The 57,671-nt window shown below is 66.1% G+C and carries 43 protein-coding genes (1 of these 43 running past the window's edge); 25 read left to right on the forward strand and 18 right to left on the reverse strand.

Annotation, left to right across the window (positions count from 1 at the left end; all coding sequences use genetic code 11):
- The 8 genes from Q5064_RS05845 to Q5064_RS05880 all read left to right on the forward strand — a co-directional run.
- On the forward strand, positions 1-125 hold a 125-nt coding region (locus tag Q5064_RS05845), incomplete at its 5' end, for an uL13 family ribosomal protein (protein WP_302963057.1).
- Positions 126-127: 2 nt separating this feature from the next.
- Complete coding sequence (rpsI, locus tag Q5064_RS05850) at positions 128-520, forward strand: 30S ribosomal protein S9 (protein ID WP_302962990.1); 393 nt, start codon at positions 128-130, stop codon at positions 518-520.
- Positions 521-787: 267 nt separating this feature from the next.
- A complete protein-coding gene (locus tag Q5064_RS05855; RefSeq protein WP_302962992.1) occupies positions 788-2,305 on the forward strand; it encodes a rhamnulokinase family protein in 1,518 nt (505 codons plus the stop codon).
- Positions 2,306-2,320: 15 nt separating this feature from the next.
- Positions 2,321-3,574, forward strand: coding sequence for an L-rhamnose isomerase (locus Q5064_RS05860; protein ID WP_302962993.1), 1,254 nt, complete (start codon positions 2,321-2,323; stop codon positions 3,572-3,574).
- A 12-nt stretch (positions 3,575-3,586) separates the two neighbouring features.
- The gene (gene rhaD, locus Q5064_RS05865) at positions 3,587-4,519 is read left to right on the forward strand and encodes a rhamnulose-1-phosphate aldolase (protein WP_302962994.1); all 933 of its coding nucleotides are present in this window, start codon (positions 3,587-3,589) and stop codon (positions 4,517-4,519) included.
- Between the two features lie 17 nt (positions 4,520-4,536).
- Entirely contained in the window at positions 4,537-5,895 is a 1,359-nt protein-coding gene (locus Q5064_RS05870) for an MFS transporter (protein WP_302962996.1), read from the forward strand.
- Between the two features lie 293 nt (positions 5,896-6,188).
- Entirely contained in the window at positions 6,189-7,112 is a 924-nt protein-coding gene (locus tag Q5064_RS05875; protein WP_302962997.1) for an Rpn family recombination-promoting nuclease/putative transposase, read from the forward strand.
- Between the two features lie 371 nt (positions 7,113-7,483).
- Complete coding sequence (locus Q5064_RS05880; protein ID WP_302962998.1) at positions 7,484-9,574, forward strand: glutamine synthetase III; 2,091 nt, start codon at positions 7,484-7,486, stop codon at positions 9,572-9,574.
- 261 nt (positions 9,575-9,835) lie between these two features.
- On the opposite strand, the gene Q5064_RS05885 is transcribed toward Q5064_RS05880, so the two are convergent.
- Together Q5064_RS05885 and Q5064_RS05890 are read right to left on the reverse strand one after the other, a co-directional pair.
- The gene (locus Q5064_RS05885) at positions 9,836-11,902 is read right to left on the reverse strand and encodes a tetratricopeptide repeat protein (protein WP_302962999.1); all 2,067 of its coding nucleotides are present in this window, start codon (positions 11,900-11,902) and stop codon (positions 9,836-9,838) included.
- A gap of 222 nt (positions 11,903-12,124) precedes the next feature.
- Entirely contained in the window at positions 12,125-12,922 is a 798-nt protein-coding gene (locus Q5064_RS05890) for a response regulator transcription factor (protein WP_302963001.1), read from the reverse strand.
- 173 nt (positions 12,923-13,095) lie between these two features.
- Here Q5064_RS05890 and Q5064_RS05895 point away from each other — a divergent pair, with 173 nt between their 5' ends.
- Genes Q5064_RS05895 through Q5064_RS05905 form a run of 3 tightly spaced genes read left to right on the forward strand, consistent with a single transcriptional unit; the run spans position 13,096 to position 16,076 of the window.
- Positions 13,096-14,079 (forward strand): ATP-binding cassette domain-containing protein, encoded by a 984-nt coding sequence (locus Q5064_RS05895; RefSeq protein WP_302963002.1) that lies wholly within the window; start codon positions 13,096-13,098, stop codon positions 14,077-14,079.
- On the forward strand, positions 14,072-15,187 hold the full coding sequence (locus Q5064_RS05900) for a hypothetical protein (RefSeq protein WP_302963004.1): 1,116 nt from the start codon (positions 14,072-14,074) through the stop codon (positions 15,185-15,187). The genes Q5064_RS05895 and Q5064_RS05900 overlap by 8 nt, the downstream gene beginning before the upstream one ends.
- Before the next feature lie 13 nt (positions 15,188-15,200).
- The gene (locus Q5064_RS05905; RefSeq protein ID WP_302963006.1) at positions 15,201-16,076 is read left to right on the forward strand and encodes a sensor histidine kinase KdpD; all 876 of its coding nucleotides are present in this window, start codon (positions 15,201-15,203) and stop codon (positions 16,074-16,076) included.
- Positions 16,077-16,333: 257 nt separating this feature from the next.
- Here the strand turns inward: Q5064_RS05905 and Q5064_RS05910 are convergent, their stop codons facing one another.
- The 5 genes from Q5064_RS05910 to Q5064_RS05930 form a co-directional block, all read right to left on the reverse strand.
- Positions 16,334-18,556: an FAD-dependent oxidoreductase gene (locus Q5064_RS05910; protein WP_302963008.1), complete on the reverse strand. Its 2,223-nt coding sequence runs from the start codon at positions 18,554-18,556 to the stop codon at positions 16,334-16,336.
- Positions 18,557-18,682: 126 nt separating this feature from the next.
- Positions 18,683-19,555 carry a LysR family transcriptional regulator gene (locus Q5064_RS05915; protein WP_302963009.1) on the reverse strand — a complete coding sequence of 291 codons (873 nt, stop codon included), beginning with the start codon at positions 19,553-19,555 and terminating at the stop codon, positions 18,683-18,685.
- 262 nt (positions 19,556-19,817) lie between these two features.
- A complete protein-coding gene (locus tag Q5064_RS05920) occupies positions 19,818-21,104 on the reverse strand; it encodes an ATP-binding protein (protein WP_302963010.1) in 1,287 nt (428 codons plus the stop codon).
- Between the two features lie 208 nt (positions 21,105-21,312).
- Positions 21,313-23,331, reverse strand: a complete 2,019-nt coding sequence (locus Q5064_RS05925; RefSeq protein ID WP_302963011.1) for a LuxR C-terminal-related transcriptional regulator — start codon at positions 23,329-23,331, stop codon at positions 21,313-21,315.
- A 172-nt stretch (positions 23,332-23,503) separates the two neighbouring features.
- Positions 23,504-24,019, reverse strand: a complete 516-nt coding sequence (locus Q5064_RS05930) for a hypothetical protein (RefSeq protein WP_302963012.1) — start codon at positions 24,017-24,019, stop codon at positions 23,504-23,506.
- Between the two features lie 239 nt (positions 24,020-24,258).
- Here Q5064_RS05930 and Q5064_RS05935 point away from each other — a divergent pair, with 239 nt between their 5' ends.
- Both Q5064_RS05935 and Q5064_RS05940 read left to right on the forward strand, forming a co-directional pair.
- Positions 24,259-25,089, forward strand: a complete 831-nt coding sequence (locus Q5064_RS05935) for a hypothetical protein (protein WP_302963013.1) — start codon at positions 24,259-24,261, stop codon at positions 25,087-25,089.
- Positions 25,090-25,092: 3 nt separating this feature from the next.
- Entirely contained in the window at positions 25,093-25,788 is a 696-nt protein-coding gene (locus tag Q5064_RS05940) for a molecular chaperone (protein WP_237563853.1), read from the forward strand.
- Positions 25,789-26,204: 416 nt separating this feature from the next.
- Here Q5064_RS05940 and Q5064_RS05945 read toward each other — a convergent pair whose 3' ends face one another.
- Together Q5064_RS05945 and Q5064_RS05950 are read right to left on the reverse strand one after the other, a co-directional pair.
- Entirely contained in the window at positions 26,205-28,160 is a 1,956-nt protein-coding gene (locus tag Q5064_RS05945; protein ID WP_302963015.1) for a UvrD-helicase domain-containing protein, read from the reverse strand.
- Positions 28,161-28,168: 8 nt separating this feature from the next.
- Entirely contained in the window at positions 28,169-29,122 is a 954-nt protein-coding gene (locus tag Q5064_RS05950; protein ID WP_302963016.1) for a hypothetical protein, read from the reverse strand.
- A gap of 333 nt (positions 29,123-29,455) precedes the next feature.
- Here Q5064_RS05950 and Q5064_RS05955 point away from each other — a divergent pair, with 333 nt between their 5' ends.
- From Q5064_RS05955 to Q5064_RS05980, 6 genes are all read left to right on the forward strand, one after another.
- Positions 29,456-33,100, forward strand: coding sequence for a molybdopterin dinucleotide binding domain-containing protein (locus Q5064_RS05955; protein WP_302963018.1), 3,645 nt, complete (start codon positions 29,456-29,458; stop codon positions 33,098-33,100).
- Positions 33,101-33,118: 18 nt separating this feature from the next.
- Entirely contained in the window at positions 33,119-33,778 is a 660-nt protein-coding gene (locus Q5064_RS05960; RefSeq protein WP_302963020.1) for a 4Fe-4S dicluster domain-containing protein, read from the forward strand.
- A gap of 6 nt (positions 33,779-33,784) precedes the next feature.
- Positions 33,785-34,702, forward strand: coding sequence for a DmsC/YnfH family molybdoenzyme membrane anchor subunit (locus Q5064_RS05965; RefSeq protein ID WP_302963021.1), 918 nt, complete (start codon positions 33,785-33,787; stop codon positions 34,700-34,702).
- Between the two features lie 522 nt (positions 34,703-35,224).
- Complete coding sequence (locus Q5064_RS05970; RefSeq protein WP_302963023.1) at positions 35,225-35,950, forward strand: 4Fe-4S dicluster domain-containing protein; 726 nt, start codon at positions 35,225-35,227, stop codon at positions 35,948-35,950.
- 9 nt (positions 35,951-35,959) lie between these two features.
- A complete protein-coding gene (locus Q5064_RS05975; protein ID WP_302963025.1) occupies positions 35,960-36,949 on the forward strand; it encodes a 4Fe-4S binding protein in 990 nt (329 codons plus the stop codon).
- Positions 36,950-37,243: 294 nt separating this feature from the next.
- Entirely contained in the window at positions 37,244-38,635 is a 1,392-nt protein-coding gene (locus Q5064_RS05980; RefSeq protein WP_302963027.1) for a 4Fe-4S binding protein, read from the forward strand.
- Between the two features lie 107 nt (positions 38,636-38,742).
- Here Q5064_RS05980 and Q5064_RS05985 read toward each other — a convergent pair whose 3' ends face one another.
- Both Q5064_RS05985 and Q5064_RS05990 read right to left on the reverse strand, forming a co-directional pair.
- Positions 38,743-40,194, reverse strand: a complete 1,452-nt coding sequence (locus tag Q5064_RS05985) for a cell wall metabolism sensor histidine kinase WalK (RefSeq protein WP_302963028.1) — start codon at positions 40,192-40,194, stop codon at positions 38,743-38,745.
- The gene (locus Q5064_RS05990; protein ID WP_302963029.1) at positions 40,191-40,871 is read right to left on the reverse strand and encodes a response regulator transcription factor; all 681 of its coding nucleotides are present in this window, start codon (positions 40,869-40,871) and stop codon (positions 40,191-40,193) included. The genes Q5064_RS05985 and Q5064_RS05990 overlap by 4 nt, the downstream gene beginning before the upstream one ends.
- A gap of 175 nt (positions 40,872-41,046) precedes the next feature.
- Between Q5064_RS05990 and Q5064_RS05995 the strand changes: the two genes are divergently transcribed.
- The 3 genes from Q5064_RS05995 to Q5064_RS06005 all read left to right on the forward strand — a co-directional run bounded on the left by Q5064_RS05995 (position 41,047) and on the right by Q5064_RS06005 (position 45,220).
- Complete coding sequence (locus tag Q5064_RS05995; protein WP_302963030.1) at positions 41,047-42,036, forward strand: polyphosphate polymerase domain-containing protein; 990 nt, start codon at positions 41,047-41,049, stop codon at positions 42,034-42,036.
- A gap of 139 nt (positions 42,037-42,175) precedes the next feature.
- A complete protein-coding gene (locus Q5064_RS06000) occupies positions 42,176-42,871 on the forward strand; it encodes a DUF4956 domain-containing protein (protein ID WP_302963032.1) in 696 nt (231 codons plus the stop codon).
- 75 nt (positions 42,872-42,946) lie between these two features.
- Positions 42,947-45,220 (forward strand): carbohydrate-binding domain-containing protein, encoded by a 2,274-nt coding sequence (locus Q5064_RS06005; protein ID WP_302963034.1) that lies wholly within the window; start codon positions 42,947-42,949, stop codon positions 45,218-45,220.
- A 267-nt stretch (positions 45,221-45,487) separates the two neighbouring features.
- Here the strand turns inward: Q5064_RS06005 and Q5064_RS06010 are convergent, their stop codons facing one another.
- The 7 genes from Q5064_RS06010 to Q5064_RS06040 all read right to left on the reverse strand — a co-directional run bounded on the left by Q5064_RS06010 (position 45,488) and on the right by Q5064_RS06040 (position 53,026).
- The gene (locus Q5064_RS06010; RefSeq protein WP_302963036.1) at positions 45,488-46,168 is read right to left on the reverse strand and encodes a molecular chaperone; all 681 of its coding nucleotides are present in this window, start codon (positions 46,166-46,168) and stop codon (positions 45,488-45,490) included.
- Between the two features lie 113 nt (positions 46,169-46,281).
- On the reverse strand, positions 46,282-47,151 hold the full coding sequence (locus Q5064_RS06015; protein WP_302963037.1) for a DmsC/YnfH family molybdoenzyme membrane anchor subunit: 870 nt from the start codon (positions 47,149-47,151) through the stop codon (positions 46,282-46,284).
- A gap of 2 nt (positions 47,152-47,153) precedes the next feature.
- Positions 47,154-47,741 carry a 4Fe-4S dicluster domain-containing protein gene (locus Q5064_RS06020; protein WP_302963038.1) on the reverse strand — a complete coding sequence of 196 codons (588 nt, stop codon included), beginning with the start codon at positions 47,739-47,741 and terminating at the stop codon, positions 47,154-47,156.
- Positions 47,742-50,630, reverse strand: a complete 2,889-nt coding sequence (locus tag Q5064_RS06025) for a molybdopterin-dependent oxidoreductase (protein ID WP_302963040.1) — start codon at positions 50,628-50,630, stop codon at positions 47,742-47,744.
- A 39-nt stretch (positions 50,631-50,669) separates the two neighbouring features.
- Positions 50,670-51,404 (reverse strand): hypothetical protein, encoded by a 735-nt coding sequence (locus Q5064_RS06030; protein ID WP_302963042.1) that lies wholly within the window; start codon positions 51,402-51,404, stop codon positions 50,670-50,672.
- Complete coding sequence (locus Q5064_RS06035) at positions 51,391-52,368, reverse strand: 4Fe-4S binding protein (RefSeq protein ID WP_302963044.1); 978 nt, start codon at positions 52,366-52,368, stop codon at positions 51,391-51,393. Before Q5064_RS06035 ends, Q5064_RS06030 begins: the two co-directional genes overlap by 14 nt.
- On the reverse strand, positions 52,361-53,026 hold the full coding sequence (locus tag Q5064_RS06040; protein ID WP_302963045.1) for a 4Fe-4S dicluster domain-containing protein: 666 nt from the start codon (positions 53,024-53,026) through the stop codon (positions 52,361-52,363). The genes Q5064_RS06035 and Q5064_RS06040 overlap by 8 nt, the downstream gene beginning before the upstream one ends.
- A 228-nt stretch (positions 53,027-53,254) precedes the next feature.
- Here Q5064_RS06040 and Q5064_RS06045 point away from each other — a divergent pair, with 228 nt between their 5' ends.
- The 3 genes from Q5064_RS06045 to Q5064_RS06055 form a co-directional block, all read left to right on the forward strand.
- Complete coding sequence (locus Q5064_RS06045) at positions 53,255-54,820, forward strand: helix-turn-helix transcriptional regulator (RefSeq protein WP_302963046.1); 1,566 nt, start codon at positions 53,255-53,257, stop codon at positions 54,818-54,820.
- 374 nt (positions 54,821-55,194) lie between these two features.
- On the forward strand, positions 55,195-56,574 hold the full coding sequence (locus tag Q5064_RS06050) for an MFS transporter (protein ID WP_302963047.1): 1,380 nt from the start codon (positions 55,195-55,197) through the stop codon (positions 56,572-56,574).
- Between the two features lie 324 nt (positions 56,575-56,898).
- Positions 56,899-57,671: the 5' portion of an ATP-binding protein gene (locus Q5064_RS06055; protein ID WP_302963049.1), read on the forward strand. 745 nt of this gene lie beyond the right edge of the window; the window shows 773 of its 1,518 coding nt (coding positions 1-773); its start codon is at positions 56,899-56,901; its stop codon lies beyond the right edge, outside the window.

Consider the following 57,671-nt stretch of genomic DNA (forward strand, 5'->3'; position numbering starts at 1 on the left):
CCGTGAAGGGCATGCTGCCGAAGAACACGCTGGGCCGTGCGATGGGCAAGAAGCTGAAGGTGTACGTTGGCGCTGAGCATCCCCATATGGCTCAGAAGCCCCGCAAGATTGAGTTGGAGGGTTAATCATGGCAGATGAGGCTTTGTACTACGGCACCGGTCGCCGCAAGAACGCGGTGGCCCGCGTCCGTCTCGTTCCCGGCACCGGCAAGGTGACCATCAACGGTCGCGACGGCGAGGAGTACTTCGGTCGCGAGGCGCTCTTCAACTACGCCATGACCCCCTTCAAGGTGACCGACACCGCCGGCCACTTCGACGTGAAGGCCCGCATCGACGGCGGCGGCGTGTCCGGCCAGGCCGGCGCCCTGCGTCACGGCATCTCCCGCGCCCTGCTGGAGGCCGGCGACTACCGCGACGAGCTGAAGAAGGCTGGCTTCCTGACCCGCGACGCCCGTATGGTGGAGCGCAAGAAGTACGGTCTGAAGAAGGCTCGCAAGCGCCCGCAGTTCTCCAAGCGCTAAGTTTGGAGGCGCGCATCGGCTGCCGATGTCGCGAGATATTGCCTGCAGAAAGCCCGCTCCCCGGAGCGGGCTTTTTTCGTGTCCGAAGCCAGGAGGACTCGTTCCCCGACCTATGGAGTCATTGTTGTTGATTTGTTACAGGCACGCACCTCTTTGGGCACGCGGGCTTGCGGGGGCGCGCCAACTGGTACACTGTGCCGCGCATTATTTCCGATTAGGTGTTTCTCCTGGTAAAAGTTGAGAAATACGCTCAGAGATAGGACGGCTATGGCGCAGCAAGCGCAAGGTGCGCGAACCGACTGCTACGCGGCGGTGGATATCGGGGCCTCGTCGGGCCGCGTGGTGGTGGGCTACGTGGAGGACGGGCTCATCCGCCTTCAGGAGGTGCACCGGTTCGACAACCGCCAGGTGCGCCGCCGGGGGCACGACTGCTGGGACGTGGAGCTGCTGCACACCGAGCTTCTGCGCGGGCTTGCCCGCTGCAAGGAGGAGGGCTTCGCGCCGAAGTCGGTGGGCATCGACACCTGGGGCGTCGACTTCGTGCTGCTGGACGCCGATGACAACCTGGTGGGGGATGCGGTGGCCTACCGCGACGCGCGCACGAACGGCATGTACGAGGTGGCCGACGCCATCATGCCCGCCGCCGAGCTGTACCGCCGCGTGGGCCTGCAGCGCCAGCCCTTCAACACGCTCTACCAGTTTCTGGCCCTCCAGCGCGAGCATCCCGAGCAGCTGGAGGCAGCCGATACCTTCCTCATGATTCCCGATTACCTGAACTTCCTGCTCACGGGCGTGAAGGCCGTGGAATACACCAACGCCTCCACCACGGCGCTGCTGAACGCGGAAACCGGCGCGTGGGACGAGACGGTGATGGAGGCCTTCGGTATCCCGCGGCGGCTCTTCCGCAATGTGACCCACGCCGGCGCCTGCCTGGGGCCGGTGCTGCCCGAGGTGGCCGAGGCCATCGGCTACGACACCCGCGTGGTGCTGCCGGCCACCCACGACACCGGCAGCGCTTACTTGGCCGTGCCGGCTTGCGAGCCGCCGGCGGTGTTCCTCTCGTCGGGCACGTGGAGCCTGCTCGGGGTGGAGAACCGCAGCCCCATCTGCTCGGAAGGCGCCTTCCGCGCGAACTTCACCAACGAGGGCGGCTACCACTTCCGCTACCGCTTTCTGAAGAACATCATGGGCCTGTGGATGATCCAGTCCATCCGCCGCGAGCTGAACGGCATCACCTACGTGGTGGACGAGAAGGCCATCCGCAAGGGACGTCTGCACCAGTACATGCGCGTGGAAGGACTCGGGCACGAGGTGGGGTTCGCCGACCTCATCAAGGCCGCCGACGAGGCCGAGGCTGCCGGCGTGATCGCGTCCATCGTGAACGTGAACGACGACCGCTTTTTGGCCCCCGACTCCATGATCGAGGAGATCTGCGCAGCCTGCGAGGAGGCGGGCCAGCCGGTGCCCGAGACCTTGGGCGAGCTCATGCTCTGCGTGTACGAGAGCCTCGCGCGATGCTACCGCGACGCCATCGAGGGGCTCACGGCGCTCGCGGGCCATGATTACGCCTCCATCAACATCGTGGGCGGCGGTTGCCGCGACGACCACCTGAACCGCCGTACCGCTCAGGTATGCGGACTGCCCGTATATGCCGGCCCCGTGGAGGGCACGGCTCTGGGCAACCTGGCGGTGCAGATGCTCGCCGACGGGGTGTTTCCGCACCTCAAGGCCGTGCGCGCCGCTATTGCCGAGAGTTTTGAAGTTACCAAGGTAGAACCAAAATAGACGAAAGGAAACCCGATGACCACTATGTACGATCTGGCGAAGGACGCCTATGCCGAGCTGGGGATCGACACCGAGGCCGTGATGGCCAAGCTGGCGAAAAAGCCCATCTCGGTGCACTGCTGGCAGGGCGACGACGTGCTCGGCTTCGACCAGGAGGGCGGACTGTCCGGTGGCATCCAGACCACGGGCAACTACCCCGGCCGCGCCCGCACCTTCGAGGAGCTCACGGCTGACTTCGAGGCAGCCATGGCGCTCGTGCCCGGCGCCAAGCGCATCAACCTGCACGCCTCCTACGCCGTGTTCACCGACGAGAACCCCTGGGTCGATCGCGACGCCCTGGAGTACAAGCACTTCGAGCCGTGGGTAAACTGGGCGCGCGAGCACGGTTTCGGCATCGACTTCAACCCCACCATCTTCGGCCACCCCATGATGAACAACGAGCTGTCGCTGTCCTCGCCTGATAAGGCTACGCGCGACTTCTGGATTCGCCACTGCAAGGCGTGCCGCAAGATCTCCCAGCAGATCGCCGAGGCGCTTGACGACGAGACCCTCTGCAACATCTGGATCCCCGACGGCCTGAAGGACGTGCCCGGCGACCGCTACGGCCTGCGCGAGCGGCTGCGCGACTCCCTCGACGAGATTTACGCCGAGAAGTACGACCGCGTGATCGACTCCTGCGAGTCGAAGGTGTTCGGTATCGGCCTGGAGTCCATGACCGTGGGCTCCAACGAGTTCTACCTGGCCTACGCTGCCACGCACCCCGGCGTGTACGACCTGCTGGACATGGGGCACTTCCATCCCACCGAGAACGTGGCCGACAAGCTCTCCGCGCTGCTGCTGTTCTTCGACAAGGTGCCGCTGCACGTGACGCGCGCCATTCGCTGGGACTCCGACCACGTGGTGCTCTTCGACGACCCGGTGAAGGAGATGGCCATGGAAGTGGCCCATTGCCCCGGTGCCTGGGAGAAGGTCATCATCGGGCTCGACTTCTTCGACGCCTCCATCAACCGCGTGGGCGCCTGGGCCGTGGGCACGCGCGCCATGGAGAAGTCGCTGCTGTACGCGCTGTTGCAGCCGGCCGCGCGTCTGAAGGAGCTGCAGGACACCTACCAGTTCACCGAGAAGATGGCGCTGTCCGAGCAGGCCAAGAGCATGCCCTTCGGTGCTGTGTGGGACGAGTACTGCCGCCGCGAGGGCTGTCCGACCGACGGCGAGGTGTATGCTCGCGTGGCCGCCTACGAGGCGAAGAATTTGCCGACCCGTCAGTAAGAGGAGCAACCAATGGCATTTATCGATCAAGCGCAGGATCTGCTGTCGAAGGGGGCCAGTGCGGCCCGCGGGGCGGTGTCGGGCGTGGCGGTGGAGCAGCTCGGCTTCGTGCGCGGTTTCGTGCGCCTGTGCGACGACGGCTGGGGCCAGGGCTGGCACGAGCGCAACGGCGGCAACCTCACCTATCGCATGACCGAGGCCGACGCGAATGCCGCGCGGCCCTTCTTCAACCCGGAGCCGGGCCCGTGGGTTCCCATGGGCGTGCAGGCGGCCGATCTGGGCGGGGCTTTCTTCCTCACCACCGGCTCGGGCCGCTACATGCGCAACGTGGCGGGAGACCCGGCCCACAACATCGGCATCGTGGAGATCAACCCCGAGGGCGATGCCTGGCGCATCGTGTGGGGGCTGACCGACGGAGGGCGCCCCACCTCCGAGTTCCCGAGTCACTTCATGTGCCATGCCGTGCGCATGCGGGCCACCGGCGGCGCCTCGCGGGTGCTCTACCACGCGCATCCCAACAACGTCATCGCCATGACCTTCGTGCTGCCGCTCGACTCGCGCACCTTCACCCGGGCGCTGTGGAAGGCCATGACCGAGTGCGTCGTGGTGTTCCCGGCCGGCGTGGGCGTGGTGCCGTGGATGGTGCCGGGCGGGGCCGACATCGCGCGGGAGACCGCGGCCATGATGGAGACCTTCGACGCCGTCATCTGGGCCCAGCACGGCCTGTTCGCCGCCGGATCCGACTTCGACACCACCTTCGGCCTCATGCACACCGTGGAGAAGGCCGCCGACATCTACGTGCGCGCCCGCTCTATGAACGGGGGTTCCGACGACTTCATGAACACCATCACCGACGACGGCCTTAAGGCCATCGCCCGCGAGTTCGCCATTCCGCTGAACGAGGCCATGCTGGAATCTCCCGCGGCCGGCGAGGGCATCGACTAGAAAGGTTCCAACCAACTATGGCACTGTCCCAAGAGAAAAAAGGCACCATTGCCGTTTCGCTGACCAACTTCCTCGATTCGGGCTGCATCGTGGCCTCGTCGGTGGCCCTGGCCGCCTGGGCCATCGCCTTCAACTTCGACAACGTGTGGGTGTCCATCCTGGGCGCCGTGGGCGCGAACGCCTTCGGCGCGGCGGTGGGTGCGCTCATCGGCGGCTTTCTGGCCGACCGCTTCGGGCGCAAGTTCATCTACACCTACAACCTGCTCGTGTACGCCACCGGCGTGTTCATCATCATGTGCGCGGTGAACCTGCCCATGCTCTGCCTCGGCATCGTCATCTCGGGCCTGTCGGTGGGCGCGGGCGTGCCGTCGTCGTGGAGCTACATCTCCGAGATGTCGTCCTCCACGAGCCGCGCCGCCAACATCGGCATCAGCCAGTTCGCCTGGTCCTGCGGCCCGGCGGTCATCTTCGTCATCGCGCTTCTGTTCTCGTTCGCGTTCCCCACGTTCGGGCCGGACGGCGCGCTGCTGCCCGCGGGCACCTACGGGCCCTTCGACGGCCTGTTCGGCATGCGCCTTCTGTTCCTCATCCTGTTCGTGGTGGCGCTCGTGGCGTGGAATTTGCAGCGCAAGCTTGAGGAGTCGAAGGACTGGACGGAGAAGCAGCAGGCCGGCGCGCCGCGCGATACTTTCGTCCAGATGATGCGCCGGGCGCTCACGAACTCCGTGAACGTGAAGTCCATCGTGTTCCTCGTGGCGGTGTACCTGACGTGGAACATCGTGGCCGGCACCATGGGCCAGTTCATGCCCTACATGTACGCGGCGGCCGGGCACTTGGACGACACCACCATCTCGCTTCTGCAGGCGGTCATGTGGGTGCTCACGGCAGTGGGCTCGCTCGCCATCTTCTCGAAGTTCGGCGACCGCATCCCGCACCGCATCCTGTTCGCGGCCACGGCGCTCATGGCGCTGGCGGCCTGGGTGGTCATGGTGTTCTTCGGCATGCAGCTGCAGGCGGGCACGGCCGATAGCTGGGGCTGGCTCCTGTGGGTGTTCGTGGCGCTGTGGGGCATCTCGGCCGGCTTCTCGGCCCAGTGCTTCTACGCGCTGTGGTCCACCGAGCTCTTCCCGACGCTGTACCGCGGCGGCGTGCAGGGCATCATGTTCTTCCTCGTGCGCGGCGTTTTGGGCATCTGGTCGCTCGTGGCCGTGGCGGGCCTCGGCGTGGAGACGCCCGCGGGCTTCGTGACGGCCGGCATCATCATGTGCGGCTTCCTGTTGGTGTCGCTCGTGGTGGGCGTGGTGTGGTGCCCCAACACCCAGGGCCGCACCCTCGACGAGATCACCGAGGAACGCTACGGCAAGCACATCGACTAGCGAAGCGGCGACATCTTCCAACGCAAACCAAGGGCGACCTCCGGGCCGCCCTTCTTGTTATCAGAGAGTGCCTCGCTTGCCCGGCAGACAATCTCTTCACCTGCCGTTGCCCTTTTCCGAATATTCGGCCGGCATCTTCCAAAAAATAAAACTGATGTTCTAATTTTGCTTGCATTGGCCGGGTTAAGAGATTATAATGAAACAAACGTTCGTAAAGTGCTCGTTGGAGGAAATCTAGGCTGGGGAGCCCCTAACCCGCTTGCGGGGACAGCCGCCGAGAGAAAGGGGCTGCCATGGCCGGTCGACTTCCTATATCCGACAACTTCATGTTCGGGCGCGTGCTCTGCAATGAGGAGGTGTGTCGCGGCTTCCTGGAGCGCGTCCTGGGCACCGACGTGGGCAGCATCGCCTACCTCAACCGGGAGCAGGTGCTCCAACCGGCCGTCGATGCGCGTGGGGTGAGACTGGATGTGTACGCCGAGACGGACGCGGGCGTCGTCGATGTGGAGATGCAGGCGAACCCCCACACTGCTCCAGGTCGCCAGTTGCGCTACTATCAGGCCGGCATCGACTCGGGGCTTATGGATCGCGGTGCCGCATGGAGAGATTTGCGCGACAGCTACATCATCTTTGCCTGCGACTTCGATTGGTTCGGCGCGGGGCTTCCCGTCTACACCTTCGAGAATTTGTGTCGCGAGGATCCGTCGATTAGCGCCGCTACAGGTGCCGTGTGGAAGATCCTGAATGCCCGGGCAGCCGCTTGCGCTCCCACCGAGGGGATGCGCAATCTGCTAGAATACCTCCGAAGGGGTGCCGTGGCCCCAGGCGACAGGCTCGTTGCTGCTATGGCCGCCGAGGTTTCCGCAGCCAATGAGGACAGAGAGTGGGTGGGCTCCGTGATGACCGTAAGAGACCTGATGGAGGAAGTTCGCCTCGATGCTCAAGAGCAGGGTCTGGCCGAAGGCAGGGCGCAAGGCATCGCTGAGGGTAGGGCCGCGGGTCTGGCCGAGGGTCTGGCCGAGGGTCTGGCCGAGGGTCTGGCTGAGGGCAGGGTCGAGGGCATGGCCCAAGGCCGCGAGGAAGGACGTGCGGAGCTTGCCGCCCGCATGGCGGCCCTCGCTGCTCGGCTCGCGGAGGAGAATCGCACCGAGGATGCCTTTGCCGCTATGGCCGATCCTGCAGCGGCGGAAAGGCTTTTCCGAGTTTATGGTCTATAGCGGGCCTCTATCTCACTTCATGTAGAAAGCGCATGGCGCAACGCGAGCGTTGTTGTGGAGCGCGTGACGGATTCGTGCCCCGATGTGGTGCTCGTAGCGGTTGGAGGCGATTCAAGCAGTCGGTTTCTTGAGCCGGCGGCCACGGTGTAGGAAAACGGTGCCGATTACGTCCGCCGTCTCGTCGATCGCGACTCTGCTATCGCTTAAGGGCCGGGCCTTGCGTCGGCGGCTATCGACGCGGCGATTTCCTTCCCGAAAACCTCCCGACGCAATGCGCCGTTAATTTGGTCAATGCGCCGATGAGAGGCGAGGCAGGGGCGTGTCATGGTATTCTTGCCCCACCATTTCGCAGCGAAGGAGATAGGGTCCCTATGTCGAAAGTCACCGATATCTACGGATCTATGGTGTTCAACGAGCACACGATGCAGGAGCGCCTGCCGTCTGCCACCTACAAGCAGCTCATGCGCACCATTAAGGGCGGCGAACCGCTCGACATCGACGTGGCCAACGTGGTGGCGCACGCCATGAAGGAGTGGGCCATCGAGAAGGGCGCCACGCACTTCACGCACTGGTTTCAGCCGCTGACGGGCATCACCTCCGAGAAGCACGACAGTTTCATCGACCCCACGCCCGACGGCCGTGCCATCATGACCTTCTCGGGCAAGGAGCTCATCCAGGGCGAGCCCGACGCCTCCAGCTTCCCCTCCGGCGGCCTGCGCGCCACTTTCGAGGCCCGCGGCTACACGGCGTGGGATCCCACCTCCTATGCCTTCATCAAGGACGAGGTGCTCTGCATCCCCACCGCCTTCTGCAGCTACACCGGTGAGGCGCTGGACAAGAAGACTCCGCTTCTGCGCTCCATGAAGGCCATCGAGTGCCAGGCCAAGCGCGTGCTGGCCCTGTTTGGCGAGACCGGTGAGCGGGTGACCACCACCCTCGGCGCCGAGCAGGAGTACTTCCTCATTTCCGAGAAGGACTACGAGCAGCGCCTCGACCTCATGCTCACCGGCCGCACGCTCTTCGGCTATTCCCCCTGCAAGGGCCAGGAATTGGAAGAGCACTACTTCGGCGCCATCCGCCCGTCGGTGAACGAGTTCATGAAGGAACTCGACGACGAGTTGTGGGCGCTCGGCGTGTCGGCCCGCACGAAGCACAACGAGGTGGCCCCGGCCCAGCACGAGCTGGCTCCCATCTTCGCGGAAACGAACCGCGGCGTGGACGAGAATCTGCTCACCATGGAGAAGATGAAGCTTCTGGCCAGCCACTACGGGCTGGTATGCCTGCAGCACGAGAAGCCCTTCGAGTTCATCAACGGGTCTGGCAAGCACAACAACTGGTCCATTTCCGCCGACGGTAAGAACCTGTTCGACCCAGGCGAAAACCCCATGCAGAACCTGCGCTTCTTGGTGTTCCTCACCTGTGTGATCGAGGCGGTGGACGAGTACCAGGAGCTTCTGCGTATGTCGGCCGCCAGCGCCGGCAACGATCATCGTCTGGGGGCCAACGAGGCTCCGCCGGCCATCGTGTCCATGTTCTTGGGCGATGAGCTGGGGGCCATCGTGGACGCACTGGTGGACGAGCACGACTATTCGTCGGCCGAGCGCGTGTCCATGGACCTCGGCGTGGACGTGCTACCGAACTTCATCAAGGATAACACCGACCGCAACCGCACGAGCCCCTTCGCCTTCACCGGCAACAAGTTCGAGTTCCGCATGCCCGGCTCGGCGCAGAACCTTTCGGACGTGAACATGGTGCTGAACACGGCCATGGCGAAATCGCTCAAGGGCTTCGCTGATGCCATGGAGTACGTTGCCGTGGATGACTTCGAGGCGGCTGCCATCGACTATGTCAAGCGTACCTTGCGCGACCACGAGCGTATCATCTTCAACGGCGACGGCTACGCTCACGAGTGGGAGGAGGAGGCCGCCCGTCGGGGTCTTGCGAACCACCGCACCACCGCCGATGCGCTGCCCTGCCTGGTGGATCAGAAGTCCATCGATCTGTTCGCCGAGTTCGGCGTGCTCACCGAGACCGAGGTACGCAGCCGCTACGAGGTGAAGCTGGAGAAGTACAACAAGATCATGAACATCGAGTGCCGGGTGATGAAGCGCCTGGTTCGTCGCGACTACCTGCCGGCCATCAACCGGTACGCGGCCAAGCTCGCCCACGGTATCACCGCCATCAAGGAGGTGCTGCCCGACGGCGATACCTCGTTCATGGAGGAGAAGCTGCGCCGTCTCGTGGCTGGGGCGGCCGAGATCAACATCCAGCTGGAGAAGCTGCACGCCCTGCACCGTGCCTCGCTTGACATCGCCGACCAGCAGGAGCGCGCGAACATGAACGCTCACGAGATCGTGCCGGTGATGGACGCGCTGCGCCACGCCGTGGACGAGATGGAGATCATCGTCGAGCGCGAGGCCTGGCCCGTGCCGACCTACAACGAGATTCTGTTCTACGCGTAAGAAGACGTGCTTGTCCGGCAACGGCCGGGCGGCATGCCTCCATGCTCAGACAGTCCTCGCTTGGTGGAAGTGCCTGCGGGGCACTTCCAGTCGCTGCGGAACTGCGCGTGGAGACACGCCGCCCGGCCGTCGCCTACGGGGATCCTCGCTGATTTCCTGGGGCGCATCCCGGAGCCGATAGGAATATATACGAAAAGGGCCCGCACTGCGGGCCCTTCGTGGGTTTGGGGTATTTTGTAGGGGCGGTCTTCAGCCGACCTCTTACACGCCCTGGCGGAGGCTGGCGGCTACGGCGTGGAGGATGTCGTTGCGCTGGGTGCTTGCCACGAGGCTCGCGAGCGGGGCGGCGGCGAGCGGCATGTTCTGGTCGCAGAGCAGCACGAGGGCGCGGCCGACCACTTCCATCACATCGTCGAGTGGCGCGAGCGGCACGCCGGCGGTGCGCAGGCAGGCCGTGGGATCCCAATCGTTGCCCGGCACGTCGTTGCCCATCTCGCCGATGAGGTCGTTGCGCTCGCGCAGGCCGGCCTCGCCCATAGGGCTCGCCTCGGGCACACGCAGGTAGCAGGCCAGCGCCTCGCGCAAACGCCCGGTCTGCCAGTAGGCGAAGGCCAGACGGTAGAAGATATAGGAGATGTCGTTGCCCGTCACGGCAATGCGCAGGGCATCCTTGGCCACCTCGATGATGCGGTCGTAGTGCTCGCCTTCCGCAAAGCAGGTGATGAGGTCGTTGTAAGCCGGCGCGCTCGTGGGCGCCAGCTCGATGCACACGCGGGCCTGGGCCTCGGCGGCATCCAAGTCTCCCATGTCGCGGTAGATGCGCGACAGCGACGAGCGCGCCGCCTGCCCGATGTCGGACACGCGCTGGTAGCGCACCGCCGGGTCGCTGTCCGCGAGGCTCACCAGATAACGGGCGAACACGTTCTCGCAGTACAGGGGCTTCACCGTCACGCCGGACTCGCGCAGGGCGCGCGCGGCCTCGTCCTCTTCGGTGACCTTGGTCGTCTCGGCGACGATATCCTCCAGCTGGGCCACTGCCAGAAGCAGCGAGTCGTCCTTCTCCTCCATGATGGCGCGGTAGCGGGCGCCCAGGTCGGCATCCTGCTCGCTCATCACGTCCAGCTCGCTCACCGTGTCGGCGTGCAGCAGGTCACGCAGCTCGGGCGACAGCTCGCGGTCGTCCTCGGCCACAGGCGTGCGCACCACGGCCAGTTCCACCTCGAGCGGCTCCACCGGCTGCAGGCTGCCGTCGTCGGCCAAGTTGAGGGCGCTGTTCTGCAGGTGCAGCATGTCGAAGAGGGCCGCCGGGTCGCAGGCGGTCTCGGGCGCGCTGAAGCGCCCGTCGCGGATGGCGGCCATGGTGCCCATGGTGAACGGGATGCGGCCGAACTCCAGCGACATGACGGTGGCGCCGGCGATGGAGCCCTCCTTCCCGTTCACGACGACGCGAGTCACACCCACCGAGGAGCCGAAGGCGGCCGAGGCGATGAGCGCGGCCAGGCGCAGCCCGTAAGCGGCGGCAGCACCGGTGCGCTGGGCGGACACGTCGACCCACTGGCCGCAGGCCTCGTCGAAGCGCGACTTGGGGAACACGTCGGGCGCGGGCATGGACACGTCGGCCACGATGGTGCCGGTGCCGGAATCGCAGATAAAGCGGTACTCCAGGCGGAAGGGGAGCACCATCTCCTCGCAGGCGGTGGCGAAGCGTGTGGACAGATCCCAGTTGCCGCCGCGGGTGCCGGTGGTGCCATATTGGGTGTCGAGCTTGTTGTCGCGGTCGGCTGCGCCGAGATAGCGGCCGGCGTCGTTGGCGATGGAGCGCAGCACGCGCCAGTCGGCCTCGCTGCACTGGCCCTCGGTGAAGGCGCTCGCCGGCACCGCGCCGTTGTCGTCCTCCATGATCATCGAGATCATGGCCAAGCGATCGAGCACTGACTCGATGCGCAGAATGGTGCCGCGCGCGCCGGCGCTGATGGTGCTGTCGTCGAAGACCGACCAGAACAGGTTGGTGGTGTTCAGCCGACGCAGCTCCACCGGGTGTTCCACGGCGATGGCGCGCAGGCTCGGCGCCTCGGCGTCGGACAGCAGCCGGGCGGCGTAGGCTTCGAAGCCCGAGGCGGGGTTGGCGGCGTCGGCCATGGACACGCGGAACAGCAGCCCGTCCACGGCGTCGGGCAGCGGCGCGGCGGTGAACTCGCCCAGCACGTCGCGCGTGGTTTTGCCGCCCGCGTCGGCCGTGGCGCCCTCGCCGGAGCGCGATGCGTCGCCTGGGGTCCCTTCGCCCCCGTCGCGGTTACCGTTGTTCTTCTTACGGAAAAAGTCAAACACCCTGTGCTCCTTCCCATGGGGAAGTTGTAGAAGTCAAGTCTGCTCATTGTCCCATATCCCCGCGTCAATAGGAAGGGAAGCTTGGGGAAATCGTCCGACCTCACCACACGCCCACAGCGGTCTGGGCGTGATGAGCGGCCGGAACGCGGCGCGTGGACAGCGACGGGATGGAGGCGTGGGGAAGGCGACGTTCAGTGCGGCCGCGGGCGGCTGCGCTTGCGGTCAGTCGAGGGAGAGTTTGTAGCCGAGGCCCCAGACGGTTTGCAGGTAGCCGTCGGTGCCGGTGGGCTTCAGCTTGCGGCGCAAGTTCGATACGTGCACGTTCACGGTTGAGTCCTCGACCGAGTACGGCTCGCCCCAGGCCAGCTCGAACAGCTCCTGCTTGGTGAACACCTTCTGGGGGCGCCCCATGAGCAGCTCCAAGATGCTGAACTCAGTGCGCGTGAGCGCGACGGGCGTGCCGGCCACGGCGAAGACGTGCCCGTCAGGATCGAGCTCCCAGTCGCGGAAGCGCAGTGGGGAACGCCTCGGCGCGGAAGCTGGGGCGTTCGGCCCGATGCCCCCTTCGCCGCCGGTTCCCGGTGCTGCGGCGCTCTCGTCGCCCGCTTCCGACACGGCGGCCGCCTCTGCCTCGCGCCTGCGATGGCGCATCTGCACGTTCACGCGGGCGGTGAGCTCATCAAGATCGAAGGGCTTGGTGAGGTAGTCGTCGGCGCCGAGGGTGAGCAGCATGACCTTGTCGGCCGGGGTGATGCGGGCCGAGATGACGATGACGGGCAGCGTGGCGCTCGTCGCGCGGATGCGCCCAACGATATCCTCGCCCGTTGTGCCCGGCAGCATGAGATCGGTGATGACTAGGTCGAAGGGTGCGCTGCCATCGCCGCGCTCCAGGTGCAGCATTCCCTCGGTGCCGGAGAAGGCGCCGGTGCAGCGGTGGCCCTGACGCTCAAGATGGGCGCAGACCACCTCGTTGATGGAGGGATCGTCCTCGATGACCAGTATGCGCAGCGATTCGCTCATGGGGCCAGCATAATACGGCGGCGCGATCTGCGCGACTCTTCTTCAAACTTTCTTAAATCTTCGGCAGAGGTTTCTTAAATTCCGCGCTGCACACTGAGTTGCGTTGGAAATGCGGTATACCTGAAACGCGAAAGGAGAGGCACCATGGAGCGTGCGAGGGAAAGGGTCGCATCATGAACGCGATAGAGACGCGCGGGCTGTCCAAGGTCTATGGTGGGCGGCGCGTGGTAAGCGATTGCGACATGACCGTGGCCGCGGGCGACATCTACGGTTTCGTAGGGAAGAACGGCGCGGGAAAGTCGACGGTCATGAAGATGATCTGCGGGGCGGTGGCCCCGGACGGCGGCGAGGTCGTCCTGTTCGGCGGGGTGGCCGGAAGCGCGGCTGCAGGGAACGTTCCGGGCGGCGTGGGCGTTGGCGGCTCGGCGGCCGGCGGCTCGGCTGCCGGCAGCTCGGCCACGCGGCGTATCGGCACGCTCATCGAGGAGCCGGGGCTTTTGCCGAACCTGTCGGCCTACCGCAACCTCATGGCCAAGGCGCTCGCCTGGGGCATTGTGGACGCGCCGGCCCGCTGCGAGGAGGTGCTGCGTCTCGTGGGGCTGCAGGGGGCGGGGAAGCGCAAGGTGCGCGGCTTCTCCCTCGGCATGAAGCAGCGGCTGGGGCTCGCCCTGGCGCTGCTGGGCAACCCCGATGTGCTGCTGTTGGACGAGCCGTTCAACGGGCTCGACCCCGAGGCCACCCGCGCCATGCGCAACCTCATCGTGCGCCTGAACCAGACTCTGGGCATCACGGTGGTGGTGAGTTCGCACGTGCTCGACCAGCTGGATCGCATGGCCACGCGCTACGGCGTGATCGCCGACGGCCGTCTCGTGCGTCAGATGAGCGCCGAGGAAATGGCGGCGGAATGCGGGTGCAGCCTGCGCGTGCGCACGGCGGACACGGCCCGGGCTCTCGCGATCCTGCAGGAGGCCTTCCCCGCTGTGGCGTTTCGCGCCGAGCCGGACGGGGCGCTTGTGGCCACGGGCGCCTACGACGTGGAGGCTGTGGCGCGGGCACTTCAGGCCGCTGGCCAGGTGGTGCTGGAGTTCTCCCAAGAGCACCGCGACATCGAGGAGTACTTCGTCTCGCTGATGGAAGGGGGCGCAAGCCATGTTTAACCTGCTGAAGTCCGATGTGTACCGGCTGGTGCACGGCAAGATGCTGTGGGTGGCCACCGGCGTGCTCGTGGGGCTCATCGTGCTGGGCGTGGTGCTTTTGAGCGCGGTGTCCGCTCCGCAGTTCCTCTACGATGCGGCCCGGATGAGCGCGACAGCGACCGTCTACGGCACGGAGGGTGCCGATATCGACCTGGATGCCGCGCCCGATGAGGCGCTCGCCCCGCTCGCCGATGCTACGGCGGAGGACCGCGAGCGTGCCATGGATGCCGCCATCGACAACGCCGCCGAGGCCGCTGCCCGCGAGGCGAGCGGAGGCGAAGACGGCACCGACGGGGTAGACGGAGCCGACGCGGCCGAGGACGAATACCTCTACGGGATGCTCTTCGAGGATCCTGAGAACCTGACTATGGCCGACTTCGAGGCGGCCTCCCGCGAGATGCGCACCTTCGACTCGCCTCTGGACATGCTCGGCGACTCGCTCGTGTCGGGCGGCCTGCTCGGGGCACTCGTAGCCCTGGTGGTCGCGCTGTTCTTCGCGAGCGACTTCTCCACGAGGTTCGTGCGGAACCTGCCCTTGGACCGGCGCGGGCGCGTGTCTTACTACGGCGGCCGCCTGGTGCTCGTGGGGCTGATCGCGCTGTACTTCCTCGCCGTGGGCTGCCTCGTGAGCATCGGTGGATTCCTGCTTGCCGGCTTCACGTTCGCGACGTTGAACACCGTGGCGGAGGTAGTGGCGTTCGTGGGCCTCAGCTGGCTGTGCGTTACAGCCTACGGGTGCCTGACGGCGGTGCTGGTGTGGATGAGCCGCAGCGCCGGGGCCGGCGTGGCCTTCGCGCTCGTGGTGGCCACGGGCATTGCGGGTACCCTGGTGGGAAGCCTGCTGCAGAATCTCGGCATGGCGCTGCCCGTGCTCGCGCAGATTCAGCCGTGGCTGTTGGCCACGTGCATGAACCACGATTTGGCCCTGCCCGCCGCATCGCTGCTTGCTGCCCCCGAGGGTTCGGTGTTCGGAATGCCGCTTGCGGTTCAGATTGCCCTGGTCGGCGTATTCTGGGTCGCGGTGAGCGCGGCGGTGTCGCTGGGCGCGCTGCGCAAGCGCGACGTGTAGGAGGGGAAGGTTCATGACGCTGGCGGTGTGCTTCGGAGGTTTGGCGCTGTGCGCGCTTATCGTGCTGCTGCTGTACGGCCGCGAGCTGAGGCGCATGGCGGCGTGGCTGCGAACACGCGATGCGCGCTCGAACAGCCGCATGGCCACCGAGATGCCCGGTGCGGGCTTTGCCGACCTGGCCCGGGCGGTGAACGGCGCGCTGGATGCGGGCGCCGCCGAGCGTCGGGAGGCCGCCGCCGAGCGCCGTCAGTTCCAGCGCGATCTGGCGAGCCTCTCCCACGATATCCGCACGCCGCTCATGGGCGCGGCCGGCTATGTCTCGCTGGCCGCCGACGAGCCAGACGAGGATCGTCGCGCCCACTACCTGGGAGCCGCGCGCACGCGTCTGCAAGATATGGAAGGGCTGCTGAACTCGCTGTTCGCCTACGCCCAGGCAAGCGACCCGGACGCTGATATGGATATGCGTCCTGTGGCGGTGATGCCTGTGCTCGCCACGGTGCTGGCCGGGCAGTTCCCTGCCTTCGAGGAGCGCGGCTGGGAGCCGCAGGTGCGCTTCGCCGACGAGTCGTTCACGGTGGAGGCCGACGAGGCGGCTCTTGGACGCATGGTGGAGAACCTGGTGAGCAACGCTTTGCGCTACGGGGCAGCGGCGCCATCCATCACCCAGGAGGGTCGCACGCTCGTGTTTGCCAACGCGGTGGCCGACCCCGGGGCCTTGGATACGGCCCGCCTCTTCGAGCGCTTCTACCGGGCCGATGCCGCCCGGGCCCAAAGCGGCGCGGGGCTCGGTCTTGCCGTGGTGAAGAGCCTCGCCGCCGCCCAGGGCATTAAGGTTTCCGCCGTCCTTGAGGGCGACATGCTTGCCATTACGCTGGAGTTTCCCCGCTGACGATTTGAGGCAGCGCGATCGGTTGGTTGTTTCCGCTGTTCAAAAGTACCGTTTGAGATTTTCGAGGACTTCCATTTGGGATTTTCGAGGGAATCCATCGGGGATTTTCGAGGACTGTCACGGGGGATTCTCGAGCCGCCCTGCACGAGAAGCGGGCCGATCCGGTTGGGATCGGCCCGCATAAGGGAGGGTGAGATAAGGGTCCGGGAGGCTTTAAGGGGGAGACCGCCGGGCGAAAGGGGAGGGAATGGCTCCGCTTAGAGGGCGCGCCCGGCGTCGTTGCCGGCACGGACGGCCATGGCGATGTTGAAGGGGGTCGCGCAGTCGCCCACGGCGTAGGTCTCGGCGACCGACACCTGGGAGAGCAGCTCGTCGTTGGGCAGCATGTCGGCGGCATCCACGATGGCGTCGCAGGGGATGCGCACGTCGCAGTCCATGTCATCGGAGTGGATCGTGGCAACGCCGTCGGCCACCGAAGTGATGGAAGCGTGGGTGTAGGGGCGCACACCCAAGGCGTACAGGCTCGTGGTCATGAAGCGCTGGGCGTGCTGGGACTGCTGCATGTCCAGCTCGTCCACGCCGTTCGGGGTGACGATGGTCACGTTCTTCTTGTGCACCGTCATCCACAGCGCCATGTCGAAGGCCTGGGCGTTGGAGCCCCAGACGATGACGTTATCGCCCTCCAGGTTCATATAGTTCTCGATGGGCACCACGTTGCCGCCGGACACTTCCAGCGCTCCGCGCAGGCCGCCTGCGGCCAGCACGAGCGCGTCAGGCGCTTCCTGAGCCACCATGTCGGCAGTCACCTCGGTGTCGCAGCGCACATCCACGCCGGCCAGCTCGCACTGGCGCACCAGGTACTCGCGGTAGTCGTCGAGATTCTCGTGCGGGCCCTTGATCTGGGAGGCGAAGGACAGCAGGCCGCCGAGCGACCCCTTCTTCTCGCAGAGGGTTACGGAATGCCCGCGCAGTGCCGCGATACGGGCAGCCTCCATGCCGGCAGGGCCACCGCCCACGACGAGCACCTTCTTGGGCGCGGTCGCCGGCTCGAGCTCATAGGTGGCAGGGCCTCCCTCGCGCATGACGCGCTGGGTGAGGGCGTTCACGCGGCAGCAGCCCATGGCGGCGTTCATCTCGTTGCTGCCGATGTGGCAGTGGAAGCACCGCGTGCAGGGCATGATCTCGTCGGCGCGGCCCTCGGCGAGCTTGTTCACGTATTCGGGGTCCACCGTCAGGGGGCGCGTCATCATGTAGAAGTCGACCATGCCCGAGGCCAGCGCGTCCTCGAAGAAGTCGGGGGCATGGGCCGGATCCATGTAGGTCACGGCACCGCAGGGGATGGTGAGTGCCTCCTTGTAGCGCTTCACCATGTTCAGCGTCATGCCGGCGCCGCTGTGATCGCCGATGAGCTCGCCGCCGAAATGACGGCTGAAGTCGAACTGGGTGCCGAAGCCCGTGGCGCCCTCGATGCCGTTGACGATGAAGTACAGGTCGCTACCGAACTGGCAGGGATGGTTGCTCAGGGGACCGAGGCGCAGGTGCATGGAGTCGGCGCCGGCAGCTTCGAACTGCTGGGCGAGCGCAATGCCCTCGTCCACGGTGGTGGTCTTGCTGAACGGTTTGGTCAGGTCGCAGTCCATGTCCATGAGCGTGGGGTTGTTCGTGAGGTTGTCGCTCTCCTCGGCCAGGTCGATGAGCACCTGCACGACGAAATCGTCGCCGCATGCGGCTTTGATCTCCTGGATGCACTCCACCACAAAGCGGGCGCGGTTCTCGATGCTGCTGGCGCCGTACTCGTCGTCGCGGTCGTTATGGAAACGGGAGAGGAACTGCTCGCCCTGGTTGAAGCCGGCGGCGTTGATCTCGATGGCCTCGAATCCCATGGCCTTGAGCTGGGTCGCGAGGGCGGCGCCCGCGGCCTCGATGCCCTTGATGGCCTCGACGGTCAGCTCCGAGGGGGTGAGACCGAACGGCGCCCACTGGAAGCCGACGTGCGCGCCGTGGGACTTCAACTCGGCGGTGAGGTCGGTGAAGAAGTCGATGGCCTCGCCCGGCACCGCACTGCCGTCGGTGGGCATGGCGAAGGCCTCACCTTCCACCCAGATCATTCCCACGCCGCCTTGGGCGAAGTTCACGTAGTACTGGCGCAGCTCGTCAGTGTAGCCAGCCAGGTAGGTGGCACTGCCGGCAGCGCTTTTCACCACGCGGTTCTTAATCTCGAGGTTGCCGAGCTTCCAGGGCGAGAACAGGGTGGCGAAGTCGGTGGTGTTCTGACGGTAGTCGTAGTCCTGGGGGTTCACGAGAGCCTGGTAGATCACGTCGCTCTCGGTGCTGCCGGTGGCGGCCAGCTCCTCGTTCGATGCGGGAGCCTTGGCCTGGGGCGCGCAGCCGGTAAGGCCCGCTCCGGCCAATCCGGCGCCGAGGGCCGCCAGGCCGGTGCCGCGCAGGAACGAACGACGGGAGACGTTGGGTTGAGTCATGGTTTCCTCCTCCTCGATGGGCCGCCGCTCCTCCGACGGCCGCTTCCGATGGGGTCATTCAACCACGTTCACGCTGATCAGGGGAAGAATCGAAGATGTTGGAGGGTGAAACTTAGGGTTTCACCCTTAGAAAAGTGTCGCGAAGAAGGATGCCACCTGCTCCTCGGCTTCTGTGAGCTCGCGATCGAGGGTCAGCAGCTCGACGCGCCAGCGGACGTTTTCCTCTGGCACGGGAAAGACCTCGAGTCCTGCTTGGACGAAGGCGGCAACGGCGCTCTGGGGCGCCAGGGCGGCTCCTTGACCTGCGATGACCTTCTCGGTGATGAGGTCGTAATCGGTGTACTGCGTGTTCGTTTGGCGCACGAGCCCTCGCTCGGCCATGGCCCGGCCGAGTCCCAGGTCGTTCGGTCCGCGGCTGCCAGGCAGGAAGAACATGAGGGGCTCCAGATCGGCCAGCGTGCAGGAGGCGGGATCGAAGTCGATCAGGCTGTCGGCGACGGCCACGAACACGTCCTCATCGGCGACAAGCCAGCGGCGATAGGAACCTTCTTGAGGTGCGGGGCACAGGGCGAAGTTCACCTCGCCATGGTCGAGGCGGTCGAAACACTCCAGGTAGTAGTGCTTCTCGATGAAGAAGTCAATGTCGGGATGCGCGGCCTCCAAGCGGGGGAGCGTGCCGGCGGGCAGCGAGCGCAGCACGCCGTTGGCGATGGCGATGCGGATGGCGGGGCGATCGCTGTGGGCGGCTTCCGTGCAGGCGCGGCGCAGCGCATGCTCGTCGGCGACCATGCGCTGGGCGATGGGGAAGACGGCTTCGGCCGCCGCTGTCGGCGTAACACCGACCTCGCTGCGCTCGAAGAGCTTTGCTCCCAGCTCACCTTCCAGCATGCGCAGCGCCTTGCCGAGAGCCTGGCGCGACACGTAGGACCTCTCGGCGGCTTTGGCGAACGAGCGTGTCTCGTAGGCGAGGCAGAACCATTCCAGCTGGTTGATGTTCACGGTGCCCTCCCGTCTTCGCTCGACCGTGCATGCCTGACGCCATCATAGCATCGGCGCCCCTTCGGCGACCAGCCTCTTCTTAGCTGCTGGCCTCCTCGATGAGGTCGAGCATCTCCTGCTTGCTGTGCACGTCGAGTTTCCTCTGCTCGACGAGGACCTTTCCCTCGCCGCCTCGATGGGGTGCGACGAGTAAGGCGCGGGTAGCTTGCCGCGGCAGGTATATTGCACGTGTGGGCGGCGTGCTGCGGAGTGAAGGGGCCTTCTATGCCGTAAGCGAAGCGAGGGGGATGACGTAGACGCCGTCCTCCTTGCGCTGACGGGCAAAGGCCCCGGCCCCCACGATCACGGCCATGAACTCTGGTGCCTTGTTACGAGCAGCGGGGTTCATGGCCACTTTCTCTTTCAGGCGATTGAGGTTCTTGGCAGCTTCGGGAACTTTGGTCTCTCCGAGTTTTATTTCGAGCGCGGCCCACCGTCCGTCTCTGAGCTCGATGATCAGATCGACTTCCAGACCGTCTGCGTCGGCGTAGTAACTTACAGGCGCTGGTCCTGCATCGGGAATCAGGCTCGCGTAGACGGCGATGTCGTGGTAGCACAGCGATTCGAAGAGCGCTCCGAACACCTGGCCCTCTTCCAGAAGGCGCTGCGGGCCCAGCGAGAGGAGAGATGCCGCCATAGAGGGATCGTCGAGATAGCGCTTCGGCTTTGTTCTCACGCGCGAACGGGCCTTCACGGGAGCGTCCCATCCGGGAAGCTCGTCGAGGAAGTAGTTCATGGCGAAGTGCGAGAGATAGCTCGCTACGGTGTTCTCCGTGGGGGCCGTATCGCCGGCGGCGGCATCGGCGCAAAGTGTTTTCAGGGTGGCGCTTGTTCCAATGTTGCGAGCCAGGGCGAGAGCGATCTTGCGGGCAAGGAGCGGATCTTTCCCCGCTTTCCTCATACTGACATTGAATAGCAGGTCAAGGTACTCGTCGACCGTTTCCTGGGCGCGCTCAAGCGGGGCGTCCAGAAGCGCGGGCCATCCTCCGTGACAAATGGCGCGGGCGTAATCGGCAAGGGAGAAGTCCGCCGGTGCGGCGTTGAATTCTCCGCGAAAGAGGCCGGCCAGTGAGACGGCATTCGAGGAGGCGCCCTGTTCAGATAAAGTCATGGTTCGCATGCGGATTCGCGAGATGCGTCCGGCGCCGCTGTGGCGGTCCTCCTTCTCGGGCGGACAGGAAGATCCCGTCAAGATGAATTGACCCGGCTTGTTGGCCGAGTCGTCTACCGCGTGGCGCACGTGGTTCCAAATCGCCGGTACATCCTGCCACTCGTCTATGGCATGAGGCTCATCTCCCAAAAGCGCGAGATGAGGGTCCTCCCGATAGACGTCCTCGCTCTCATCGATGCGGGTAACGCTTTCGGCGAAAGCCGCTGCCGTCCATGACTTGCCCGACCACCGTGTTCCCTGTATCTCGATGGCGCCGAAGTGGCCAAGGCGCTGCTGAACGAGGCGGTCTACAAGACGCGGCCGATAGGACTTCGGACGCAGGGCGCTGTATTCGACCATAGCTGCCTTCCTGGTACTGGCGATAATAACGCTAGTATACAGGACATTCTGTGCTTATTGAAGCTACCGTTTGGGATTTTCGAGGACTTTCATTTGAGATTTTCGAGGGAATCCATTGGGGATTTTCGAGGAATACCATTTGGGATTCTCGAGCCGCCCTGCACGAGAAGCGGGCCGACCCGGTTGGGATCGGCCCGCAAAAAGCTCTCTACAGCTCCACCTCGTCGATGAGGAGGATGAGCTCCTGCTGGTTGTGCACGTTCAGCTTGCGGTAGATGTGGCGGATGTGGGTCTTCGCCGTGCCCTCGGAGATGTAGAGCTGCTGCTGGATGGAGGCCGACTTGTAGCCGCGGGCCAGGTAGTAGAGCACCTCGCTCTCGCGGCGCGACAGCAGGTAGGTGTTGGCCACAGCCTCGCAGCGCAGGCGGAAGCGGCCCATGCGGGCGCCCTCGTCGTCGGCTTCGGCCGTCTCGCCGAGCATGGTACGCCGCGCTTCGGACACGGGAGTGCCGCTTGCGGAGGCTGACGGCGTGGTGGAGGTGGCGGCCGTAGGACTCGCCGGCATCGCAGCGGCGGCCGAGGGGTCGGCGGAAGTGGGAGCGGCGGGGTTCGCGACGGCGACGCTTGCGCTTGCCCCGGGAGCCCCGCCTGTGCTCGGGGTTGCGGGAGATGCCGGGGTGGCGGAGACGCCGATGCCTGCCGCACTCGCAGTGGCCGGTGCAACGCCGGTGCCGCTGGCAGCCGACTGAGTATCGGGGCCGGCGTTCTCGGCACCGACGTTTCCCGCGATCGCCTGCGGCTCGCGGGCGGCACCTTCCCCGCCCTGTGAGCCTTCCCCGGCGGCTCCCGCCGGCGCCGATGCGTGCGACGCCATGCCGCCCGCTTCCGCCGTCGAACCGCCTTCTGAGGCCGCGTCTTCGGCCCGGTCGGCGAAGTTCGCCACCACGAGCGGCGTGCCCGGCGTGCGGGCGGCCAGCTTCACGCAGGGAGCCGTGGACACGATGGTCATCATCTCACGCTCCTCGGGCAGAAGGGCGTAGGCCACCATCATGGCCACGATCACCAGAATCACAAGCCCCGTCTCGCCCATGGCCGGAATGCCGGGCAAAGCGGCGCTCGCCACAGGCAGAAGCGATCCGCCGAGGGCCGCCAGGGCCATCACGCCGCGGCCGAGGCCGAACACGAAGATGGGCGACAGGCGGAAGCGCTGCGAGAGCTCGGCGAAGAAGATCCACATGAGCGCCTCGAAGGTCATGTACCCGATGAGCACCACCGAGGTGGTGAGCACCGAATCGCTTCCGGCCGACACGGGGATGAACACGGCCGTCACGGCGATGAAGGGAATGAGCGGCCGGAAGAAGGTATGCCAGCGCTCGTTGCCGCCGAGGGCCAGAAACGTCACCATGATGAGCACCATGGCGCAGCAGGCGGTGACGAACAGGATGGCCTGGTCCTCGAAGCCGGCGCCGGGCAGCACCGTCTCGATGGAGGTCTGGCGCAGCACGCCCAAGGCCACGCCGAGGAAGAACACCGGCAGCCCGAAGCGGAACACGAAGCGCGCCTGGTTGATGGGCAGCGGATTGAAGATGAGCCGGCGGTTGTCGAAATCGAGGCTCACGTGGGAGCGCAGTACGAGCAGCAGCGCCACCTCGGCCACGGGAATGAGCGCGCTCGCAACGGCACCCACGGGGAAGGGCAGCTGGTGCAGCACCACGCCGTAGATGCCGAAGCCGATGGCGATGGACAGCGCCCCGTTGATGACGATGGAGGCCGAGTCGCGCCGCGCGAAGGCGATACCCCAGGCGATGAGCAGCACCGAGGAGCCGGCGCCCGTGAGCACGCCCGAGGCGATCTGGGTCATCTCGGTGTTCCAGCCGGCCGAGGCGGGCAGAAGCAGAAGCAGCGTGCCCACGGTGCCGAGGGCCGCCGCGCCCACGAGGGTGGGGGTGGCGTGGAAGAAGCGGATGAGCTTGGTGTCCAGCGCGCTCGTGATGAGCAGCAGCATGCCGTACACGAGGATGGACATGAAGTAGGCGAGGGACAGCTCCTCGTTTAAGGGGCTCACTTCCAGCGGAGCCGTGCCGAAGATGCCGCCCTTGTCGAACATGGAGCTGTAGATCCAGGCCTGGTGCAGTCCGTAGCCGAGCGAGATAAGGCTCAACTCGCCGAACGAGGCCTCCTTGCCGAAGTCGATGCTGATGGTGACGCGCGGTACGTGAAAGCCCATGATCCCCCTTGGCGCCGGTTCCCCTGTCGTCTCTTCTCGTCTTCTTAACACTGAGTCAGCGGATTATAGAATCGCGCGCTGGCCAGCGTCAAGTTCTCCGCGCGCCTTATCGGCCCGCGAAAAGGGGGGAGGGCCGCCGCTGGTCGACGACGGCCCTCCCGAAGGTGGCGACCTACTTGGTCACCGTGATCACCACGTTGTCGTAGCGATCGACGACGGTGCTGCCGTCGCCCTTCGATGCGGCGGTGTAGGCCTCGCTCACGTTCTGAGACGTGGCGGCGTAGGCGCCCTCCGCATCCTTGTAGGCCTGAACCTCCCCGGTCGGATACACGGCAACCGTGTAGTTGTAACCGTTGGCCGCGAGGTACTCGGCGACAGACTGGACGTCATAGTTGTGGATGGCGTCCAGACCGGCCTGGTTCTCGCTGGAGATGATGCCCTCGTCGAGGACAACATCGGCCGTGCTGCCCGCCGGAACGAACATCAGGTCGGAGTGCACGTCGCCCCCCACGGCGGTCTCGTCGACCACCATGAAGACCTCGTAGGCACCCAGGCCCTGCGATCCGTCCGACACGCCGTCGTCGTGCACATGGTAGAAACCATAGGCCGGGACGGCGATCAGGGCCGCACAGAGGCTGGCCATAACCGCGATGGCAAGAGTCTTCTTGCCGAATGCTGCGTTGGTCATAAGTGCTCCCTAAAACTCGGTAGCCCCGCAGTTTCGCAACGCACCCCCATTATGGCGCGCCCGCGGGAAACGTCAAGGTGAAAAGGGCCTCTGTCGTGCGGAATCATCCTCGTCCGCTTCGCAAATCATCACGAGAGGATGATGCCGTGACCTCCAGATACGACCTGGCCGTATGAAGATGCGCCCGGCTGTCTTCCTACAATAGATGGCGAAGAGGATAGAAGAAAGGAAGGTGCCCCATGGCATATTCTGCAGCGAAGACGGCGGGGGAGGACACCCTCGACCTGCTCGCCTTCGACGACGAGTTCGACCCCCTGGCGGTGGACGACTCGGTCATCGACCAAGAGTGGATGGACGACGAGAACCCCTACGACACCATCGACTACCCCACCATGCGCAACATGCCCGAGACGGTGCATCACGATCCGGTGTACTCGCCGGAGCGCCAGGGAAGCGCCCGGGCGGCCCTGCAGGCGCTCATCGTGCGCAATCCCAACCGCCGGCCGGTGCTGCTGAACATCATCGGCCTGTGCGAGGGCGGCTGCGCCTCCAGCATCATTTCCGAGCGCGTGGAAAAGTGGCAGCGCGATAACTGGTCGGTGTACGCCCCCATGACGCTCTGCCGCATGCTGGAGCGGGCCGGCGCGCTCACGCTGGAGATGCCCGAGACCGCTGAGGAGCAGGAGAACGCTGAAGAGGGCGTAAGCTATCTGGAGATCAAGGAGACGGTGGATCCCATCTGGCACGCCACCGCCGATGCGCTGGAGCTGCGCGCGGAGTACATGAGCGGCGCCCAGTTCCGCGCCATCGTGCTGGACTCCGACGAGTCCCGCTACGCCGAGGTGTACGAGCGCGTGATGGACGCGCTGGCCGAGGCGCCCCGCCAGCTTACGGCCATCGAGGAGCTGACCGACACCATGGACATCACGAAGTCGCCGCGGCGTTTCGGCCAGCATTTCGTAGACATTCTGGAGGCGACCGACTGCATTTTGTGGGGCGAGGGCGCCTGGAACCTGACCGATCTGGGACGCGCGATGCTCGCTGAGCTGAAGGCGCGCAAGGAGGCGTAGATCATGGCTGTGATGGAAGACGTGAAGACGACCGAGGACGTGGACCTCGTCGAGTTGATGAACACCCGCGCCCGCTCTTACGGGATGCTCGCCCGTCTGTTCCGCGAGGAAGTGGACCTGGCGACCCTGCGCGAGCTGCAGGGCATGCGCTTTCCCCAGGCCACGGGCAACGCTGCTGTGGACGAGGGCTACCACCAGCTGTACGACTACCTGAAGCGCGCCTGGGACGACTCGGTGACGGAGCTTGCTGTGGACTACGTGAGCACCTTCATCGGCCACGGCGTGAACGGCTACTCGGCGGCCTACCCCTACGAGAGCGTGTACACTTCCGAGCGCCGTCTGCTCATGCAGGAGGCCCGCGCCGAGGTGCTCGCCACGCTGCGCGAGAACGAGCTGAAGCGCGGCGACTGGAACGAGGCCGAGGACCACATCGCCTTGGAGCTCGAGTTCATGCAGCGCATGGCCCTGCGCGCCGCCGAGGCCCTGGCTGAAGACGCCGAGGACGAGGCCGTGGCCTATCTGCGCACCTCCTACGATTTCCTGGAGAACCACCTCATCAACTGGGTTCCCATGATGGTGACCGACATGCGCATGCACGCCCGCACCCTGTTCTACCAGGGCTTGGGCCAGCTGACGTTGGGCACGATCCAGGAAGACGAGGCCGTCCTGCGCGAGCTTCTGGACTCCGTGGAGGCCTAGCTCTTTTTTACCAACCCCCTCTTCCCCCTCCTTTCGAGTCGACCCCGCCTCCCCCTTACGCGGGGTCGACGCATGTCTGCGCGCGTATGCAGTTGCTGTGCGGTTGACATCTGCCGAAACCAGAGTCGGTGCCCACGGAGCCTCCCTGAAGGCGCTCGGCGCGCTTATGTGCGCTCAAATGGCTTAGAAATCACGGTTTTGTTACCGATTTCGGCAAAATAAGGCGGTTCCGTAATACGCGAGGGCCTGTTTTCCCAGATGGCGTATTACAAGATGCGCCTTAAAGGGCTGTGGCGGTAACAAAACCGTGATTTTCAAGCCAGAAAACGTGTTTTAGGCAAAACGGGCGCCTGGCGCAATAAGAGGAGCCCCGATTTCCGGGGCTCCTCTGTGTAAGCGGATATGTTTCCGCGTGGCTAGTCGATGCCCATGTCGGCGAGGAGGGCCTGGCCGCCCAAGGTGATGGGGGCTGACACGGCGGCTTCCTCCAAGAAACAGGTGGGACGCAGGGTGGCCACACGCTCGCCGGATTCCATGCGCACGCGGGAGACCTGCATCTTCGTGCGCTCGGCCAGTTCGAGCGGGGCCTTGCTGAAGGTGGAGAACATCAGCGCGTCGCTCGCCTTGCCGGCTGCGGCGGCGAAGGCGCGTCGGTCGGTCTCGCGCACGCGGGCGCGGTCGGCGTCGGTGGAGACCACCTCGAAGGCGTCGCGGGCCGGCACGAACCCGTCCACGCAGCCCACGGCGTACACGGCGCGGTAGGAGCAGCCGCACATCTGCTCGTAGGAGCTCACGCGCACCGCCCGGGGGTTGTCCTCGTGCACCGGGGCGAACTGGGTGGCGCGGGCTGCAGCGTACAAAGCCGCCGCATTCTCGTCGCCCACGATGCGCTCGGCCAGGGCTGCGAAGTCGCGCAGGTCGGCGGCGCCCACGGCCGCGAGCAGCCCGTGGCCGCCACGGGCGCGGTTGGCCTCGATGAGCGCGCGACCGGCATCGTAGCGCTCGGCCAGGCGCTCGGCGCGGGGGTAGGGCTCCGCCTCGCCGGCGGCCCGGGCGGCGCTGGCGGCGTCCAGAGCGTCGAAGATGGTGGCGTTGTGCTCGTCGCACCATTCCAGCAGGAACTTCCAGCCGTCGGAGAGCGTGAGGTAGTTCCCGTATCCGAGCCAGGCGCGCCAGGCGAACAGGTCCTCCGGATCGGCGATAAGGTTCAACGCCGTGTAGGCCACAAGGGCTTTGGCGCGGCTCATCTCGCGGGGGTCGCCGGCTAGACGCTCGAAGCCCAGAGACGACACGGCGAAGCCGCGCTTCACGAGCATCTGCGAGAAGGCGTGGGCCCACTGCTTGTTGGGGGCCACGATGCACGTCTCGGCCTGGATGGCCTCGGGATTCTCGGCGTTCACGGCGAACAGGTAGCGCGTGAGACCGTTGAACTCCTCGTCGGGGGTGTTCCACTTCACCGTGGCGATGTCGCGGATCTCGCCCGCGCGCTCATCGGCGGCAAGGGCGTCCTCGTTGCCAGCGCGCACCACGGCATCGCAGAAGCCCGTGATGTCGGGGTTGCCGAAGGCGGTTTCCAGGGCGAACACCTCCACGCCGCGGCGCAGCGTGTCGAAGGTGACAAAGCCCTCGGGCGCGGGGAAGTCGGTGGCCACGGCCACGGCCTCGTCGGGGTTGCCGGCCACGATCACCTGGTCGCGGGCGAGCAGGCACAGGCAGGTCTGCTGGGCGGCCGAGAGGTTCTGGAAGTCGTCGGCGAGCACGTGGGCGAAGCGCTGGCGCGCCTTGGCTCCCGCATCGCTTTGCAGGTAGCGGCTGCAGAGGTAGGCTACCTCGTCTTCCAGCATGGCGTTCGTGCGGGTGAGCAGGCGCCGGGTCAGATCGAGCGTCTCCCGCTCCTCGCCGGGCACGATCCACTCCTCCTCGGGCGCGCCGGCGCACCACTGCTCCTGGAAGTGGCGCAGCAGCGAGCGCAGGCGCCGGGCCGGGGTGCCCAGCGTCTTCATGTCCTCCAGGAAGAAGTTGTACTCGAAAGGCGCCAGCACGCGCGGCGTGCGCCCGGTGGCCGCGCGGGCCTCGGGCGCATCGAGCACGGCCAGGCACACCTCGCGGGCGCAGGTCACGTTCGCGCGGGCCGCAAGTTCTGCCGCGTCGGCCTTGCCAGCAACGGCGAGGGCCTCGGCCAGCCGGCGGCGCGCCACGCGGGCCGCCTCGGCGGTGGAGGTGCACAGCAGGATGTCCTCGGGCGCGCACCCGCCAGCCACCAACGTGGCGGCGCGGCGCACCAAAGCCTCGGTCTTGCCGGAGCGCACGGGCCCGGCGATCTTGGCGATGCGGCCGTTGAAGGCCGCGATCTCGGCGATCACGTCGGTCATGGCGCCTCCTACTCGGCCAGGACGCCGCAGGTGGCGTCGAAATCGCGGGTGGTGCCGTCGGCGTAGACGACCGTCCACTGGTCGAAGGCGATGGGGAAGTCGGCCTCGGGCAGGGCGTACTTCTTCTGGATGTCCTCGCCCAGATGGGCCTCCTCGGCGATGCGCTCGGCCACGATCTGCTCGGGGGTCTTCTCGAGCTCGCCGCGCTCGGCAGCCTCCAGGTCGCGGGCGATGCGGGCCTGCACCACGATGTCGGCGGCCTCCTCGGCCTCGCGGGCCGCTTCCTCGGCCTCGGCCACCAGGGTCGGCGACGCCATGAACGCCGCCGCAGCGGCCTCCTCGGCCGCGGCCGTCTCAGCCGCTGCGGTCTCCTCGGCGGCCCGGGCGGCCTCTTCCTCGGCCACTTTGCGGGCCGCGAGCGCCGCCATGCCGGCGACGTGCTGCTGCTCGTAAGACGCGTCGGAGGGCAGCTGCACGGCCACGACGTTCTCGCCGAGGGCGCCCTCGTTCAGGGCCGTGCGCACGCGGGTCACCCACACGCTGTCGGCCGGGTCGATGCCGCAGGAGGAATCCAGGCGCAGGCGCACCATAAGGCGGCCGCCCTGCAATTCCACTTCCAGCCACGTGAAGGTAAGCTCGTCGCGGCCCTCCTCGCGCTGGCGGCGGTTGAAGATCTTCATCTGGTTCTCAACAGCATGCACCTGATTCAGCAGCCAGTGCTCGATGGAGTCGTTCCACAGCTCATCGGCGCCCTCGGCCGCAGAGTCCAGATACTCGCGCGCTCCCACGCGCACCATCATGCGGATGGCGTTGACCGGCGTGTCCTCGGTCGCCGGGTGCGTGCGCACCACCGGCGTTCCCAAATAAGAGTAGCAGCGGTCGATTTCCAGGCGCAGATCGTTGTCCACGAGGCGCTCGTCCAGATCGAGCAGCAACGCCATGGAGGGATGGGGCTTAGCCATCGGGGGTCTCCTTTCCTGTTGGCAGCCGGCGGGTGCCCAAGCTGCCGCCTATCCTCTTCGCCGACCAGTATAGGAGGGGCACGAACAGGGAAATCATCCCGAAAAGATGAGCTTGCGGATGATTGCGCGGGCCCGAATCGGCCTGCTCTTATGATTGCGAAACGTAACGGCTCCGTATCATTTCCCACCGTTGGGCAACAAAACATCGGCAGCTTGCCGACGGCCGCGGCGGACGCCTCTCCCCTCCATCCAAGAGGCGCACCGCCCAAGGCCCCGCCGGCGGCTCCCGGTGTTTTGTTGAAAGCTATCTACTCTAAGAGAGAGGAGGGACCCATGGCTAAACTTTCACTGACTCGTCGCAGCTTCCTGAAGGCCGCCGCCGTCACGGGCGCTGCGAGCACCTTGAGCTTTGCCGCCGCTCCGTCTGCGGCTTTGGCCGAGGGCGTCGACGAATCAGCTGGTGAGGTCAAGCGCATCCGTTCCTGCTGCCGCGCATGCGGTAAGTGCGAATGCGGTGTGTGGGTCACCGTGCAGGACAACAAGGTCATCAAGGTTGAAGGTGACGAGTCCAACGCGCACAGCCGCGGACATTGCTGCGCCAAGTCGCAGTCGTCCATGCTGGCTCTGTACCATCCCGATCGCCTGCGCTACACCATGAAGCGCACCAACCCCAAGGGCGAGGACGATCCGGGCTGGGTCCGCGTGAACTTCGCGGAGGCCATGGACGAGGTGGGTGCCAAGTACAACGAGATCATCTCGAAGTACGGCGGCAAGGCCATCTTCTCCATGGGCGGTACCTCGCGTGTGTGGGCGCAGCCGCCCTACGGCACGCTGAAGTCCGTCTTCGGCACCCACAACTTCCACTCGGCCTACGAGATCTGCAAGGGCCCCCGCCACTTCGGCGGCGTGCTCACCGATGAGAAGGGCTCGCCCTGGATGGAAGTGGAGCAAGGCCCGATCGTGTACGTGCAGTGGGGCACCGCGTCGGAGTACTCGAACTACGACTCCACCAACCGTACCGTCGTCGACTGCTCGCAGCGCGCCTACAAGCACATCCTCGTCGACCCGCGCATGAGCCCGCTCGGCAAGGAGGCCGACATCTGGCTGCCCATCCGCGTCGGCACCGACCTGGCGCTGTCGCTGGGCTGGCTGAAGTGGATCGTGGACAACGACGCCTACGACAAGAACTTCGTGAAGCGCTGGTCCAACGGCCCGTTCCTGTACAACCCCGAGGCCAACGGCAAGACCTACAAGGGCTACTTCCTGGAGATGAACGGCGGCATCCACATGACGAGCCGTCTCATCACCGAGGCCGATCTCGACCGCGAGTGGGTTTCCCAGTTCTGGGAGCCGGCGCCGGAGCAGTACTCCTACCGCCGCTTCATCTGCTGGGACGCCGCCAACGAGAAGCCGACCTACTGGGACGCCGAGGAATGCCAGTGGGAGGGCGAGAAGCACAAGATCCCGACCACCGGTACCTGGATCGAGCACCCCTACAAGCCCATCATCGCCGATGCGTGGCTGCCCGACCCCTCCAAGTTCGCCGACCCGGCCGACCCGGCCTACGACGCCTACTGGACCGGCGAGGGCAACGAGAAGGGCGCCAAGTCCAACCCGAAGGGCCTGCCGAAGGATCCCGAGCTGTGGCCTGACGGCGTGCAGCTGAAGCTGAAGAGCGGCGCCATGGTCGAGGCCAAGTCCGTGTGGCAGGAGTGGGAGCACAACCTGGAGGAGTACACCCTCGAGCGCGTCTCCGAGATCACCGAGGTGCCCGCCGATAAGATCGAGGAGGCGGTGCGCACCTACACCACGCGCCTGAACCCGCTCCACGGCAACGGCGGCATCCACTACCAGCTGGCTCCCGACCAGACCGGCCATGCCGTGCAGAACACCCGCGCCCTGCAGCTCATCGCCTGCCTGACCGGCAACTCCGACGAGCCCGCCGGCAACCGCGGCTCCTCCAAGGCCCAGGTGGACGGCTGCTGCGGCCGCGCCAACATGATCGTGACCGATCACGAGCCCGTTGACTGGGGTATCCGCGAGGGCATCGGCACCATGGAGCTCGGCAACACGCCGCGCGACCTGTCCATCGAGGACCAGATTCCGCTGATCCAGAACTTCGTGAAGTATCTGCAGGACGAGAACTCCCCGCTCATGGAGCGCTACGGCAACCACATCCCCACCGATGAGGAAGCCCGCATCATCGCCATGCGCAAGGGCGGCGACTACAAGGGCTCCCGCGCCTTCCCGGGCGTGAAGACCCCGTTCGAGACCAACGCCGACCAGATCTCCGCCGAGCGCTTCCCGCTGCTGCGCTTCTGGAACTCCTGGACCGACGCCTCCTCCATCTGGGACGCCATCCGCGAGATCGACTCCCCCTACAAGCTCTACGGCGGCATCTGCATGTCCGGCGACTTCATGAACCAGTCGAACCTGCTCGAGGCGTGGGACGCGCTGACGCAGCTCGACTTCTGGGTGGACATCAACCTGTGGTCCTGCCCGAACAACGGCACTGCCGACTACGTGTTCCCCTGCACCCACTGGCTGGAGACCAACACCGGCCGCGTGTCCCAGGGCGCCGGCGGCATCTTCGGCGCGGGCCAACGCTGCGTGGAGCCCATCGGTGATGTGGTCTTCGACCCGACCTTCGTGGTGTGCCTGCACAAGTCCATGGGCGTGCCGTTCAACGACCGCGACCCCGAGTACGACGAGTGGCTGAACCTCGACTACCATGACTTTATCCAGGCCGGCGGCTCTGTGGGCTACGACGAGCAGGAGTACCGCGTGCTCAAGGACGCCACCGACTGGTGGAAGACCGAGGAGTTCCCGGACGGCCCCGACTTCCCGCAGTACGCGGCGAAGTTCCAGGAAGAGGGCTGGTTCGACTGCCGTAAGTGGCATCCCGAGCGCTGGGGCACCTACCGTCGCTGGGAGATGGGCTACCGTCGCCAGCAGGCCGGCTACAACCTGTACGCCGCCGTGGACGAGAAGTGCGCCTTCGGCACCCCCACCGGCAAGGTGGAGATCTGGTCGACCATCTGCGAGTCCTACATCGGCGATACCGTGACCGAGTCCTATGTGCTTGAGACCCCGGGCACTACGGTGAAGGTGGGCGACAAGACCCCGTACTTCGCCGACGTGTGCTCGCCCGATCGCGACGCCTATGCCGGCGACATTCCGGACATCGACAAGTTCCCGCACTGGTTCGAGCCGAAGAACTCCCGCGTGCAGGCACCCGAGTGGTACGACGCCAACCTGGTGGACGGCGCTTCCTACAACAGCGAGAGCTACCTGAACAAGCCCTACCACCTCATCGAAGGCGTGGGCACCGGTCAGGCCACCGACAACGGCGACACCGACAACCTCGAGGCCTACAAGAAGGCCGTGAAGGAGAACCCGGAGGCCACCTTCATCTGCACCTCCGGCGCTCGCCAGCCCGTGTACTTCCACTCCGAGCACCGTCAGCTGCCCTGGTGCCGCGAGCTGTGGCCGTCCCCGCGCTTCGAGATGAACCCGAACGACGCGGCGCGCCTCGGCATCGAGCAGGGCGACTGGATCTGGGTCCGCACGCCGTGGGGCGCCATCCGCGAGGTGGCCGACCTGTACTACGGCATCAAGGAAGGCACCACCAACGCCAACCACGCCTGGTGGTACCCCGAGATGGACCACGCCGCCCACGGCTTCGAGCTCGTCGGCATCAACTGCACCATGGACAAGTACGCCCAGTGCTGGATCTGCGGTGCGTCCCAGCTGCGCGGCAACCCGATGGTCGTCTACAAGGCCACCGAGGAGAACTCGCCGTTCGGCAACCCGGTGCCGTGCGACCCGTGGGGCAACGAGGCCATCACGAACGCCAACGACCCGCGTCTGAAGGAATGGCTGGCCAACGACCCGCGTCTGGACGACTCGAAGGTGGAGCTCACCTACGCGAAGTCCGATGCTCAGGGCCTGCAGACGATCAGCCTTGTCAAGGAATAAAGGAAGGAGGTAGAAGCTATGTCCAACTACGCAATCATCACGGACCTGAACCGCTGCACCGGCTGCCTTGCCTGCACCGTTGCCTGCAAGGCCATCAACGGCGTCGACGTGGGCAATTTCTGGATCAAGACCCTGCGCGTCGGCCCGCATCCCATCGAGGGCGGCTCCGGTACCTACCCGGACGTGGAGATGTACTTCCTCCCCGTCCAGTGCCAGCACTGCGAGAACCCCGAGTGCGTGAAGGTGTGCCCGACCGAGGCGTCCCATGTGGCCGAGGACGGCACCATCCAGATCGACAAGGACAAGTGCATCGGCTGCCAGTTCTGCGCCATGGCCTGCCCCTACGGCGTGCGCTACCTGAACGAGGAGGAGCGCGTCGTGGAGAAGTGCACGCTGTGCGAGCAGCGCATCTCCCAGGGCGATCTGCCCCAGTGCGTGGCCCAGTGCGGCGCCCGCGCCCGCTTCTTCGGCGATCTGGACCAGGGTGTGGCGAACTTCGAGGCGCCGGCCCATCCCGACAGCCCGGGCTGCCAGTACGACGAGATGACCAAGACCCGCGTCAAGCTCAAGGACTACGTGGAAGCCTTTACCGAAAACGATATTCACCATCTCACCAACAAGGGCAACGATCCCAAGATCATGTACCTGCTGCGTGAGGGCCGCAAGTGGAGGGAGTAACTACCAATGGAAATTCAGTGGCCCCTTATTCTCTTCACGTTCTTTAACTGCCTGGCCAGCGGCATCTTCCTCACCCAGGGCATCCTGACCCTGGCAGGCAAGGGCAAGGCCATGCAGCTGGCGTCCTGCGTGAGCGCCATCGTGGCTTTGGCCGTGGGCGGCCTGGCGGTGTTCTTCCACCTGGAGAACCCCCTGCGCATGCTGAACGGCTTCGGCCACATCACCTCGGGCATTACCATCGAGCTGATCTTCGTGATCATCTTCGGTATCGCCGTGGTGCTGTACTTCCTCATGATGCGCCGCTCCGAGGAGGGCGTGGCCCCCAAGTGGTGCGCCATCCTGGCCATCGTGGTGTCCGTGGCCCTGCCGTTCGCGACGGGCGACTCCTACCTCATGGCCGCCATCCCGGTGTGGGACACCATGCTTCTGCCCGTGTACTACGTGGCCGCCACGGTGATGCTCGGCGGTATCGCCGCCATGATCATCGCCGGTGCCGTGAAGTGCGAGGACGCCGTGAAGCTGTCGAGCACCATCGGGTTCATCGGCACGGTGTGCGTGGCCATCGTGACCGTGGTGTACGCCGTGGCCATCTCCGGCATGGGCGAGCACTACACCGAGATGCAGTACTACTTCGACCCGACGCTGCCCGACGTGCCCATGCGCGGTGCTGAGGAGGCCGTCACCGGCGCCATCATGACCGGCCAGCATGCGCTCGCCTTCTGGCTCGGCTCCATCGTGATCGGCTGCGCGGTGCCTGCCGTGGTCACCTTCCTGGCCATGACCGGCAAGGTGCCCGCCGACAAGGTGCTCGTGGCCGCCGTGATCGCGCTCGTGTGCGCCGTGATCGGCACCATCGTGTGGCGCGTGCTGCTTTACGAGGTAGCCGTGAACGCCCTCATCCAGTTCCAGTGGGGCGTGAACTAGCGTGAACGCGGGGAGCCGTCCCGTCTCTGGTCGGTCGGCGCGGCTCCCTTTTTGAACGAACGAGAGGCGGGGCGGCTCAACGTAACGGATGAGCCCCGCAGGCGACGCAAGTGGGTCGCCCCGCCTGCTTCGAGCACCCAGGTGCGTGTGCTGGTGCGAGCGCGCGGATAGCGGTCGGCCGGACGGCCCTGGTGGTTCGGGCGAGCGCGCGGGCGCGGGCTGCGGGTGGCCGATCCTGACAGCCGGGTGGCCTGAGCGGGCCGGACGGCCCTGGTGGTTCGGGCGGTCTGGAGTGGCTTGGAAATGACGGTTTTGTTACCGAGCCCCTCGCTTCGCGAGAAAAATCGCGCGAAATGGCTTGAAAAGGACGGTTTTGTTACGTTTCGACGGGAAAAATCGGGTTCGATGAACTGATCCGAAGAGTTTTCCCAGGTCGGCGAGAGACGATGAAGTTCAATTTCGTCGCCAGCGTCACAAAACCGTGATTTTGAAGCCATTTAAGCGGAATGAAGAGGAGAAGCTATGGCTGAAGAGGAGAAGAAGGAAGGCGCCGCCGAGGCCCCGACGTTGGAGAGCGTTGATGCGGCAGCGGCCAAGCGCGAGGAGCGCGGCGGCATCACGCGCCGCGGCCTGTTCATCGGCGCGGGGTCCACGGTGGCCCTGCTGGGCCTGGGCGCCTTGCGCTATGCGGGCCACAACCCGCTGAACCGCCCGCCCGGAGGAACCGACGAGGCGCATCTCGTGTCCGGCTGCATCCGCTGCGAGCGCTGCTACGAGGCCTGCCCGCGCAACGTTATCGTGCCGGCGAAGATCGAGGACGGCCTGCTCGGCATGCGCAGCCCCATGCTCGACTTCAACACGGGTCACTACTGCGACTTCTGCTACGAGGAGAACGGCGGCGTGCCCCTGTGCGTGTCGGTGTGCCCCACTGACGCCCTGGAACTTCCCGCCGACTACACCGTGGGTAATCCCGAGACCGCCGAGACCGGCGACATCATCATCGGCACCGCCGAGATCGATCCGCGTACGTGTCTGGCCTACCGCCTGACCGGCTGCCGCGACTGCTACGACGCCTGCAAGTACGGCGCCATCGAGCTGAAGGACGAGGGCGGCGCGAATCCCATTCCCTACGTCATCGAGGACCGCTGCAACGGTTGCGGCGCCTGCCAGGCCGTGTGCCTGTCGCTGTCCTCGGGCTCCATCAAGTCCAACGAGCGCGCCATCGTGGTGCGTCCCATCGAGGCCTAGGGGGCACCTATGAAGACCAAGAACCTCCGCACCATCATCGCCGCTGCCGCGTTCGCCGTCATGGCCGGCGGCCTCATTGCCGGCGTGAGCACCGGCACCCTGTCCGGCTTCGGCTGGGATACCATCGCCGCGCTGTGCCCCCTGGGCGCGCTCGGCACTATGATCGCCACGAAGACCATGATCCCGCGCGCGGTGATCTCGCTCGTCATCATGGCGGCCCTCGTGCTTCTGGTGGGTCGCGCCTTCTGCTCGTGGCTGTGCCCGACCACGCTCATCTACCGCATTCGCGACTACTTCCGCGCGCCTAAGAAGCGCCGCGCTCTGGCCGAGCAGAAGAATGCCGAGATCAAGGCCATCTCGCAGCAGGAGCTGGAGAGCCTGAAGCTCGCGAAGGACGGTGCGGATGCCAAGGGCCACGCCTGCGGCGCCTGCGGGAAGTGCCAGCCGGTGAAGCACGGCAAGCTGGACTCGCGCCATGCGGTGCTCGGCGGGGCGCTGCTCTCCACGGCCATCTTCGGGTTCCCGGTATTCTGCCTGGTGTGCCCGGTGGGCCTCACCTTCGCCACGGTGCTCGTGCTGTGGCGCGCCTTCTCGGCGGGTGATGCCACCATCGGCATCATCCTCATTCCGGCCCTGCTCATCGTGGAGCTCGTGTTTCTGAGGAAGTGGTGCACGCGCTTCTGTCCGCTGTCGGCGCTCATGAACCTGGTGGGCCGCTTCTCGCGCACCTTCGTGCCGGTCATCAACGACGAGAAGTGCCTCGAGACGGCCAAGGGCGCCTCGTGCAGCAAGTGCGCCGAGGTGTGCGAGTTCGACATTAACCTGCGCCACCCCGAGTTCGGCGAGCTGACGATGGCCGACTGCACCCGCTGCCGCGCCTGCGTGGATGCCTGCCCCACCAAGGCCATCACCATGCCGGTGTTCGCACCGTCGAAGAAGAAGGGCACGGTGGAGGTGTTGGAACCGACCCTGGAGGATTTGGAGCCGAAGCTGGACTAGACGTCTGCTTGCCGCCGGGCCCCGGCGCCCGTGGCCGCCGCCCGCTGCGCGCTTATCCCCTTCCGAACGCGGCAGAAGAAGCAGAGGGGATGACGCACATCGGTCGGTACTATCCCTGTATCGCTGATGCTGAAGTGGAATCTGCTTCTTAGGGGCCGCGTTCTCCAGGGGGCGCGCAGAGGTCGTTGGCCACGGACGCCGGAGCCCGACGTTGAGGAGATATTAAAAGCGAGTTTGATCGGTGCCGGTTGAGGGTTTTGGGAGAGACCTTCGATTGGCAGAAGAGGAGCGATCATGGTTGAGAAGATTGATGCGGCGGCGCATCGGCATGTGGGCGCTGCTTTCGAGGCGGTGGACGGCGAGGCGATTCGCGTGCACCGCGAGCGGTGCGCCAAGGTGCGCAACCGCAATGTGGAATGCTTGAAGTGCGCGGCGGCCTGCACGTCGGGCTGCATCGCGCTCGTCGATGGCGAGCTCGTGCTTGATGCGGCCCAGTGCGTGGGCTGTGGCACCTGCGCCACGGTGTGCCCCACCTGCGCGTTGGAGGCCTTGAACCCGAGCGATGCCGAGTTGAAGGCAGCGTGCCTTGGAGCGGTGCGCGGTGGGGAAGTGGTCATCGCCTGCAGCCAGGTGGAGGCCGCGCTTGGCGAGAGGCTCGCACCAGGCGCTTGCGCATCGGTGGTGTGCGCGGGGCGGGTGGACGAGTCGCTGCTGGCGGCCCTGGCTGCCGAGGGCGTCTCGCATGTGACGGTGCTGTGCGGGCGGTGCGACCGCTGTGCCCAGCGCCATGGGCTTGAGGTGGCCGAGCTCGTAGCCGAGACGGCCCGCATGCTGCTGGGCGCCTGGGGCTCTTCCGCGGACATCGTTGTGACCGACGAGGTGCCCGAGGGCGTGCTTGCGAGCGGTGTGTCTGCCGAGGCGGCCCGTGCGGCTTGCGACGCTTTCTTCGCCGAGGAGCGTGCATGCGCGCCGATCCGGGCGAGGGAGGGCTCCGATGCGCTGGCGGGCGCTGCGGATTCGCGCGAGGCTGCCGCAGCTACCTGCGGTACCGCTTGCGGTGTCGAGGCCGGCGTGCCTGCTGGCGCCGCCAGCGCAGACGACCCTGGCACCGCCGCCACTCCTTCCGCCCCCGTGTCGCTCTCGTCGCCCGAGGCGGAGGCGGCCGATGCCACGGCCGGACCTGGCATGCGCTTCTACTGGAATTCCGGTCACAGCCGCAAGGTGGCAGCCCATTCCCTCCACGTGATGCGCGACGGCACGCTGCCGCACTTCGTGCCCGACCGGCGCGAGCGGCTGCTTGATGCGCTGGCAGCCTTGGGCGAGCCTGCGGCCCCCTCCATCGAGTGTCGCCTGGCCGGCGCGGTAGTGATCGACGCCACCCGCTGCGACTCCTGCCGCATGTGCGCCACATTCTGCCCGACCGGCGCCATCCGCAAGTTCGACGACGCCGACGGCGCCATCGGCGTGGAACACGCGCCGAGCGACTGTGTGAAGTGCCGCAGCTGCCAGGACGTGTGCCGCAACGACGCCATAACCGTGATCGATACGGTGCCCACGCGCTGGCTGCTCGGCGGCGAGACCCACCGCTACACCATGACGCCGCGCGCCGTGGCCCTCGTCGACAACCCGCACCAGATTCTGGACACGTTCCGGCAAACCTTCAACGGAGACATTTTCGAGAGGTAGCAGGTCGCCTTCTCCCTGCACTACCCGGCGACCGATCTGCCCCGCCCCCGAGCCCCCTATCCTCTTCACGGCTCGGGGGCATTTCTTTGCCCAGCTGAGCGGGATCGCTAGGCCAAAGGCAGGACGAGGGTGAAGGTGGTGCCGGCCTCGGCGGTGCTCGCCACGGTGAGCGTGCCCTTGTGCGCCTGGGCGATATCCGAGGCAATGGCGAGCCCCAGTCCGTAGCCTTCGGGGGCGGCTGGTCTCTCGCCGGCCTGGGTGCGCGCCTTGTCCGCGCGGTAGAAGCGGTCGAACAGGTGCGGCAGGTCCTCGGCGGCGATGGGCTCTCCGGAATTGCGCACGGCCAGCACGGCGTGGCTGCCTTCTTTCCCCAGCCGAACCTCTACCGTGCCTCCCGCGTCGGTGTACTTGCAGGCGTTGTCCAAGAGCACGGCCACGAGTCGTTGCAGCCGCGTGGCGGCTCCGCGCACCTGCACGCCCTCGACAACGGTGCTCTCCCAGGTGATTTCGCGCTCGAAGGCCACCGCCTCGAAGGTGAGGGCCTCGCCCTCCACCAGGCGGCTGAAGTCGAGCACTGGCACCGGCTGGTCTGCGGGGGCAGCGTCGGCCGGACGGGCCAAATCCAGCATGTCGGCCACGAGAGCCTGCATGCGCTCGGCCTCCATCTGCGTGCTCTCCACCCATTGGGCTTGGCTCGCGATGGTCTCGGCGCCCCGCTGCCGCAGGATGGCGTTGTTGGCCAGGATGACCGTGAGCGGGGTTTTCAGCTCGTGGGACGCATCGGCGATGAACTGCTGCTGCTGGCTCCAGGCGCGCTGCACCGGCCCCAGGGCCCAGCGGGAGAACAGGATGTTCAGCAGGAACAGCAACGCGAGGGCGAGCACTCCCACGGCCGCAAGGCCCAGGGCGAGCCCCCGCCAGCCGTCGACCGCCCCTCCGTCGGCGAAGGCCACGATGGCGACGCCGCCGATGTCGCGCTTCGCGTAGAATAGCCGCTCCTCGGGCAGGTAACCACGCTCGCTTTCCGAGGCCAGCGCCGTCCGCAGCGCCCCCGAGAGCACGCTTTCGGGCACCGAGGCCGTCGAATGGTCAATGGCCTGCAGGGCCGTGCCGCCCTCACAGTAGTAGACGGCCACGGGCAGGGAATTCTCGCTGCCGCGCCGGTGCTCCCCGCCGATCTGGGGCGGCGCGAAGGCCTCGGCCTCGCCGGCGGAGTCTTCGGCGCCGTCTGCCCCCGCGCCCCCGTCAGCGCCCCCGTCTGCCGACTCCGCCGTGCCGCCGGCATTGGGGTCGCCCGGCGCATCGGCCGCGTTGCCGGCTCCGTCGTCTTGCTGGGGCAGCTGCGGCAGCAGCCCGCGGTCGGGGACGAGGGGCGGCTTCTCCACGGCTCGCGCCGTGGCCTGGCGCAGCGTGCGGTACACCTCGTCTGCGTCGCCGCGGTAGTCCATGTAGCAGATGGCGGCGAAGGAGGCCGCCAGCACAAGGGCCGCCAGCGCCATGTTCAGGGCGACGAACTTCACCCGCAGGCGCCGCAGCAGCGCGGGGGTGGCCTGCCTCATTGGGCAGCGCCTTCCGCGAACCGGTAGCCCACGCTGCGGATCGTCTCGATCTTCGCCGTCGAGCCCACATGCGCCATCTTCTTCCGCAGAAATGAGATGTAGGCCTCGACGTTGTTGTCGCTCGCGCTGGAGCCCGGCCCCCAGGCGCGGTTGATGAGCGCCTCCTTCGAGATGACCGCGCCGGGCGATCCCAGCAGGATGCGCGCGATGGCGAACTCCTTCTGGGAGAGGCGGATGGTGTTGCCGCCGCAGGTCAGATCGAGGCTCTCCAGATTCAGGGTGAGGTCTCCCGCCGCGAGGGTCTCGAAGACCACATCGCCCTGGCGGCGCGTGAGGGCGCGCAGGTGCGCCATGAGCTCTGCCGGGGAGAAGGGCTTGGTCATGTAGTCGTCGGCGCCCGAGTCCAGCCCGCGGATCTTGTCGGTGGTGGCATCGCGGGCCGTGAGCAGCAGGATGGGCGTGCTCACGTGGGCGCGACGCAGGCTCTGGGCCACGGTGAAACCGTCGGCTTTCGGCAGCATGACATCCAGGATGATGACGTCGTAGACGCCCGTCGTGCCGTAGTCGATGGCCGCCTGCCCGTCGTGGACCGCGTCCACGGTATAGCCGTTATCTTCCAAGATGCGCGCGAGAGCCTCGGCGAGGCGCACGTCGTCTTCCACCACCAGAATGCGCATGGGGCTCCTTGTCGAGGTCGGGGCCTGGGCCCGGGCGCCTTGCGGGCGCGGGCTTTTCCGTCGGCTCCATTGTAGCGCCGCGCCTGAAAGCAAGCTGAAAGGAAACGCCTGCTTCAGGGACTTTTCAGGAACTCCCCCTATGATAGCCGCCGTCGAGATACGGAAAGGAGGCGCCGTGGCCGCCTACAACAGCGTCTTCAAGCGCGTGGAGAAGAAGTACCGCATCGACGAGTCCCAGCGCCGCGCCATCGAGGCGGCGGCCGGGGCGTCGATGGCCGTGGACGCCTACGGCCGCTCGCGGATCACCAGCTTGTACTTGGACACGCCGGAGCGCGCCATGATCGCGCGCTCGGTGGAGAAGCCCCTCTACAAGGAGAAGCTGCGCCTGCGCGCCTACGGCGAGCCCGCCGGGGCTGCCCTCATGGGCGCGTTCGCGGCGGGTCCCCTCATGCGCACGGCTGACGGTGCGCCGCTGTCGGATGCCGAGGTGGAAGCCCGTGCTGGCGCCTATGCACCGGCCTCGGGGAGCGGATCCTTCGACCCCCTCTCGGCGGTTGTGTTCTTCGGCATCAAGAAGAAGTTCAAGGGCATCGTGTACAAGCGGCGCCTCGCGCTCACGTTGCCGGCGGCCCTTGCCTTCGTGAGCGGCCTTTCCTACGAGCAGGCCTGTGCCCGCTGGCCGCTGCCCGACGCCGGGCAGGCTGCGGCCGCCCTGGCGCCGGCGACGCGCCAGATTGCCCGCGAGTTGGAGGCGGCCATGGACCGCTGGCTGCCGATCGTGCCCTCTATGGGCATCGCCTGCGACCGGGAAGCCTGGGCCTTCCAGCCGCAGACGTTGCTGACCCATGCGGCTGACGGCGGTCTTTTCGACCCCGAGCTGCGCATCACCTTCGACGACTGCCTGCGGTACCTCGACTGCCACGAACCGGCTTCGCCGTGGCGCCCCATCATCGATGCGCGCGAGGCCATTATGGAGATAAAGAGCGCCGGCCCGTATCCGCCGTGGCTCGTGGAGGCGCTCTCGGCGCACGCCGTCTACCCGGCCTCGTTCACCAAGTACGGCAACGCCTACCAGATGGCGTCACGAAGAGCCGATGCGAAAAAATGGCCAAAAAGGGCCTCGAGTGAGCTGCCGCAGGCTCTGAGGAGGGCTGCAGCTATCTGAATTCGTTAAATCGAAGGCCGCGAAGAGGCGTTCCGGAGGCGAGAACAGCCTGTTTTGCGTCCCGCGCTACGAAGAAGAGCGCACTCGACGGCATTTTTGGCCAAATTTTCAAATCGACTTGCGAAAAGAAAGGAAAACCATGTTCGATTCCACCTTCACCTCCGTATTCGGGACGGCTGATTCGCTCGTAGGTGCCGTGTCCGCCACTGATTTCCTGCTCTGCTGCGCGTTCTCAGTGGTGCTGGGGGCGGCCTGCGCGGCTGTGTACATGTTCCGTCACAGCTACTCGAAGAACTTCGTCGTTACGCTGGCCCTGCTGCCGCTTATCGTGCAGATGGTCATCACGCTGGTGAACGGGAACCTCGGCGCGGGCATCGCGGTCATGGGCGTGTTCAACCTCGTGCGCTTCCGCTCCATTCCCGGTTCGGCAAAAGACATCGGCAGCGTGTTCCTGGCCATGGCCATCGGCCTGGCCACGGGCATGGGCTTTTTGGGGCTCGCCGTCGTGTTTACCGTGGTGGTGGCCGTGGTGAACCTGCTGTTCGTGCTCACGCCCTTCGGGCGGCTGCGCGAACCCGGCAAGACGCTGCGCATCACCATCCCCGAGGATCTGGAGTACGACGGTGTGTTCGACGCGGTGCTCGGGCGCTATGCGGCCGAGTCGGAGCTGGTGGAGGTGACGACCACGAACATGGGCAGCCTCTTTCAGTTGACCTACCAGCTGCGTATGCGCGAGGCGGGGCTGGAGAAGGCCATGATCGACGAGCTGCGCTGCCTGAACGGGAACCTGAAGATCTCGCTGGGCATGACGCCCCAGGCACGAGAAACGCTGTAGCGCTGCGGGACGATTCCCCACACGGGGCGGTTTCCTGAATGAAATAGAAACGTACTATTAACTGGGAGGACTTACATGATGAAGACAAACATGATGAACGGTGCGGTTGAGCGGCGGCGACGGTGGGCGCGCGGGGCTCTGGCTTCGGCGCTGGCGGCCACCCTGGCACTGTCCGGCTGCGCGGGCGGCACTTACGACGACGCGACCGAGGACGGCGAGAGTGTAGCGGCATCCCCGGCGGTCGATGCCGCTACGGGCGAGGTGGACTGGGATGCGCTCATCGATATCGACGGGATGGACTTCGATTACTCCGATCGCGACAAGGACGCTTCCTACGATGCCGCCTCGGCAACGAAGATCGCGCTTTCGGGCACGGGTGCCACGGTGGAGGGCGACGGTGCTGCCGTGGAGGGATCCACGGTGACCATCACGGCCGCTGGCACCTATGTGGTGTCGGGCGAACTCGCCGATGGGTCGCTCGTGGTGAACGCGAGCGATCAGGACAAGGTGCAGGTGGTGCTCGACGGCGCGACCATTCGCCATGCCGACGGCGCTGCGTTCGAGGTGCAGCAGGCCGACAAGGTGTTCGTCACGCTGGCCGACGGCTCGCAGAACACGCTCGCGGACGGCACGGAGTACGTGCTCGCCGACGGGGAAGACGAGCCGAATGCCGCCCTGTTCTCCAAAGACGACCTGACCATCAACGGAAGCGGCGCCCTCACGGTGGAGGGCAACTACCGCCATGGCGTGAATTCCAAGGACGACCTGGTCGTTACCGGCGGCTCCATCACCGTGACGGCCAAGGAAGACGGTCTGCGCGGGAAGGACTGCGTGAAGATCGCCGACGGCTCGTTCACGGTGACGGCGGGCGGCGATGGGGTGAAGTCGAGCAACGACGAGGACCCGACGCGCGGCTTCGTGTCCATCGACGGCGGCACGTTCGCCTTGGATGTGCAGGACGATGGCGTGCAGGCTGCCACGTATCTGCGCGTCACCGGCGGCGAAGGCACGGTGAAGGCGGCCGACCACGCGTTCCGCTCGCAGGTGGAGGCGGCTATGACCGGCGGAGAATTCACGGTGGAGGCCGGCGGCAAGGGCATGAATCCCGAGACTCGCTTCACCATGGACGGCGGCACGCTGAACATCACCGGAAGCGACGAGGGAATCGAGGCCGAGGAGGTTATCGTCAACGATGGCGAGCTGAACATCGTGGCGAGCGACGACGGCATCAACGCGGCCGTGGCCGAGTGGAGCGATGAGAGCGCAACTGCCGACGGGTCTTCCGCGGAGGGAGTTGCCGCCGACGGAGTTGCTGGGGACTCCGGTACCATCGAGGGCGAGATGCCCCAGCAGCCGGAAGGCGGAGAGCCCCAGCAGCCGCAGGGCGAGGCGCCGAACGGCGACGATGCGGCCGCCGGCGCGCCGCGCGGCGCGATGCCCGAAGACGGCCAGGCGCCGGAGCCCCCCGAGGGATTCGGCGGCCAGGACGGAACTGACGGCCCGATGCCCGAGCTGCCCGAAGGCGAGGTGCCGACGATGCCCGAAGACGGCCAGATGCCGGAGCCTCCCGAGGGGTTTGACGGCCAGATGCCCGAGCGGCCCGAAGGGGCGGAAGGCGGCCAGATGCCCCAGGGAGGCCGCGGCGACATGGGCGGCATGGGTGGCGCGGGCGGTCCTATGGGGGCCAATGCGAGCGAGGGGTGCCTCATCCAGATCAACGGCGGCACGGTGACTATCCAGGCCGGCGGCGATGCCGTCGATTCCAACGGGTACATCGAGGTGACGGGCGGCATGCTGCTCGGTGTCAGCTCCGGCAACGGCGACAGCGCTCTCGACTATGAGTACGGCGCCACCATCACCGGCGGCACGGTGCTTTTGGCGGGCTCGGCCGGGATGGCCGAGTCGTTCACCGAGGGCACGCAGCCCTTCGCGTTGGTGATGGCTCAGGGCTCTGCCGGCGCGAAGGTGACGGTGGCCGATGCGGCTGGCACGACGGTGGTCGATTACACGGCTCCGGTTGCCTTCCAGTGCGTCGTCGTCTCGGCCCCGCAGTTGGCGGAGGGCGATGCGGGCACGGTGTCCGTCGACGGTGCGGCGACCGAATTCACGGCGTCCACGACGCCGACATCCGGCGGCATGGGCGGCCAGCGCGGCGGCATGCGGGGCGACTTCTCCGATGGCGAGCAGTCGCAGGGCGATGGCGGCCAGGGTCGCGACTTCGGCGGTCGCCGCGGCGGGCAGAACGCCGAGGGCGCCCAGCAAGGCGAGGGCTCCCAGGGGCAGGGGGAAAGCACCACAGCGGGATCGAACGCGGCGGCGGGAGGCCCCCAGGGCGAACTGGTCGCCTAGCGCCAACGCCCCGCGATTCTTTTTTCGTGCGAATTGGCTTGGTTTGAACGGGTTTGTGACGCAAAACGCCGCCCCGGCGCTCGTCGAGAGCAGTCGGGGCGGCGTTTTCCCAGGTCGCTCATTTTGCAGGTGGCGAGTTTGCCGCCCGCTGGTCACAAAACCGTGATTTCCAAGCCAAAAACGCGCCCATGCGCTACACTCTTCCCAGCAGAACGCGGCGGAAGTGCCGTTGCGCGGCCCGAACGCCGCGCCCATGCGCTTCCGTATCTACGCTGCCTGCGGCTGCTCGGTGCTGAAATAAGCCCTTTCCTCGCCGATGAAAGCCTCCGTTAGCGAGAGAACACCCCGGTAGAATCGGGTCTCGACCATGAGACGCGCCTGGGCGATGAAATCGGCGATCCATGAATCCACATGGGCGGCGAAGAAGGCGCGCTGGCTCTCGGCGATCTTCTCCATTTCGGCCTCTCGGCCCGACTCGAGCGATTGGCGCGCTTCATCGCAAAGGTGGGCCAAATAGGTGAAAATGAACGACAGGTGGTCTTCGGGCAGGTCGATGCCTTCGGGAACGCGCAGGTGGTGGACACGCAGCTCTCGGTACACCTCGCTGCGCGCCTCGCCCATGAGGGCTGCCGGGCCATCGGTTCTGAACAGCGACTCGAAAGGCTGGGCCGTGCGGCCTTCTCGGGTGCGAATGCCGTAGAAGGCGCCAGTGAAGTCGGCGGCCAATTCCTCTTTGGTGCCCGTATGGCGCAGGCGCAGGGCTCCGCACAAGTCGCGGTAGGCCGGCGCGAAGGGGGAGTCGCTCTCTTCGGCCAGACCAGCGAGGTCGCTCGTGGCCAGTGCATCGATCTGCTCCTCGGATAGTGGCTGGAAATACAGCGAGGCGAGCATACGGTACAGGGAGGCGCGGTCTTCGAGAAGGTCGATGGCGTAAACGGGGTTGGTCATGGCGGTCTCCTTAGGTGACGAGTGGGTGGGCCGGGACGATTCGCTGGACGCGTCGTCCCGCAGGGGCCGAGGGAAAGTGCCGAGAAGGGGCTTTCCCTCGGCTGAGGGAAACGCTACAGGTGCAGCATCACGCTGGGGATGCCGTGGGAGAACAGGTCGATGTAGCCGGTGGCGCAGGCCCACATGAGCATGCGCAGGGCTACACCCCCGATGGCGGCGCAGGCCACGCCGACCACGGCCAGAGGGATAGGCGACTTCGCTGCCAGCGCGGTCATGCCGGCAATGGCGCAGGCCAGCACGCCGATGATGCCACACGCCACGATCCCGCCCCAGAACAGGATCCCTTGGGCCGCGGCCACGTCAAGGCCGAGGAACAGCCCGTAGGCGAGAATGCCCACGGCATCCACGACAGCGCAGACGAGCACGGCCGGCCACAGCTTGCCGCCCAGCTCCCCGGCACCGGCCGTCCCGTCGGCCGACGTCTTAGTCGTGGCCGCCACCAGGGCGTAGGCAAAGGCGCCCAGGGCGAGAGAGGTGCCCAGGTAGGCCAGGGGCAGTGTCTCGGTGCTCCAGGTGGGCTGGGCGTCGATCACATAGCCATGGCCGCAGAAGAACCCGATGGCGATGCCGAAGATCGCCGCCAGTACCGCCACGACCCGCACGGCGCCGTCGCGGCCCTCCTCGCGGGTGAGCACTAGATAGGCCGCACCTACGATGACGTTGGCGCCCAGAAGCATGAGCTCGATAGAGATACCCGAGAACGACAGCAGGTTCGTCACGGCGCTGATGGCGTTCAGCGGAGAGGCCAGGTGGGCCACCGAGCACAAACCGCCGATCACGAGCAGAGCCAGTGCGCACCAGACGGCGCGGCGGCGCACCGTGCGCGATCCGCCGAGCAGCTGGGAAAGTCCGGCGAAGGCGAGCATAGCGCCACCGGCTCCGGCCAGCAACGAGAACAGAACGAGGGGCCATTGGATCGCCATGGTTACACCAGCTCCTTCCAGGAAGCGAACTTGGGGGACAGAATGTAGCGCGTGAGCGGCTTGGCGTTATGGGGGTCGGGCAGGGTGTGGATGGCCTCCTCCGGGTACTTCGCGAGCTCGCGGCTCACATCGGAATCCGGATCATCGTAGTCGCCGAAGAAGCGCGCGCCGCAGTTGCAATTGTGGACGCAGGCCGGCACGCCATCGCCGTCAGCGGTGATCTGGGCGCACAGCGTGCACTTCTGCACCACGCCGGCATCCTCGTTGAATTGGCGCACGCCGTAGGGGCAGGCATAGATGCAGTACTGGCAGCCGATGCACTTCTCCTTGTCGATGAGCACCATGCCGGTTTCGGGATCCCGGTAGCTGGCGGCCGTGGGGCACACGTGGACGCAAGCGGGATTCTCGCACTGCTGGCACTGCGAGGGCAGCCAGTACTTCTCCACGTTGGGGAAGGTGCCCGTGGGGCCCACGGCGATGACCTTGTTGTAGAAATGGCCCAGGGGCAGCTCGTTTTCCAGTTTGCAGGCGACGATGCAGCTGTCGCAGCCAGAGCAGCGGTCCAGGTTGATCAGCAGGCCCTTGCGCATTTAGAACACCTCCTCGGTGACAGGTTCGCCCGAAAGCGTGGGCATGAACGGTTGGAACTGCTCGCTCTCGATCCAGATGCGCTCGGGGCGCTCGGTCTTCTCGATCTTCACCGTGAAGGCGCGGTAGCTGTTCGTGGCGAAGCAGGGGTTTTGGAACTCGTCGGCGGACATGATGTTGTAGCCGCATTCCTCGATGCCGGGAGTGATGGACTCTTGCGTCTCGTCGAAGCACTCGGGGTTCCAGAAGCGCTCGGTGATGAGCACTCCCGGGGCGATACCCTGGGTGAGATAGGCGCGCGCATTGGATGAACCGCGGCGCGAGGTGATCTTCACCCAGTCCAGGTGCTCGATGCCGTATTTCGCCGCTGTGTCGGGATTGATCTTCAGCTCGGGCGCGGGCATGACCTCGCGGACGAAGGGCGCGTGGCGCATGGTGCCGTGATGGAAGTGGGGCAAGCGTCCCGTGGTGATGACGAGCGGATACTCCGGATCGTAGCCCTCGGCGCTCTCAAGCGGGCTTTCCGTGGGTTCCTTGAAGGTGCAGATGGGGTCGTAGTCGTCGCAGGCCGGCTGTTCGAAGGGGTACATGTAGGGGAAGCCGGTGCGGGCCAGGCGCAGCATGGCTTCGGAGTACACGTCCACCTTGCGCGACATCGTGGCGAACCCGCGGGGCAGCCCGTCGCTCACCGGCTCCTTGTACTGGTAGTAGGCCATGTAGTCGTCCATAGGCTCCTCGGTGAAGCGGTGGTCGATGTCGTCGAGCATCTCCTGCCAGCTTTCTTTGCCCATCTGCTCGGCCCAATCGGCTCGTGCCGCCTCAAGGCTCTCGTAGAAGGGCACCTTGTAGGCGTCGGGGTCGAACACGTTCTCGGCGCCGAGCTTCTCCACGGCAGCCTCGGCCACCTGGTAGGGGGAGACGAAGGGATTCACCGTCTCGCCGAGATGCGTTACCTGGCAGCGGGCGTAATGACGGTTGAAATGGGTGCCCGGCGCTTCGTAGGAGTCGTATTCCAACCATTCGGTGGTGGGCAGGAACAGGTCGACGCTCTGCACGGTGAACGAGGTCATGTTGGGGTACTGCTGGATGACGAAGTCCTGCTCGTCGTAGGCCTTCTTCCACTCCAGCGTGGGGCCCATGACTGCGTACTTGTTGCCCGACATCTCGTACATCACGCGCGGGCGATAAGGCTCGCCGGTGGTGATGGCCTGCCGCAGCTCCTTGGGGGCGCAGGTCTGCCACTGGTGGATGCCCTTGTGCTCGTTGGCGCCCATGGTGTCGCAGCGTGACTGGAAGAAGTAGCGCTGCATCTCCTTGCCGTCGCGGCCCTTGGCGTCCCATCCGGCCACGATGGCGTCCAGCTGGCGGTCGTTTTCGGCCTTGGTGAGTCCTGTCGTCCAGCCGAGGCCGTAGCGCTCGAAGGTGGAGGAGAACACGCCCAGGCGCTGAGTCGGGCGATCGGCGGTGCGGCTAGCGGCACCGTGGTTCTGGAAAGCGGAGCAGGGAGACTCCACATAGCCGAGCAGCGCGTCGATGGCGAGCGCCCCCAGAGGTGCGGTGGAGGAGTTCTCCTGGTGGTCGGAGAACACGCCGTTGGACAAGCCGCCGAAGTCGGCCTTAGCGTACAGCTCTACAGCTTCGCGAATGCGCTCGGGATCGAGCCAGCAGGTCTCGCCGGCGGCCTCGAGCGTCCAGGGCTCGGCCTCTTCCTTGTAAATCTGCCCCGCCGTTTTTGCCTCCTTGCCGTTCACGGTGGCGGTGGCGAAGATGACCGGATCGACCGCGCAGTTCTCGGGGGCGGTGAAGGGGAAGGGTTGGATGGAGTTGGTTTTCGCGTCGAAGCAGACGAAGGCCGGGGTGTCGTAGACGCCGGCGGGATCGGCGGCGGGGTTCACGTAGTCGGGCCACACCTCCTCGGCGCGATAGGCCAGGCGCGTCTCGGGGTTGATGAGGAAGGGCAGGTTGGTCCAGTGCTTGACGAATGCCTCGTCGTACAGATTGTTCTCGATGATATGGTGGATCCACGACAGCATAAGGGCGCAGTCGGAGCCGGGGCGCACGGGAAGCCACACATCGGCTTTGGTGGCCTCGGCGGTCATATAGGGGTCCACGACGATGGTCTTCACGCCGAGGTTCGACCGGGCGTCGGTCAGCCCGTGGCCGCCGTGAGCCGCCTTGGAGGAGTGCGGTTGGCTGCCCCACAGCACGAAGACGCGCTCCGTGTCGTCGCGGCGGGTGCCATCAAGCTCAGCGTTGTCGGTGATGCCCACCCAGCGATCCACGTTGTCCATGTCAACGCAGCAGTTGAAGCCCACCGAGGTGGTGGAGACGAAGTCGCGCGGCATGGCGCACTGGCAGGCGCCGGAGGCAAGCGAGTTGCAGCCGCCGAAGGTGTAGTCGAGCCCGGAGGTCTCCCACTCGATGTAGGCGCCGCCGCCTCCGCGAGCGCTCCAGTAGGAGTAGGGGCCGTACTTCTTCACGGCCGTGGCAATCTGCTCGCCGGCCAAATCCACGGCCTCTTCCCAGCTGATCGCTTCCCACCGGTTCTCGCCGCGCTCGCCGACGCGCTTCATGGGGTGCAGCACATGGCGGGGGCTGTACACGGTCTGGATTTGCGACAGGCATTTCAGGCACACGCCGCCTTTGTTCAGGGGGCCGTCCGGATCGCCCTCGATTTTCACGACGCGGCCGTCCTCGGTGTACACGCGCACGGGGCAGCAGTTGGTGCAGCCATGGCAGGCGGTCTTGTGCATCACGCGCTCCACAGATCCGGCGGCGAAGGCCTGATCGGTCTCCTCGAGCAGCGGGATCGAGCCGGCGGCCGTAAGGGCCGCGCCCGTGGCCGCTGCGGCCTTCATGAAGCCGCGTCGGCTGATGGTTCCCTTGGTCATGGGGTCCTCTCTTTCCTCTCTACGATCAAAACGGTGTTCTTAACGAAGTTGCTGCAATACCTTCATTCCCCTCTCTGTGATCTTCCATCCATCGTTCCAGGCAAGGCCGCCCGAGCGTTCCAGTGCGTCCACGAAGAAGCTCGGCTGCAGGGGTTGATTTGAGGTGGTGCTCGCGAAGGTGCCGGCGGGCCGGGTGCGCAACAGCGCCTCGATCTCCTTGAAAGTGCGCTGCTCGCGGCAGAAGTCCATAAGGTCCAGGTAGGTGGTAAGCCGCTGGGGCACAAGGTCGAAGAGGTGCTGCAGTCGCTTCTCGGGCGCAAGGTCCTCGGCCACCTGCTCGCCAACCGGGGTGGTTACCACGGCATAGGCGAAGGTGGCATCCTCGATCTCGTCGGGGGTGAGCCCCGCCTTGGCCTGGGGCGTCAGGGGCCGGCCCGTCTCGTCCAGCTCCAGCCAGTACAGGCCGCCGGCGTGCACGAGGGTGCGGATGAGCCGGTAGGGGCTTTGGGCCACCGAGGAGAACTCGGGACAGGCCCGGGCCGCCTCCTCGGCTTCGGCGAGCGTGCGCTGGGTGGTGCAGAAGGTAAGCAACTTGAGGAAGATCTCGCGGTGCAGGGGCGCCCGGTTCACCGTCTCGGCGAGGGCGGCCACGGCTTCCTCGAAGGTGGCCTCGGCGCTGGCGTCGGCCTCGGGTGCCGATGCGGGGTCGGCGGGCTTGGGCGCGAGGGCGTCGGTGGCGGCATCGCGGGGCGCGGGCGTGCTAGCGGTTTTCACGGGTCAGTCCTTTCTTCGTGAAGCGGATGGCGTCTGCGGGACAGGCGGCGGCGCACTGGCCGCAGCGGGTACACTCGGCCAGGGCCCGGTCGCCCAGATCTTCCGCCGGATCGATGAACTCGGGGCAGGCGGCGGCGCACACGGTGCAGGGCGTGCCGTCCTTGCGCAGGCAGAGTCCGCGGTCGATCTTGGGACGCGTGGTCTTGTTGAAGTTGGCCACGAGTGACATGAGGGCGCTGATGGGGCAGAAACGATGGCACCATTTCCGCAGCAGGGTGAGTTCGGCTACGATGATGAGGGGAAACACGATGAGGTCCACGGTGGGCTCGTTGAATCCGACGAGACGGTAGAGGGCGATGGCCGTGGCGAAGGTGAGGCCTACCGGGCAGATGAGGCAGAACACGGGAAACCCGCAGATCGCCGCCGACAGAAGGGAGCCTCCGAGCACCACGTGGCGTCCGTCCACCTTCGCGAACCGTCGCTTGGCGGCGCCATCGGAGGGGGCGAGGGGCTTTTCGCCGCAGCCCGCGCAGTCGGCGCAGGCTGCCAGGCGCCCGCTCACGTGCTGAGCCGCCTCGATGCGCGCCGCCTTATCGGTCTCGCGGCGCTTCTTTCCCGATAGGAACCGGTCGAGCGGCGGGATGGGGCACACCCAGCTGCAGAGAGCCTTGCCCACGAGCAGCACCGCCGCAGCGGCCACGGCCAGGATGATTACGGCTCGCGCCACGAAGGTCCCGACGCCGAAGAGCGATTCCAGCGCGCCGAGGGGGCAGACCGCTGCGATGGAATCGTAACCCACCGAGCAGAGGGTGCCCGAGCCGATGCCGGCTGCCAGGCCGATGGCGAGAAGGGCGAACACGATGCCCGGGGCGTACCGGCGCACACGGCTCACCTTCGAGCGGCCGCCCTCCTCCGGCTGCGTGGAAATCTCGGCGCCGTTCCCGGGGGTTGTCGACTTAGCCATGCCACACCTCCACATTGATGCCGCGCTTGTTGCTGGCGTCGTAGTTGCGGTAGGCGCTCGTGGGGCAAACGTACTCGCAGGCGCCGCAGCCGTTGCAGCGCTTTTCGTCCACCACCAGGCGCCCGTTCTCGTCCAGGGACAGGGCGTCCCACTCGCAGGCATCGATGCAGGGCGCATTGCACGTGCCCGAGATGCCGTACAGCTGGCACTCGGCTTCGTCCACCACGGCCATGCCGATCTTGTCCACATAAGGATCGAAAGCCGTAAGCGCCCCGGTGGGGCAGGCAGCGATGCAGCGGAAGGCGCCGTCGCACATGTCGCAGTAGCCCTCGCGGAAGTCCATGATCGGCAGCCGCGCTCCGATCATGCCGGGGGCGAGCCCCTCCACGCCGATGGCAGCAAGCGGGCAGGCCGCCCGGCAGCGGTCGCAGCGGATGCACGCGCCCCAGAACTGGTCGGCGTCCTGGCCTCCCGGCGGTCGCAGACGGTCGGTCTCGCCGCCGAAGGCCACGGTGGCGCCCCCGAAAGCCAGAAGCCCTGCGGCCATCGCGGCCCCGCCGATGAGCGATCGGCGGCTGAGGCCCGGCCTTTGAGGGCGTGCCGCTCCGCCATCCTCTTGGAGGCTCGTGGCGGAATCCGTTTTCTCCCTCGTTTTCACGTTCTCCCCATTCCTCGTCTCTTCATCTTTCCCTGCGCCCTTATCGGCGCGGGGAATCTGCTACACTTCCGGGAGGCTCATCCACTCGTCAAAGCCGAGCCTCCCGTTGACGTTTAGATTAGGGGCTGAATCGGGCGCTGAACATTCTTCGAAGCGCTGTAAATTGCGATAAGCGGTTCTCCACTAAAACGCTTAGGGATTGTGTTTTCGCAGGTGAAAAGAGGGGTAATGGTTGGAGTGGAAAAAGATGCATCAAAGAGGGGGAGCGCGCCCGATCTGTCGAGTCAGGTGACCGAGAGTCTCTTCCCTGTGCGCTTTCTGGGGTTCGGGTTCTTCTGGGCATGGCTCCTTTTGGCGGGAGTGACCCCTTCTCCGCTCATCGGAGCCCCGCTCTGCTTCGCGGATGCTCCCTTTGAGATGGTCGAGCTGTCGGTGCGGGCGCTGGTGCTTGCGGCGGTGCTCGTTGCCTCTCGACAGCTGGCCTCCGTCGCCGGGCAGCGCGGGCTGCTCGTGCTCGGGGTTGCGGCAAGTGCCGTGGCGGCCCCGCTCGTGCTCGCTGTGGGAGGTGCTGGCGCGGCTTCGATAGCGGCCGTGGCGGCCGCTATCGGTGAAGTATGCATGTTCCTGCTGTGGCTTTGCTTTTTCGGGTATATGAAGGTGGGGGAGACCTTCGTCCTGCTTGTGGGATCCTATGCTATCGGCTCGGTGCTCTTCCTTTTGACGGCGGCGCTGGGCTACAACGCCGTGGCGGCCGCATCGGTGCTGTTTCCCGCGCTGTCGGGAACGGCCTTTGTGCTCTCCCAGCGTCTTATGAAGGCGCGAACGGGCGAGGAGCTATTTGTCGAGGAGGCAATTCTAGGTGAGGGCGCCCAAGAGGTGGAGAAGGCCATGGAACTGCCGCCCGACGTTGCGGCCCCTCGCCATGGCGCAGCGGGCGGCAAGGAGAGTCCCGTGTGCCAAAAGGCACGCATTGGCGCGGCGCTTGCCTTGTACTCGTTCTCCTTCTCCCTCTCCTGCGGCATTTCGCTGTTCGGTGGAGAGGGGATGATCGGGGCCTTCACGGTGGAGCCGGCGGCTATGATCGTGCTGGGAGTTATCTGCGCCGCCTTCTTCAAATTCGATCATCAGCCTGATCGGCCCTACAAGCTCTATCGGGCTGTTGCCCCGCTCATCGGGACTGGTTTTCTGTTGATGGCCGTCTCGCCCCTTCCCGACGAGGTGGGCGGCTTCTGCGTTGCCTTGGGTTACGTGCTCTTCGAATTGCTGGTTCTCAACGACTGCTGCAATATCGTGAAAGCCAACGATGCGTCGCTCCTGCGCGTGATGGCGGCGGCGCGGCTGGCTATCACGCTGGGAATGTTCCTGGGCTGGCTGACGGCGTTTGCCTGCGCTTCTTTGGTAGGCGTGGCGGAAAGCGTCTCGAGTTTGGTGACCCTGGGGTTGTTCGCTGCGCTGATTTCCGTCTCGTTAGTGTTTACTGAGCACGATAGGGCCTCCTTCGCTGCCGTTGCCGACGACCGCGCCCTGTCTGAAGGCGCGTTGGCGGGACCCACCCGCGAGGAGGCGTTTGCCGCCTTCTCCGAGGAGCGGGGGCTTTCCCGGCGCGAAGCCGAGGTTGCTTCCTATCTGCTTGCGGGGCGCACGACGAGCTTCGCTGCAGAGAAGCTGTTCATTGCTGAGTCTACGGTGCGCGCTCATGTGCACAGCATCTACCGGAAGTGCGGCGTGCACTCCCGCATGGAGCTTATGGACGCTTTTGATGAATGCTGGTCGTCCAAGGCCTCGGATCTTTAGGTCGCCTTCGGGCTCGCTCTGGTAGTCGCCCAACGTCGATTCTCCGGGGAGTGCTCTTTTTTTTCGCGCGAATTGGCTTGGTTTGAACGGTTTTGTGACGCAAAACGCCGCCCCGGCGCTCGTCGAGAGCAGTCGGGGTGGCGTTTTCCCAGGTCGCTCATTTTGCAGGTGGCGAGTTTGCCGCCCGCTGGTCACAAAACCGTGTTTTCCAAGCCAAAAACGCGCCTATGCGCTACACTCTTCCCAGCAGAACGCGGCGGAAGTGCCGTTGCGCGGCCCGAGCGCCGCGCCCATGCGCTTCCGTATCTACGCTGCCTGCGGCTGCCTTCCCGGTTCTGCCGCGTTCCACGGTACGAACTCGAGAGAGGAAGGGCATGCGCACCCCGTCTTTGGCTCCGCTGCTGGCCGTGTTCTACGGCTGCGGCTTTCTGGCCGGTTTCAACGAGAATCTGGTGAACATGGCGCTTGTGGCCATCATGGGCGACTTCGCGGTGGATGCCGTGACGGCGCAGTGGCTCGTGACGGGCTACATGATCGCGGTGACTGTGGTGGTCACCTGCATGGCGTATCTGTACCGGCGTCTGCCCATGCGCACGCTGTTCTTCGCCGCCTCGGCCTTAAGCATCGCGGGCTCTGTGGGCGGCCTTGTCGCCCCCAACTTTGCGATCCTTCTGGTGGCGCGTCTCGTGCAGGCGGTGGGCACCGGCGTGTTCATCCCGCTTATGATGAACGTCATCGTCGATCGGGTGCCCCACGAGAAAATGGGCACCTACCTGGCCGTGGGCTCGGCCATGATCACCGTGGGGCCGGCCACCGCGCCCATCGTGACCGGTTTCATGGTAAGCGGCCTGGGCTGGCGCAGCGTGTTTCTCGTGCCGCTGGTCGCCGCGGTGCTTCTTGTGGTTGCGGGCGCCTTCGTGGTGCGCGATGGGCGCGAGCCGGCTACCGGTCGCTTCGACGTGCCCTCGGCGCTGCTTGTGGCCCTCGGCGTGACGCTGCTGTCGGTGGGCCTGTCGGAAGTGGCCTTGTATCCGCCGGTGGGAGCGGCCGCACTCGCGGGCTCGGCGGCGGCCCTCGGCGCCTTCGCGTGGCGCCAGGAGAAGCTGCCCCGGCCGCTCGTGTCGCTCGCGCCGTTGCATCGCCGGGTGTTCTGGCCGGCGGCCGTGCTCGTGATGATCACCATGATGACCTACTTCTCGCTGTCGGTGATGGCGCCGCTGTACTTCGAAGAGGCCGCCGGCCTTCCCGCCAGCACGGCGGGCCTGCTCATGGTGGCGCCGGTGCTGGCGAACGCGAGCGCGGCGGTGGTGGCCGGGCGCGTGCTCGACCGTCGCGGGGAATGGCCCGTGCTGCCCTTGGGGCTTGGCCTGGCAACAGCGGGGCTCGTCGCGACCATTGCCGGCGCGCTTGTCGGTTCGGTGGCGGTGGCGACGGCCGGCATCTTCTTTGGCTACCTGGGTACGGGCATGGTGCTCTCGCCGGCCCAGACGGCGGGGTTGCGCCGCTTGCCCGATGAGCTGAACTCCCATGGCGTCACCCTCATGTCCATGGCTGTGCAGCTGTCGGCATGTCTGGGGCCGGCCACCTACATCGGCGTCATGAGCGCCGCCACGGCCGGCGCAGCGGCCGCCGGTGCTCCTGCGGCCCAGGCGAGCGCCGAGGGCTTCGCCTGCGCCATGGCCGTTGCCGCCGTCGTGGCCGCCTGCGGCTTCGCATCCGCCATTGCCTACGCCCGCTTCATGCGCCGGGCATAAAACTGCGCAGCCGCGGCGGCCCCGGCCTCCGTTGCCGCCTCCCTCGAATGCGCGGTCGTGCGGCTTTCAGTCCAGTGTGCCGCGGAAGCCTCTGGCGGGGCCGTCGTGTCGCCTTGCCGCAATAAAAGGACAATAATTTCCCTGTCCTCAATTAAGGTATGCTAATGAGGTTAAGGGGGCGGCTGCCCTTTCGGAGCCGCCGTGCGAAGAAGTCGCTGCGCAAGGTTGCTGTCGTGCAAGGCCGCACAACGGGAGCGCTTGAAGTCGGCGGTGCGGATGCCGGCTGCGGAACGGCAACGCGGAAGAGGAGCGGGAGGGGGCGTTATGGCCGGGACCAGGCGGGGCCATCAGCGGCTTTCCTGGTGGCTGACGGCAGTGCTCGTCGCTGCGTTGCTTGCCGTTATTGGCATATACTCGCTGTGGAGCGCCGCCGACCAGCGCGAGGCGAGCGAGGCGAAGGTGCTCGGCGAGGCGCGGCTGCTGGCCCAGCAGATGAGCGCCGCATGGGATTACATCGACTCGGCCCAGGATGCCATCAACTACAACCATGACGGCCGCTACGACTTCAAGGGCGTGTACTGCTCGGTAGCGGGCAAGTCCATCGCGCGCATCTTCACCCAGAGCACCGATTGCGTGGTGCGCTATACCCGCGAGAACCCGCGCACGGGTCCCGACGCCCCTGATGCCTTCGAGGCGGCAGCGCTGGCGGCCTTCGAGGAAGGCGCCGAGGAATACTATGCCGTCACCACCGTGGACGACGCCTCCACCTTCCGCTATTGCAAGGCCATACCCGTGAAGCACGGTTGTCTTACCTGCCACGGCGAGCCGGCGGGCGAGCTTGACGAGACCGGCTTTCCGCGGGAAGGGTACGCGCTGGGCGACCTGGCCGGGGCTGTGAGCCTCTCCATTCCCATGGAGGTGTACGAGGCCGAGGCCCGCGAACGCACGATGGCCAATGTGGGGCTGTTCGGGGCGCTCGCAGCGGTCATCGTGGCGGTGGCCGTGGCGGTGAACGGCGCGCTGCGCCGTCAAGGCCGGCAGATGGAGGCCATGAACGACAAGTTGGAGGAGGCCAACGGGCACCTGGCGCGCATGAA

Source organism: uncultured Adlercreutzia sp., from assembly GCF_958431955.1.
Lineage (GTDB): Bacteria > Actinomycetota > Coriobacteriia > Coriobacteriales > Eggerthellaceae > Adlercreutzia.

What these genes read in the sequence shown, in the direction of transcription:
- rpsI (WP_302962990.1), top strand. Translation starts at nt 128, where the DNA reads ATGGCAGATGAGGCTTTGTACTACGGCACCGGTCGCCGCAAGAACGCG.
- Q5064_RS05855 (WP_302962992.1), top strand. Translation starts at nt 788, where the DNA reads ATGGCGCAGCAAGCGCAAGGTGCGCGAACCGACTGCTACGCGGCGGTG.
- Q5064_RS05860 (WP_302962993.1), top strand. Translation starts at nt 2,321, where the DNA reads ATGACCACTATGTACGATCTGGCGAAGGACGCCTATGCCGAGCTGGGG.
- rhaD (WP_302962994.1), top strand. Translation starts at nt 3,587, where the DNA reads ATGGCATTTATCGATCAAGCGCAGGATCTGCTGTCGAAGGGGGCCAGT.
- Q5064_RS05870 (WP_302962996.1), top strand. Translation starts at nt 4,537, where the DNA reads ATGGCACTGTCCCAAGAGAAAAAAGGCACCATTGCCGTTTCGCTGACC.
- Q5064_RS05875 (WP_302962997.1), top strand. Translation starts at nt 6,189, where the DNA reads ATGGCCGGTCGACTTCCTATATCCGACAACTTCATGTTCGGGCGCGTG.
- Q5064_RS05880 (WP_302962998.1), top strand. Translation starts at nt 7,484, where the DNA reads ATGTCGAAAGTCACCGATATCTACGGATCTATGGTGTTCAACGAGCAC.
- Q5064_RS05890 (WP_302963001.1), bottom strand. Translation starts at nt 12,922, where the DNA reads ATGAGCGAATCGCTGCGCATACTGGTCATCGAGGACGATCCCTCCATC.
- Q5064_RS05895 (WP_302963002.1), top strand. Translation starts at nt 13,096, where the DNA reads ATGAACGCGATAGAGACGCGCGGGCTGTCCAAGGTCTATGGTGGGCGG.
- Q5064_RS05900 (WP_302963004.1), top strand. Translation starts at nt 14,072, where the DNA reads ATGTTTAACCTGCTGAAGTCCGATGTGTACCGGCTGGTGCACGGCAAG.
- Q5064_RS05905 (WP_302963006.1), top strand. Translation starts at nt 15,201, where the DNA reads ATGACGCTGGCGGTGTGCTTCGGAGGTTTGGCGCTGTGCGCGCTTATC.
- Q5064_RS05910 (WP_302963008.1), bottom strand. Translation starts at nt 18,556, where the DNA reads ATGACTCAACCCAACGTCTCCCGTCGTTCGTTCCTGCGCGGCACCGGC.
- Q5064_RS05920 (WP_302963010.1), bottom strand. Translation starts at nt 21,104, where the DNA reads ATGGTCGAATACAGCGCCCTGCGTCCGAAGTCCTATCGGCCGCGTCTT.
- Q5064_RS05925 (WP_302963011.1), bottom strand. Translation starts at nt 23,331, where the DNA reads ATGGGCTTTCACGTACCGCGCGTCACCATCAGCATCGACTTCGGCAAG.
- Q5064_RS05930 (WP_302963012.1), bottom strand. Translation starts at nt 24,019, where the DNA reads ATGACCAACGCAGCATTCGGCAAGAAGACTCTTGCCATCGCGGTTATG.
- Q5064_RS05935 (WP_302963013.1), top strand. Translation starts at nt 24,259, where the DNA reads ATGGCATATTCTGCAGCGAAGACGGCGGGGGAGGACACCCTCGACCTG.
- Q5064_RS05940 (WP_237563853.1), top strand. Translation starts at nt 25,093, where the DNA reads ATGGCTGTGATGGAAGACGTGAAGACGACCGAGGACGTGGACCTCGTC.
- Q5064_RS05945 (WP_302963015.1), bottom strand. Translation starts at nt 28,160, where the DNA reads ATGACCGACGTGATCGCCGAGATCGCGGCCTTCAACGGCCGCATCGCC.
- Q5064_RS05950 (WP_302963016.1), bottom strand. Translation starts at nt 29,122, where the DNA reads ATGGCTAAGCCCCATCCCTCCATGGCGTTGCTGCTCGATCTGGACGAG.
- Q5064_RS05955 (WP_302963018.1), top strand. Translation starts at nt 29,456, where the DNA reads ATGGCTAAACTTTCACTGACTCGTCGCAGCTTCCTGAAGGCCGCCGCC.
- Q5064_RS05960 (WP_302963020.1), top strand. Translation starts at nt 33,119, where the DNA reads ATGTCCAACTACGCAATCATCACGGACCTGAACCGCTGCACCGGCTGC.
- Q5064_RS05965 (WP_302963021.1), top strand. Translation starts at nt 33,785, where the DNA reads ATGGAAATTCAGTGGCCCCTTATTCTCTTCACGTTCTTTAACTGCCTG.
- Q5064_RS05970 (WP_302963023.1), top strand. Translation starts at nt 35,225, where the DNA reads ATGGCTGAAGAGGAGAAGAAGGAAGGCGCCGCCGAGGCCCCGACGTTG.
- Q5064_RS05975 (WP_302963025.1), top strand. Translation starts at nt 35,960, where the DNA reads ATGAAGACCAAGAACCTCCGCACCATCATCGCCGCTGCCGCGTTCGCC.
- Q5064_RS05980 (WP_302963027.1), top strand. Translation starts at nt 37,244, where the DNA reads ATGGTTGAGAAGATTGATGCGGCGGCGCATCGGCATGTGGGCGCTGCT.
- Q5064_RS05985 (WP_302963028.1), bottom strand. Translation starts at nt 40,194, where the DNA reads ATGAGGCAGGCCACCCCCGCGCTGCTGCGGCGCCTGCGGGTGAAGTTC.
- Q5064_RS05990 (WP_302963029.1), bottom strand. Translation starts at nt 40,871, where the DNA reads ATGCGCATTCTGGTGGTGGAAGACGACGTGCGCCTCGCCGAGGCTCTC.
- Q5064_RS06000 (WP_302963032.1), top strand. Translation starts at nt 42,176, where the DNA reads ATGTTCGATTCCACCTTCACCTCCGTATTCGGGACGGCTGATTCGCTC.
- Q5064_RS06005 (WP_302963034.1), top strand. Translation starts at nt 42,947, where the DNA reads ATGATGAAGACAAACATGATGAACGGTGCGGTTGAGCGGCGGCGACGG.
- Q5064_RS06010 (WP_302963036.1), bottom strand. Translation starts at nt 46,168, where the DNA reads ATGACCAACCCCGTTTACGCCATCGACCTTCTCGAAGACCGCGCCTCC.
- Q5064_RS06015 (WP_302963037.1), bottom strand. Translation starts at nt 47,151, where the DNA reads ATGGCGATCCAATGGCCCCTCGTTCTGTTCTCGTTGCTGGCCGGAGCC.
- Q5064_RS06020 (WP_302963038.1), bottom strand. Translation starts at nt 47,741, where the DNA reads ATGCGCAAGGGCCTGCTGATCAACCTGGACCGCTGCTCTGGCTGCGAC.
- Q5064_RS06025 (WP_302963040.1), bottom strand. Translation starts at nt 50,630, where the DNA reads ATGACCAAGGGAACCATCAGCCGACGCGGCTTCATGAAGGCCGCAGCG.
- Q5064_RS06035 (WP_302963044.1), bottom strand. Translation starts at nt 52,368, where the DNA reads ATGGCTAAGTCGACAACCCCCGGGAACGGCGCCGAGATTTCCACGCAG.
- Q5064_RS06045 (WP_302963046.1), top strand. Translation starts at nt 53,255, where the DNA reads ATGGTTGGAGTGGAAAAAGATGCATCAAAGAGGGGGAGCGCGCCCGAT.
- Q5064_RS06050 (WP_302963047.1), top strand. Translation starts at nt 55,195, where the DNA reads ATGCGCACCCCGTCTTTGGCTCCGCTGCTGGCCGTGTTCTACGGCTGC.